A 57,671-nucleotide genomic window follows, 5' to 3' on the forward strand; every position below is an offset into this window, starting at 1 on the left:
CGATCACGGCTGTCACGGATCCGGAAAAATCTCCCGGAAGAAAGACGCCCAACGCATTCGCCTCGGCCATCGAGCCGGTCCAGATGCCGGTCGCGGGATCGAGCGTGCCGCCATTGACCAGCGCGCCGGGGGGCAGGCCGGTGAAGGCGATCTCGACCGTGGTGCCATCTTCGGAGCCGTCCTGGTCGGTGGCCGCCACGGCGATGCCGAGGTCCACGGTGACGCCGGACCCGTCGACGCCATTGCTGTCCTCGGTGCCTGTGATCACAGCTGGCGCCGAGAGGTCGACATCGAGCTCGAAGGTGACGGAAATGTTGATGGGGCCCTCGATGAAGCCGCCTTCGTTGGTGGTGGCGGTCAGCAGGCCTGAGAGGCTGCTGGGCGGGTTCTGAGTCGAGAAATCAGCCGGCAGGCGGATGATCATGGCCTGATATTCGGCGAGGGTCAGAGTGAATTCGGTGCCGGCGGCGCGGAAGCTGGCGCCGTTGTCGGTGGAGTAAAGCGTGCCGGGGGGCAGATCGGGCAGGGAGAGGGTGACCTGCGTGATGCTTTCCGACCCGTCGATGTCGCTGGCACGCGGGAGCAGCGCGTCGGCCGGCCGAAAATCGAGAGGCGCGTCGGTTTCGGCCAGCGCGAGCGACCCGGGACCGTCGAGGGCGATGTCGGCCTCGGCCAGCAGCGTGACGGGGAAATCCAGGCTGGCGGTGCCATCCAACGTGGTCAGCACCGAGATGGTGCCGGACATCGGGCCGGAGGCGATGTCGGAGCGGCTGGCGGAGGAGAAATCGGCGGGGAAGGTGAGGGTGAGCGCGTCCCAGGCGGCGCCATCGCCGGTGAAATCGAGCGTCAGCGTGCCGTCGGACGCGGCGGAGAGCGTGCCGGCGGTTGACGTGGTGCCGGCGGGCAGGTCGGTTATGGTCAGGGTGACCGTGTCGATGTCCTCGCCGCCCTCGGTGTTGGTGGTGATCCGGACAAAATCGGCAAGGCGCAGTGAAACCGGCGCGTCGGTCTCGGCGGAGGTCGTCGGAGACAGCTCGACGATCGAGACGTCTGAAAAGGCGCCGTTGTCGGCGGCGAAGTCGCGGTCACGCTGCGGGATGATCGGGTAGTCCGTCGGTGGGAGCAACAGGTTGATCGGCAGGCCGAAGAGCGGGTCCAGATTGGAGACCGCGAGTTCTTCGCCCGAGCTGCCCTGACCGATGGAGGTGGCGTTGCCGTCGTCTTCGAGGATCACGATCTGTTTGCGGGAAAGATTGTCGGCCACCGGCTCGATAGCATAGTCGCGCCCGTCGAGATCCTTGAGGACAACGACGGAGCCGTCTTCGAGGATCAGGACCAACATGCCGTCGATGAAGGCGATGGAGCCATATACGACCTCGCCCTCGAAGACGAGATCGGGATCTTCGACGACCGACAGGATCTTGACGTCCGGAACGGCTTCGCCGGCGAGGCCCGCGTTGATCTTGTCCAGAAGCTCAGGTGGCATTCCGAGCCGAGACTCGTCCTGGGTAAACGGGAAAAGATCCGTAGGCATTGGTTAACCACCTTTTGTTTACTGTGGGCACGCTAACGCAATGCCGCCTCTGTGAGAAGTGTGGTCCGTCGGCCGTATCATCCGGCCGGCGATGGAGCGGCTTGGCCGGTTCAGGGCAGTGTCAGACGAACCTGGCTTGCGGCAGGGAAGGGGGCTCGGATAGCGTCCCGGGATGACGAAACGCGACCCGTTCAAATATTTCAAGACCAGCCCGGAGATCATCCGATTGGCGGTCATGATGTACGTCCGCTTCCCGTTGTCACTCCGGAATGTCGAAGATCTGTTGCATGAACGCGGCATCGACATCTGCCATGAGACTGTGCGGTTCTGGTGGCACAGGTTCGGCCCGCTGTTCGCGTCCGAGATCCGGAAACGGCGGATCGAGAGTATGCGATCCAGCCATTGGCGGTGGCACCTGGATGAAGTTTTCGTGAAAATCAATGGCGAGCGGCATTACCTGTGGCGGGCCGTCGACCACTAAGGCGAGGTGCTGGAAAGCTTCGTGACGAAGACACGGGACAAGAAGGCCGCGTTGAAATTCCTCGAGAAAGCCATGAAGAAGCATGGCCCGGCGGAGGTTCTCGTGACCGACCAGCTTCGGTCCTATGGAGCTGCATTGAGGGAAATTGGAGCGGCCGCACGTCAAGAAACCGGCCGTTGGCTGAACAATCGGGGTGAGAATTCGCACCAGCCATTTCGACGACGGGAGCGGGCCATGCTCCGCTTCAGGCGGATGCGAAGTTTACAGAAATTCGCATCCGTCCATGCCTCGGTCTACAACCATTTTAATCTGGAGCGCAGCCTCACCTCGCGTGCCCATTTCAAGAAGAACCGCGCCGTTGCTCTCGCTGAGTGGCGCCGTCTCTGCACGGCATAAGGGGCAGCCATCCTGCCCTTGTAGAGACTGGTTCGCATTCGTCTGCCAGCACCGCCACTCGCCCCCGCGAAAGCGTTCTCCCGATCCGGCCGTGGCCGGATTTTCTCGTTGTTTTCGAGGGTTATGCGGGCGGGGCTGAGCACCGGCGGCGGCGCTGAGAGGCCCGAAAGCGGTCTCTCAGGGCCCGTATTCTCTGGACCTGATGACTGCGCAGTTTTGGTGAATAGCTTCCAACCACTTGAAATCGGACTGCTTTCCGGAATCTTCGCTCAAACATTTCGATGCCAGTGGCGCTAGCCGAGATGGACCAGACATCGAACGTTCCCCAATGCTCTTGATCCGACTACCGCAAGAGCATCGACCTCAATTCGCACCCGTATCTCGCCATGGCGGCCATTTGTTACGGCCCGCCTGACCGATCAGGTCGCGAACCTTCCAAACCTCCGTCGGTTTAGCTCGGATCTGTATAGGCGCCCATCATATTGTCGGACGCTCGTCGCCATCGCGGCGAATGGCTGCTTTGATCGGGAGACGTTGTGAGCGCAAGACGAAGGCTGCACATTCATCGGACCGCGCATGCCGGTCGACGGCTCCAGACATTTGACCAATAGGGTCATTGATGCGTTTCGCGATGTCAGCGAGTCGCCACTTTCCGGACTTCCTGACAGCGCTCGCCGACCTTCGTGCACCCGTGTCGCATGGTAAAGCGCTCACGACCGCTCGGCCTTTCACGCCCCAGTCTCGAGCCGGACGCTGCTCTGCCGATACTCCGATGGTGTGACCCCCGTGAACCGGCGGAAGGCGCGCGTGAAATGCTGCGGGCTTTCGTAGCCGGCGATCATGGCGACGTCGATGACCTTTAGGCCGGGATCGGAGAGACGGGCGCGTGCAAGCTCGAACCGCGCTTCCTGAAGGATCCTCGAATAAGACGTGCCAGACGTCATCAGCCGTCTTTGCAACGTGCGCGTGCTGACCCCGGCCATCTCGGCCACGAAGGCGACATCGGTGCGGCCCTCGGCCAGATAAGGCTGAACCATCGTTCGAAGAAGGCTGATGAATTCCCAGACCTCAGGTCCGCCATCCGGAGATTCTTCGCAGGTCAAGTGTGCCGATGGATCCCTTGTCGATGTGGTTGCATCTTCCGTCAACAGGGCGAGTTCCGCGCGACCGACGAGGACCGACGAAACGGGCTGGCCCACCAGAATACGCGTATTGGGAAAGGCGGCCTGGACGGCTTCCGGAGGACGGCTCGACGACACGAAGGCCAATTCGAGCGGGCACCAGGCTGGCCCTGAAACGCTGCGGACGACCGAGAGGACGGCTTGCAGGTTCAGCCATTCGGCAAAGCACAGGAAGGGATGGCGGCCCGTGCCCGTCATGGCGCAGACGACGCGAACACTGTCGGCCTCGGGCAGGATGCGCATGTCCAGAATACTGTCCTCGTACCGGGCCACCGCGGCCAGGGCCTCCAGACGCTTCAGGCCGGTCTGGGCCGTGACGATGGCCGTCTGTTGGGAGGGACGCAGCGACGAAAGGGACGCCTTTCCGGCGGCGAGCAACCCCAGTTCCATGGGCTCGAGGTCGCGGCCCGTCTTCGCGATCCATTCAATGGCGGCGGGAATGCTGACGTACAGATCGGGCGTCTCTGCGATGCGGGGCGGAAGCGTCGAATGCGACAGGTCGCGGTCCACGGGGGCACCGATCTCGCGCAACACCGAGATGTAGTCGTTCAGATGCGTTGCCCTCACGAGCGCGAGCCTGCCGTGCAAATGCGTTCTCCCCGGGGGGGCGCCCCGTTTTTGGCGCGCAATGGTCTGAGACCGATTCCCAAACCTGTCAAAGTACTCATACAACATTGCAAACGAGGGCGGCACACATGACCCGTCGACAGAAGCGGCGTGATCCGGGGCTCGCAAGGGTCCGTTCGGTGGTTGCCGGGCTCGCGCTGGCGGGAACGATCTCGCTCGAGGCAGTGGCAGGGCATCTCGGGACCAGCCCGCGAACGCTTCAGCGCAGATTGAACCAGCATGGCATCAGCTTCTGGGCGCTGCTGGAGCACAGCCGGTTTGAGATCGCGGCGGCTCTGCTGCGTGAGACGGACCTGAAAGTCCAGGAAATCGCCGCCCGACTAGGGTACAGTACACCAAGCGGGTTCGCCCGCGCCTTCACAAAGTGGTCGGGCGCCTCTCCGAGCGCGTTTCGGACCCTTCGCACGCGGCAACAACAGCCGGTGGCCAAAATGGCGCGAAATGGGCAGAAGGAATCGACGTGAGCCTGTAACCCTACACTCCAAGCTGTCCAAGGAGACCTGAAGCATGATCCGCATGACCACCATGAGCGCGCTCGCCGTCGCTATCACCATGGGCCAGGCGCTCGCGGATGTCTCATCCGCGGAGCTTGAGGCGATATCCATTCCGGACAAGGTCGAGACGCCCATAGGGACGCTTGAGTTCTTCGACGGGGTGCCGACTGACGCCACGGTCGCCACCGTATATGACAACCTCGACCGCATGCGCGGGATGCAGGTGTTTCTCGACAACATCGGCGCCGTGTCGATGTACAGCGTGCGCAAGGGGCTAGCCGACGCCGGGGCCGAAGGCGCGAACCGGATCGCGCTCTTCGAACAGCTGCTGGATTCGCAGACGCTTGTCGTGACCGCCAATACCTCGACGCTGTACGCCTACACCTATACCGATCTCGCCAAGGATGGCCCGACGGTCATCGAGATCCCGCCGGGGATGCTCGGGTTTCTCGACGATGCCTGGCAGCGCTTCGTCGGCAACATGGGCGTCACCGGCCCGGATGCGGGCAAGGGCGGCAAATATCTCGTCGTGCCCCCGGGCTATAGCGGCGATATTCCCGATGGCTATTTCCTGCTCAAGCCGCCGACCAATCGGAACTTCATGTTCCTGCGCGGCTCGATCGCCAAGGGGCTAAAGCCCGCGGTCGAAAACATCACCTCAATGCTCAAGGTCTATCCGCTGAAGGACGCAGCGAGCCCCGCCGCGACGGAATTCGTCAACATGTCGAGCAAGGCGTTCAACACGGTCTTTCCCAGCGATTTTTCCTATTTCGAAGACCTCAACGAAATCGTTCAGGAAGAACCGATCGACGCCATCAGCCCCGAGGTGCGCGGCGCGATCGCCGCCATCGGCATCGTCAAGGGCCAGCCCTTCGCCCCGGACGCGCGGGTGAAAAAGCTTCTGACCGAGGCCGCCACCCTCGCGGACGCTACGGCACGCGCCATCACCTACCATCCCCGCATCGCCGGCGTGCGGATCTACCCCGACGACCCCAAAAGTGTCTGGTCCACCGCCTTCGCCAACAAGAACACCAGTTTCGCGGCGGAAGGGGCCATGAACCTCGACGCGCGGGTTCTCTATTACTTCAATGCCGGCGGCGTGACGCCGGCCATGGCAACCACGCGCGCAGGCCAAGGGTCAGACTACGCTTTGGCGTTTCTCGATGGCGACGGACAGGCCTTCGACGGGTCGAAGAACTACAAGCTCACTCTACCCAAGGACGTACCGGTCAAGGAATTCTGGGCTGTCACGCTCTATGACACTCAGACCCGCTCGCAGCTTCAGACCGGCCAGAGCTTCCCGACGATCGGCAGCCAGACCGACGGCATGACCGCCAATGCCGACGGCTCTTACGACGTGTATTTCGGGCCCAAGGCGCCGGAGGGCAAGGACGGCAACTGGCTGCAGACTGTTCCGGGCAAGAGCTGGTTCACGATCCTGCGGATGTACGGCCCGATGGAGCCCTGGATCGACCAGACCTGGCGGCCCGGAGAAATCGAACCGGTGGAGTGAACGGCACGATGCCGTCGGGCCGCGAAGGACAGACCCTTCGACGGATCGGCGGCATCGGCAGGAAAACCTGCGTGTCTCCGGTTTTTCGTGCCAACGCCGCCAATGCGCTTCGCCTGCGACCGAGATGAATGACCAGAATCGGAAGATAACATGGAACACACCCAGAGACTGAACGACGGCCCCGGTGCGACAGCGCTGTTTCGACGGGCATTGAACCGTTCGGCGGGAACGCTGAAACGTGTTGGTGGCCTCGCCCGGCAAACCGTGGCGGCCACGGCCCTTATCGGACTGATGGTCGGCGGGCAGGCATCCGCCCAGACGACGGACCCGACACCGGAAGAGATCGCAGAGAAGGCCTATATCTACGGCCTGCAACAGGCGATTTATTATGGCCAGCGCTGGACTTACACCCAGAACGACAGCAAGGACAACATCGTCTACGCGGGCCTGAACCAGTTTTCCTGGGTGCGTAAGCAGATCACCCCCGACTACCCGGTGGTCACCCCGAACGCGACCACGCTCTACGGCGCGGGCTTTCTCGACCTGCGCGCGGGCCCGGTCGTCATCGAAGTGCCAGAGATCACCGACCGTTACTTCAGCGTCCAGATCATGGATCAGTACGGCATTTTCCGGATGATCGTGGGGTCGCCGTTCAACGGAACGAGGGCGCGAAAGTATATCCTGGTGCCGCCGGGGTGGACCGGCAATGTCCCGGCCGATTTTCCCACGACCGAAATCGTGCAATGGCCGTCGCTGACCGCGTATGGCGTCGTGCGGATGGCCGTCGAAACCGGGACCGAGGCCGAGATCAAGGAAATCAACGGCTATCAGGATGAAACCACCATCACGCCCCTGGCCGACTGGCTGTCCAATGGCAAAAAGGGTATTGCCCAAGCCGACAGAAAGATCGTGAAGGGTGATTTCCTCATCCCCGACGGTCTGCCGCAATACCAGTTCGGTCAGGTCGACAAGCAGACAGCCGAGCAATACTTCACCTTGCTCAGTGTCATCCTGAACGATCCGACCATGCCGACGCTCAAGGACTCCATCATGGAAGCCGAAATGCTGAAGCAACTCGAGACGTTCAACATCGGCAAAGGCCTGACCTTTGATTGGTCCAAGCTGACGGCAGATCAACAAACGGCGCTCGAGACCGGGTTCAAGGCCGGGTTCGACAACGTGCGCAAGACGCTGAAGTCTAACATGATCAACATGAATGGCTGGGGCGTCGTGCGCAATGACGGCGGATTTGAGACCCGCTGGATGGACCGCGCGATCATTGCCGACGCAGCCTGGGCCGCACCGGACAAGAACATCTCGCATGCTGGTGCATTCCTGTTCACCGATTCCGACGGCAACACCTTCGATGGCAGCAACAAGTACACCCTGACCTTCGACATGAACGATCTGCCCCCGGTTACCCAGTTCTGGTCCATCCCGATCTACAGCGCCGAAGGCTATTTCGTCGCCAACGAGATCAACCGCTACACCGTGAACAGCTTCATGCTGAAATCCGGCGAGCTGGTGGCCAAGGACGGCAAGCTGGTGATCTACATTCAGAACGAAAAGCCCTCGGACCCGGATCAGGCGAAGAACTGGCTGCCTGCGCCGGCCAAGGGGTTCCGTTTCACCTCGCGCTATTACGGCCCCTATGCCCCGCTGGTGAACGGCACTTATGACATGCCCAAGGTCGTCAAGGTTCAGTGAGCGCGACAAAGGGGGCACCGGCGCGGTGCCCCCTTCTTCAAGATCAAGCCCGGAAGGCAACGACATGATCAAGCGGCTTCTTCTTTCCACGACGGTCCTGGCGTGTTTCGCGGGGCTTCCTGCGTCAGCCGAGGTCAGCAAGGCCGAACTGGACGCGATTTCCATCCCAGACAAGGTTGAGACGTCGATCGGCACACTCGAGTTCTTCGACGGCGTGCCGGTCGGCGACACGGTCGACAAGGTCTACGACAATCTCGACCGGATGCGCGGTCTCGCGGTATTCTTAGACAATCAGGGCGCGGCCTCGCTCCATGCCATGCGGATGGGAAATGCGGGCATCGGTGCCGATGCGTCCAACAAGATCACCATCACCGAACAGCTGCTCCAGCCCGAGTCCCTCTACCTGACTGGGAACACATCGACGCTTTACGCGCTTGGCTACATGGATCTGAAAAAGGATGGCCCGCTGGTCATCGAACTGCCGCCCGGCATGCTGGGTTTCGTCGATGACGCCTGGTTTCGCTATGTCGAGAACCTCGGCGCGATCGGCCCGGACAAGGGGAAGGGTGGCAAGTACCTGATGCTGCCGCCCGACTACAAGGGGGCGGTGCCGGACGGGTATTTCGTGATCAGACCCGACACCTACAGCAACCTCGTGTTCCTGCGCGGCTCCATCGCAAAGGGGCTGGCACCTGCGGTCGAGAACATCAAGTCCAACCTCAAGGTCTATCCGCTGTCGCAGGCGGAGAATCCGCCCGAGACGGAGTTCGTCAACATCTCCGCCAAGAGCTACAACACGGTCGCGCCGAACGATTTCAGCTTTTTCGAGGGCATCAACCAGGTGGTCCAGGAAGAGCCGATCGACGCCATCGGCGCCGAGGCGCGCGGGCTTCTGGCCGCGATCGGCATCGTCAAGGGCCAGCCCTTCAGCCCCGATGCGCGCATGAAGAAGCTGCTTGGCGAAGCGGCGACGCTCGGTGCGGCGACGGCGCGGGCCATCACCTATCAGCCGCGCATCAAGGGCGTATACATCTATCCCGACACCGACAGTGCCTGGACGACCGCCTACGCGAACAAGAACACCACCTTCGAGGCAAATGGCGCGATGGGCCTCGATGCGCGGGTGTTGTTCTATTACAATGCGACCGGCGTAACGCAGGCGATGGCGGCCACCACGGTCGGGCAAGGATCGGACTATGCGCTTGCCTACCTCGATGCGGACAAGAAACCGCTCGACGGGGCCAAGACCTACAGGCTGCACCTGCCGCCCGATGTGCCGGTCAACAACTTCTGGGCGGTAACGCTCTACGACACCCAGACGCGCTCCCTGCTGCAGACCGGCCAGGAGTTTCCGACCATCGGCAGCCAGACGCAGGGCATGACCGCCAACGCCGACGGCTCCTACGACATATATTTCGGGCCCAAGGCGCCGGAAGGCAAGGACGGCAACTGGTTGCAGACCGTTCCGGGCAAGAGCTGGTTCACGATCCTGCGGATGTATGGCCCGCTCGAACCCTGGATCGACCAGAGCTGGCGGCCCGGAGAGATCGAACTGGTTCAATGAGCGAGGCGCCGGCCAATATCCGTTGAACCAATCGAGAATCCCTTTGCAAACGGCCTGCTTCGAAGTAGTCATCCGATGTTGTTGGCTTGCTCCATCCACTCAACCGTAGACGAGTTGAGCATCTGCGCCAGCGTCACCTCCGGTCCCTGCTTCCCGTCCAGGATCGCATCGACGATATCAGGCGCGAGCAGCGTGAGCCGCAGAACCCGCGTCATGTAGGAGGGTGCGATCCCCTCGCGCTCGGCCAGTTCAAAAATGGTGGCGAACTCGCCGGATTCCAGCATCCTCTTCCAGCGGAAGGCGCGGGCCAGCGCCTTGACCAGCGCGTTGTCGGTCCGGCGCGACGGCATCGCGCCGTCGGGCAACTGCATCTCCTTGCGCCCGCCGCGCTTCAAGACGCGGAACGGGACGTGGAGTGTCACGGTGTCGGGGACTGGCGCGCCGCGTGTCACGCAGCTTCTCCGATTCCACCGACCAGCATCTCGCGGGCCAGACCGCCGAGGCCGTCGACGCGCAGGCGGACGTTGAGCCCGTCCACGCCGATGTCGACCCGCTCCACCAACAGCGCCACGATGCGCGCCTGTTCGGCGGGGAACAGTTCGTCCCATAGCGGGTCGAGTTGTTGCAGGGCCGTACGGGCGTCGGCCTCGGTGATCTCGCCATCCTGCGAGCGGGCCGCCTTCCATGTGCCCGCCACAATCTCCGGCTGGCGAAACACGGCGCGGAGCTGGTCGATGACGGCGGCCTCGATCTCGCCTGCGGGGACACGACCCACCGGGCACGATCCGGTACCGTGCTTCAGCACGGTCTGGCTCACATAGTAGCGGTAGAGCCTGTCGCCCTTGCGGGTATGCGTCGGTGAGAACGCGGCGCCATCGGGACCGAACAGCAGCCCCTTCAGCAGCGCGGGCGTGTCGGCGCGCGTGCGCGCGGCGCGCTTGCGCGGGCTCTCCTGGAGGATGGCGTGAACCTTGTCCCACGTCTCGCGGTCGATGATCGCGTCGTGCTCGCCGGGATAGCTGTCGCCCTTGTGGACCGCCTCGCCGATGTAGGCGCGGTTACTGAGCATCCGGTAGATGTATTTCTTGTCGATCCGGTTGCCGCGCGGGGTCCGGATGCCGCGCATACCGACCTCTCGCGCCAGCTCCGTGCAGGACCCGATCTCGAGGAAGCGGTCGAAGATCCAGCGCACATGCGCGGCGGTTTCCTCGTCTACCAGCAGCTTGCGGTTCTCGACGCGGTAGCCGTAGGGCGGCACTCCGCCCATCCACATGCCCTTCTTGCGGCTGGCGGCGACCTTGTCGCGGATGCGTTCGGCCGTCACCTCGCGCTCGAACTGGGCGAAGCTGAGCAGGATGTTCAGCGTCAGCCGGCCCATCGACGTGGTCGTGTTGAAGCTCTGCGTGACCGACACGAAGGTTACGCCGTTCCGGTCGAACACCTCCACCAGCTTGGCAAAATCCGCCAGCGACCGAGAGAGGCGGTCGATCTTGTAGACCACCACATCGACCAACCCGTCCTCGATGTCCTCTAGCAGCCGCTTCAGGCCAGGGCGATCCAGCGTGCCGCCCGAGATGCCGCCGTCGTCATACTGATCGCGGACCAGCACCCAGCCTTCGGATCGCTGGCTGGCGATGTAGGCATCGCAGGCCTCTCGCTGGGCGTGGAGCGAGTTGAACTCCTGCTCCAGCCCTTCCTCGGAGGATTTTCGGGTGTAGACGGCACACCGCAGCTTGCGGACGACCTTCGATTTCTCGGGCGGCTTCGTCATGTCCGCCCCCTGTGGTTCTTGAGCCCGAAGAAGGTCCACCCGTTCCAACGAGTGCCGGTGATGGCGCGGGCGATAGCGGACAGCGACTTGTAGGGCCGCCCCTGCCATTCGAAGCCGTCGGCGGTGACGGTGACGATCTGTTCGACGCCCTGCCACTCGCGCAGAAGCCTCGTGCCGGTGATCGGGCGGTCGCGATCGGCGCGGATGCCGCGCTTCCTCTTGTCGCCGCCGTCCAGTTCCTCGCCAAGCCGCTCCAGCCGCCGGATCGTCTCGGGCTTCAGCCCGCCATAGGCGAGTTCCTGGATGCGGTAGGCCAAGCGGGATTCGAGGTAGCGGCGATTGAATGCTGGCGGCTCGGTGTCGAACAGGTCGCGCCACTGCGCCTTCAGCTCCGGCGTCGTCGCCGTCTTCAGCGCGGCCAGCCTCCGGCGCTGGTCTACTGGCAGAGAAATGATATCAACCAACCCGATCAGCAGGTGCAACGAGTAGCTTAATTTACGCCAGATCTTGTCCAAGAGATGGGGGGTAGCTCAGTGTGCAGTGAGCGGCATGCGGTTCACGCCCAAGGGCTACGGCGGTCACCGCCGCAACCCCGACGAGGTCAAGCGCGACGGCTGGAAGGAACAGGGGCTGCTGGCCGTCGCCGTCGACGACGACCGCCTGACCTGGCCCGAGCGGGAGCTGGTGCGCCAGCTCGGCGAGCGTCTCTACGGCAAGCGGGAACGGGATGCGCGCCATGGGTGAGTGGACCACAGCACAGGTGCAGGACCGGCTGGAGCTCGCGGCGGGCGTGATGCGGCAGATGCCGGGCGTGATGCCGCAGGGCTTCTTCAACGCATGGCCCGAGTACTTCCACAGCTTCGCCGACAAGGTCGGTCAGGAACCGCAGATGCGTCGCCCGAGGCCCAGCCCGCGCCAGATCACGCAGGCCGAGGAGGCCATGCTCTGGCTGCGCTGGCTCGAGCCCGAGGATGGGCGCCTGGTCTGGGCCCGCGCCGACGGCATGGCGTGGAAGCCGATCTGCTGGCAGTTCGGCCTGTCGCGCACGGCCGCGACCAAGCGCTGGCAATACGGTCTGGCGGTGATCACTTGGCGGCTGAACGGTCGCGTGCCGTCGTCCCGACGCTCGCAGCAGTTCGTCATCGAAAACGCCAATCGCCTGTCAAGAAAAATCATCCTCTGAGGAAATTTTCGGGTGTACATCGCCGGGCCTTTCACATTTCGACGAGGCCGTTAGAAAACCAATATGCTCGGGAGAGGAGCGCGCAGGCCGACGCCGCGCCGCTGGCTTCCGGGGTCCAGCGAAGGGTCCATCCGGGGTCCAATGGGCTAACCCATTGAGTTCTTGGTTCCTTCCTGGCGAAATTCGTATGCTGGCGGGCGAAGCGCGGGACATCGCCAGCGACAGGGCCGGATTTTTGGGAAACCACCCGAGCAGGCATCCACCCGCAATCGTCTGAAAACCGCAACAAAACAAACCTTTGGTACCGGATGCGCCCCGTGGCCGCTGGACCCCTCGCGGAGTCCAGGCTGGCTTCCGGGGTCCGGAGTCCAGGGGTCCACCGAATTGAGGCGAACCGAATGACGCTGAGCTTTGCCCCGGACGCGATCGAGACCTGGCCGCTATCCAAGCTCCAGCCTTATGCCAAGAACGCAAAGGCGCATGGCGCAGATCAAGTCGCCAAGATCGCCGCCAGCATGGCCGAGTTTGGCTGGACCGTTCCCTGCATCGTCGCGAAAGACGGTGAGTTGATCGCGGGCTATGGCCTGGTTCTGGCCGCGACGCAGCTCGGGCTGACGGCCGCGCCGGTGATCGTACTAGGTCATCTGACCGAGGCGGGCCACCAGAACCCTGGGCCCAGGACTGATTGATTTCCCGGTTGGCCCCTGATCCAGCGTTCCGGAAAACGCACGGTGCCATGTCTGATCTTTCTTGGCTGACAGACGCTCAGGTGGCGCGTCCTGAGGCCGTCGTCCCGAGGTTCACGCCAAGCCCCAGCTTTTGATGACCGGCGTGTGCCAAACGGCCCTCTATCATGGCTCCTGCGCCTTTCAGACGCGCGCGTAACCTGGTTCGTGATGCCGCTCGACCATGATCACGGACCTAGCCAGCGGCCTGGTATGTTGGCCGCAGCCGCGTGATTTGCCGTGTCGAGCCTTGGAACAGGCCTTGGATCTTGGTATCTGGAAGGCCTTGATGCGCGCCGCGATGGCCTGGCCAGGATGTCGCGAGAACGGCAGAAACTTCGGGTTGTGCGCGGCATACGGCAGATCGTTTCACGCGATCCGGTGGATAAATGGTTTGAGTGGTCCGTTAGAGGGCTGTCAGCAGGCAACTTGGCAGGCGATTGGTAAAGATGAGCATGAGTGTCGCACAGGACGAAGCCGAGGTCGCGCTGCCGTCGGGCAGCGCCGAACTGATGCCTGCAGAGGCAATTGCCCGCCACGGCGCCTTCATGCGGCGCGAGGCGCCCAAGGTCGACAGCGACTGGATGCAGGTCGATACCTTCAAGGCGCGGATCGAGCCGATCGACACATCGATGATCCGGCAGATGCACGCACTGACTGTCAGCGTGTTCTGGCCGCACCGGGCACCGGACCTGGCGCTGGCCCTTGGGCTGGGATCGGGCTACGTGGCGCTGGATCAGATCGATCGGCTGCTGAGCACCGCCATGGGCTTTCCCAGCGGTGAGGATTTCGCGACGCTCGGGATGATGGTGACCACGCCGCGCCTGCAATCCCATGGCACGGGCGGCCGCCTGCTGCGCCGGGTGATGCGCGATCAGGCGGGCCGGGATCTGCGGCTGACCGCCACGCGCGAAGGCTACCGCCTTTACGAGGTCGCAGGCTTCACGCCGGTGGCGCCCGTTCATCAGCATCAGGGCGTTGCGCGGGCGATCCGCCCGCCCGAGCCCGCCCGGGGTGTATCGGTCCGTCCCATGATCGAGGCCGACCTTGCCGCCCTTCGCGCGCTTGACCTGCATGCCTATGGCGCCGCCCGCGACCGCATCCTCGACGGGTTGCTGAAGGTCTCCGACGTCGTCGTGGCCGAGCGCGGTGGCGAAATCGAGGGTTATGCGATGATGCGCAAGTTTGGCAAGGGCCGGCTTATCGGCCCCCTTGTGGCCGAACAGGATACCGTCGCCATGCAGCTTGCCGCCGCCTTCATCACGGCGCGCGAGGGCGATTTCCTGCGGATCGACACGATCATCGCCAGCGAACGCTTCGAGGCCTTCGTGGCGGCAGCGGGACTAGGCGTCTTCGACACGGTGACGGACATGCGCTATGGGCGCTTGCGCCGCGCGACCAGCGGACCGATGACCTACGCGATGGCGATGCAGTCCCTGGGATAGGGGCAGCTGCCTCCTGCCTGTGCAGTGGGGCAAGCCCGGCGCCTTTGGCGGACGCATGCAATCAGGCGGCAATCACGGAAGATCCGACAGGGGCTGACACTCTGGATGTCGCCATATGCCTGTGGCGGCACCCGGATGTTGTCACCAGGGTACCGCCGCGCGTCAAGATCCTTCGGCCAGGCGGCCGTGTCAGGAAATGCGGTCCTTCAGGCCGAAGTACATGCCGACCAGCGGCAGGAACCAGGGCTTGCCGGAATGCAGCGGCACCTTCGGCCAGGACAGGCCGTCCAGCGGATTGGTGTCGGTGCGGCCCATGGCCATGTCCGCCAGAACCTGGCCCATCAGCGTCGACATCTGCGCGCCGTGACCGGAATACCCCATGCCGTACAGCATGCCGTCGGCTTCGCCGGCGCGGGGATAGCGGTCCTTGGTCATGCCCACCATGCCGCCCCAGCAGTAGTCCAGGTCGACCTCTGCCATCTGCGGGAACATCTGCGTCAGCGCCGCGCGCAGCACCTTGCCGGACTTGGCGTCCGAGCTCTGGTCCGACGTGGCCGAGAACCGCGCCCGCCCGCCGAAGATCAGCCGCTTGTCCGGCGACAGGCGGAAGTAGTTGCCGATGTTCAACGAGGTGACATAGGTGCGATCACCCGGCAGGGTCGCCGCGATCTCGGCATCGCTGAGCGGGCGGGTTGCCACGATGAACGAGCCCACGGAAATGATCCGCTTCCTGAAGAAGTCCAGCGGCGCCTTCTCGACGCTGTTGGAATAGCCGTTCGTCGCCGCGATCACCCGCTCGGCGCGGATCGTGCCCTTGGGTGTGTCGATCTTCCAGCCGGTGCCGTCACGTGTGCGCCCGGTGACCGGGGCCTCTTCCCAGATCCTGGCACCATGGCGATGCGCGGCTTCGGCAAGGCCGTTCACGTAGCGGCCCATGTGCATCATCGCCGACTTGCCATACAGCATGCCGCCGTGGAACTGGTCCGAGTTGATCTCGCCGGTCAACTCGTGTTTTTCAAGGAAGCGCGTGTCGGGGTCGACCTCGCGATGGATCGTCTCGAAATTGGCGCGCAATCCCGCGACGTGGCTTGCCTTGGAGGCCAGCTTGAGCTTGCCGGACCGGCGGAAATCGCAATCGATCCCCTCTTCCGAGATGACGTCCTCGATCATGTCGATCGAGCGGTCATAGGCCTGCCAGAGCATCTTGGCGCGGTCCGCGCCAAGATGGGCCTTTGCCTCGCCATAGCCATGGGCCATGCCGTTGTTCAGGTGCCCGCCATTGCGGCCGGAACCGCCGAAACCAACGTGACGGGCTTCAAGTACCGCGACGCTCACGCCCTCGCGGGCCAGCTTGCGCGCGGCGTTGAGACCGGTGAACCCGGCCCCGATCACGACCACGTCGACCTTGCCTTCGACCGGGCCGGCTTGCGGCGCGGCGAAGGGTGTCGAGGTGGCGTGCCAGTAGGACTGATATTGCATCACGACAGGTCCGTCAGAGGCCGACGACGCCGGGAAGGCCGGACACGTCCTTGATCTCGGTATAGCCGTAGAAGGGGTTCGCCGGCTCGTGGCCACGGTTGACCCAGACCTTGTTCTTGATGCCGATGTCATGCGCCGTCATCAGGTCATAGCGGAACGAAGAGGAGACGTGCAGCACGTCTTCCGGACCGCAGCCCAGCATGTCGAACATGTATTCGAAGGCGCGCATCTGCGGCTTGTAGGCCTGTGCGCTCTCGGCGGTGAAGACATGCTCGATCGGCGCGCCCAGCTTTTCGATGTTGTGCGGGATCTGGCTGTTCATCGAGTTGGTCAGCGCGACCAGCGGGATATGCGGTGCGATCTTGGCCAGGCCGGCGGGCACGTCGGGGTTGGGGCCCCAGGTCGGCACGCGGTCATAGACTTTTGCCGCGATATCGGGATCGAAGGCCACACCGTTGCGCTTGCAGGTCCGCTCCAGCGCGTTGTGCACCACTTCGGCATAGGGCTTCCATGCACCCAGGACCTCGTCCAGGCGATAGGCTGAGAAATCGCGAATGAAGACTTCGATCTTCTCGGGCCCAAGCTGCTCGCCGTAGAAGTCGCGTGCGGCACCGGCCATGTCGAAGTAGATCATCGTGCCGTGGCAGTCGAAGGTGATGAATTTGGGGCGGAAGGTCATGTCAGTCTCCGGGATGCGTGATGCCGTGATCATGGCCTGCCCGCTGCGACAGCGCCTGCCGCGTTTCCCGCTTTCAGCGCAGGATATTGCGTTTGTCGCTCAGGTCGCGGCACGGACTGCCGCACGGCGCGTGCTTTCGGTGCCTGTCGCGGGGCGGGGCGGGGCATTGTGCCGCCAGGCAACCAAGATCAATACCGGAGACTCCCATGGCCCTGCTCGTTCCCGTTGAAACCGCTCCCGAATTCGCGCCCAAGGAAGGCACCGCGGCCCCCGACCGCCTGCTCGAGGGCGCGCCCGCCTACAAGACCTGGCAACTGGACACGGCGCTGGCCGAGGCCGCCAAGTGGGGCACGATCCGCACCGGCGTCTGGGAGACCACCGAAGGAAAGACCATCTCGATCAAGGGCGATACCTTTGAATTCTGCCACATCCTCTCGGGCCGGTGCGAGATCACCGAAGACGGCGGCGAACCCCGGATCTTCGGCGCCGGCGACAGCTTCGTGATGAAGCCGGGCTTCAAGGGCACGTGGAACACGCTCGAGCCGCTGCGCAAGATCTTCGTGATCGCCTCCTGATGCTGGCGGCAGAGATCCTCGAGCGGCTGGTCGCCTTCCCGACTGTCGTCGGCACCCCGAACACGGCGCTGATGGATCATGTCGCGCAGTATCTCACGCAGCACGGCGCGCGGGTCACCCGGATCGTCGGACCCGAGGGCGACCGCGAGAACCTTTTCGCGACGATCGGCGATCCCTCGGTGCCCGGCTACATCCTGTCGGGCCACGTCGATGTCGTGCCCGCGCAGGAACCGGGCTGGCTGGCGGATCCCTTCGTGCTGCGGCGGGCGGGCGATCGGCTGATAGGCCGCGGTGCCTGCGACATGAAGGGATTCGATGCCGCCGTTCTTGCCGCCGTGCCGGCACTGGCCGCGATGGCGCTGACCGCGCCGGTGCATATCGCGCTGTCCTACGACGAAGAAGCGGGCTGCCGCGGTGTGCCGCACCTGCTGGCCCGGCTGCCCGAGCTGTGCGCCGCGCCGCTTGGCTGCATCGTCGGTGAACCCTCGGGACTGGAGCCGGTGCTTGCCCACAAGGGCAAGGCGGCGCTGCGGCTGGTGGCCAGGGGCGTCACCGGGCATTCGTCGCGGCCCGACCTGGGGCACAACGCGATCCATGCACTGACCCCGGCGCTTGCCGCCGCGGTGCGGCTGGCCACGGACCTGGCGGGCGGACCACGCGATGCGCGCTTTGCCCCGGACCATTCGACCGTGCAGGTCGGCACCGTGGCGGGCGGGCAGGCGCTCAACATCATTCCGGGCCATGCCGAGGCCTGCATCGAGGCGCGCGCCATCCCCGGCGTCGACCCGACGCAGATCCTCGCGCCGCTGAGCGCGCTTGATGGCATCGAGGCGGACTGGCTGTCGGATTACCCGGCGCTGGCGCTTGATGCCGATCACCCGCTTGCGGCGCTCGTCGCCGGGATCTCGGGACATGCGCCGCGTCAGGCGGTCTCCTACGGCACCGAGGCGGGGCTGTTCCAGAAGGCGGGCGTGCCCTCGATCGTCTGCGGCCCGGGCGACATCGCGCGCGCGCACAAGCCCGAGGAGTACCTGACCGAAGCCGAGCTTGCCGGCGCGACCGAGATGGTCCTTGCGCTTGGCCGGCAGCTCTGCTGAGCGCGGCATATCCTGCGGCGGCCCGGGGTCGCCACAGGGAAACCTGCCGTGCGCGCCACGGATCAGGGCGAACCTGCCGCCCTGCGTGATCTAGCCTGACCCCGATAGCCCCTGACACAGAGCCCCGCCGATGACCTCTGCCTCGCCCCTTGCGGCCGCCGCGCCCGAAATCACCATCGTCCCCTTCGAGGCCGGCCATATCGAGGGCGCGCTGCGCCTGTCCCGCGAGGCCGGCTGGCCGCACCGCGCCGAGGACTGGGCGCTGACGCTTTCGGTGTCGCAAGGCATCGTGGCGCTGAGGGCAGGCGAGGTGCTGGGCACCGCGCTTTGCTCGACCTTCGGCGCGGTGTCGACGATCAACATGATCATCGTCGATGCGCGCATGCGCGGTCAGGGCGTGGGCCGCAAGCTGATGCAGGCGGTGCTTGACCTTGCCGGCGCGGCAGAGATGCGCCTGACGGCCACCGTCGACGGGCTGCCGCTTTACGAGAAACTGGGGTTCGCGGTCACCGGCCAGGTCTTCCAGCACCAGGGCATCGCGCAGTCCGCCGCGCCCGAGGTGCCCGTTCAGGTGGACGATGGGGCCGCCGATACGACCGATGTCGCCGTGCTGGCGGCAATGGACACGTCCGCCAGCGGCCTTGCCCGGGCGGGCCTGATTGCCGACATCCTGCGCGAGGGCACCCTGCTGCAGGCCGAGCGCGGCTTTGCCCTGCTGCGCGCCTTCGGACGCGGCAGCGTGCTTGGCCCGGTTGTGGCGCAGGATGCCGCGACCGCCCGCGCGCTGATCGCCGCCGGGGCCAGCCGCTGCGCCGGGGACTTCCTGCGCATCGACCTGTCCGATCCCGCGCTCGCGTCCCATGCCGAAAGCCTTGGCCTGGCCCATGCGGGCGGCGGCACCGCGATGAAGAAGGCCGCGCGCCCGGTTGCAGACCCCGCGACAGACCCCGTGGCCGAAACGGAATTCAAAACCTACGCCCTCGTCTCGCAGGCGATGGGCTGACCACTCGGAGAGCATCATGCTGAGCAATTCCCTTATCGAGCTGGACCGCCAGCACCTTGTCCACCCGGTTTCGTCCTTCCGTGGCCACGAAGAGCGCGGCGTGCGCGTGCTGCGTTCCGCCAAGGGCGCGACCGTCACCGATGCCGAAGGCCGCGAGCTGATCGACGGTTTCGCCGGCCTGTGGTGCGTCAACGCCGGCTATGGCCATGAAAGCGTTGTCGAGGCCGCCGCCGAACAGATGCGCCAGCTGCCCTATGCCACCGGCTATTTCGATCTGGGCTCCGAAGCGCCGATCCGGCTTGCCGCCGCGCTGGCCGAGCGCAGCCCGGGCGATCTGAACCACATCTATTTCAGCCTTGGCGGCTCGGACGCGGTGGACAGCACGATCCGCTTCATCCGCTACTACTGGCACGCCAAGGGCCAGCCGGACCGCGATCAGTTCATCTCGGTCGAGCAGGGCTATCACGGCTCGACGACCATGGGCGCGGGCCTGACCGCGCTGCCGGGCTTCCACGACGGCTTCGGCGTGCCCTACCAGTGGCAGCACAAGATTTCGTCGCACTACACCTACCGCAACCCGCTGACGACCGACCAGGAGATCATCGATGCCTCCGTCGCCGAGCTGAAGGCCAAGGTTGCGGCCATCGGCGAAGACAAGGTTGCCGCCTTCTACGTCGAGCCGATCCAGGGCTCGGGCGGGGTGCTTGTGCCGCCGAAGGGCTGGGTCAAGGCGATGCGCGATGCCTGCGCCGAGCTGGACATCCTGTTCGTCGCCGACGAGGTCATCACCGGCTTCGGCCGTACCGGGCCGCTGTTCGCCTGCGCGGAAGAGGGCATCGTGCCCGACCTGATGACCTGCGCCAAGGGGCTGACCTCGGGCTATGTGCCGATGGGCGCGGTCTTCATGCGCGATCATGTCTATGAAACCATTGCCGAAGGGGCAGGGGCCAAGGCCGTGGGCCACGGCTTCACCTATTCGGCACACCCGGTGTCGGCTGCGGTCGCGCTCGAGGTGCTGAAACTCTACGAAGGCGGGCTGCTGGAAAATGGCCGCAAGGCCGGGGCGCGGCTGCTGGCGGGCCTCGATACGCTGCGCGATCACCCGCTGGTGGGCGACGTGCGCGGCCGCGGCATGCTGGCCGCCGTCGAGATGGTGACCGACAAGGAACGCAAGACGCCGCTGCCCGCCTCGGTGCAGCCTGCCACGCGCCTTTTCGACCGCGCCTGGGAACAGGGCCTGATCGTGCGCAGCTTCGCGCAGGGCATCTTCGGCTACGCGCCGCCGCTGTGCTGCACCGATGCGGAAATCGACGCCATCGTCGAACGCACCCGGACCGTTCTTGATCAGACGCTGGAAGATCCGGAAATCCGCGCGGCCATGGCCTGATGGCGCTGCTCTACCTCTCGACGGCGGATCGCGCCGAGGTCTGGAAGCCGCTTTTCGCGGCGGCGGGCGAAGAGATGATCGTGGGCGAGGCGGCGGTGACCGACCCCGCCGCGATCACCCATATCGTCTGCTGGCAGCCGCCGCAGGATCTGCGGCGCTATCCGAACCTGCGCATCGTGATCTCGTCCGGCGCGGGGGTAGACCAGATGCGCGTGATGCCTGACGGCGTGCGCCTCGTGCGCATGCTGGCTCCCGGGATCGAGGAAATGGTGCGCAACTGGGTGGTCATGGCCACGCTGATGCTGCACCGCGGGATGCCGGCCTATATCGACTAGCAGCGCGCGGCCAGCTGGGCGGCCCACCCGGTGCCGCTTGCCGGCGGCGCGCGCGTGGGGATCATGGGGCTGGGCCGGATCGGGCTTCGCGCCGCAGAGACCCTGCGCGCCATGGGCTTCGACGTGGCCGGCTGGTCGCGCTCGGGGCGCGCCGTGGACGGGATCGAGGCCTTCGGCGCCGGGGCGATGGAGACCTTCCTGGCGCGCAGCGACATCCTGATCTGCCTGTTGCCGCTCACCGCCGAAACGCGGGGCCTGATGGATGCGGCGTTCTTCGCGAAACTGCCGCGGGGGGCGATGCTGGTTCACGCGGGCCGCGGCGCGCAGCTTGACATGGCGGCGCTGAAGGGCGCGCTGGATACGGGACAACTGGCCTCTGCCATGCTTGATGTCACCAACCCCGAGCCGCTGCCGGCGGATCACTGGGCCTGGGCCGATCCGCGGCTGGTCATCACGCCGCATGTCGCCGCCAACACCGATGCCCGCGAAGGCGCGGCCCAGGTGCTTGAGGTTCTGCGCGCCAGCCGGAGCGGCGCGCCCATCCCCGGGCTGGTCGACCAGGCGCGGGGGTACTGAGCCAGGCAAACGTCCCTTCCTCGTTCGTGGTGCAGAAATGCTGCCTGCCCGGGGAATACGAAAGAAAATGCCGCCGCCCCGGCTGCTTTCGGAGTTTCGCAAGCGCCACTTTGAGGGAAATTGAAAAGAACGGAGGCGTGACGTCTCCACGGGAACATGCAGGTTTCCGCCGATATCCCGGGGAAACCGGCGCAAGCCGGGGGGAATCGGCCAGGAAACTCAGGCAAGGCAGAAGATTCTGCGACAGGCCCGCTTCCCGGCACGGATCACGGCGCGTCTCGCGCAGACATATCGCTGAAAGGACTTACGGGATGCCGACGACCACCGCCACAAAGCCGCTGACGGCCTTCAGCTACGTCTCGTTCGACGTGGTCGGCACGCTCATCGACTTCGAGGCGGCGATCAAGGACGGTCTGGCCACGATCGCCGCGCGCGAATGCGTCGACGTGGACGGCGAGGCCGCGCTCTCGGTCTACCGCGATGCCCGGTACGCGCGCGACGCGGGGCTGTTCCCCGATGACCTGGGCCGCTGCTACGCGCGCATCGCCGATGCTTTCGGCCTGCCCGACACCCCGGAATACCGGCAGCTGATGATCGACGCGGTGGGCGAGGCAAAGCCCTTCCCCGACAGCGCCGAGGCGATGACCCGTCTCAAGGCGCGCTACAAGCTGATCGCGATGACCAACGCCCGCCGCTGGGCCTTCGACAAATACGCCGAGAAGCTGGGCCAGCCGTTCTGGGCAAGCTTCACCACCGACGATACCGGCTGCGAGAAACCGAACCCCGCGTTCTTTCTGCAGGTCTTTGCCCATGTCGGCGAAGACGGCGGCAGCAAGGACGACATCCTGCATACCGCGCAAAGCCAGCACCACGATATCGGCATCTCGGACGAGTTGGGCATGACCAACGCCTGGATCCAGCGCCGGCACGCGCAGAAGGGCTATGGCGCAACCATCGAGCCGCGCCAATTCACCGAGCCCGGCTACCACTTTCACGCGCTGATCGAACTGGCCCTTGCGGCCGACGACGCCTTCGACGGCTGAGCCCGGCGCATCAAACCATCCGAGGCGGCGGGAAGATCGTCCGGTTTTTCAACTTCAATCATGGCAACAGGGAAGACTGACATGACCAAGACCCCCAACAACTGGACCAGCCGCGATGATGCGATGGTCGAGAACATGATCCGCCGCGGCGCCTCGCGCCGGGATCTGCTGAAAATGCTTATGTCCTCGGGCGTTGCTGCTGCCGCCGGCGGTTCGCTGCTGATGCGCGCCTCTTCCGCCGTCGCCGCCACCCCGGTTTCGGGCGGCACGCTCAAGGCTGCGGGCTGGTCCTCCTCGACCGCCGACACGCTGGACCCGGCCAAGGCATCGCTGTCGACCGACTACGTGCGCTGCTGCGCCTTCTACAACCGCCTGACCTTCCTCGACGAGGCCGGCCAGGTGCAGATGGAACTGGCTGACACCATTTCTTCGGACGATGCGAAGACCTGGGAAGTGAAGCTGAAGTCGGGCGTGTCCTTCCACGATGGCAAAAGCCTGTCGGCCGAAGATGTCGTATTCTCGCTGAACCGCCATCTCGACCCGGCTGTCGGGTCCAAGGTGAATTCCATCGCCGCGCAGATGACGGAGATCTCCAAGGTCGACGACCTGACGGTCAAGATCGCACTGGCGTCCCCCAACGCCGACTTGCCGACAATCCTGGCGCTGCATCACTTCATGATCGTCGCCGACGGCACCACGGACTTTTCCAAGGCCAACGGCACCGGCGCCTTCATCTGCGAGGTCTTCGAACCCGGCGTGCGCTCGATCGCGGTGAAGAACCCGAACTACTTCAAGGAGCAGGGCGCCTACCTCGACAGCTTCGAGTTCTTCGCGATCCCCGACAACAACGCCCGCGTCAACGCCCTCCTTTCGGGCGACATCGACTATGCGGCGGCGGTCAACCCGCGCTCCTCGCGCCTGCTTGACGGCAGCGACGACGTGTCGACCCTGGTCAGCACCTCGGGCAACTACACCAACCTGAACATGCGCCTGGACATGAACCCCGGTGACAAGGCCGGCTTCGTCGAAGGCATGAAGTACCTGCTGAACCGTGAAGCGATCCAGAAATCCGCCTTCCGCGGCTTCGCCGAGATCGCCAACGATCAGCCGGTCTCGCCCGCGAACCGCTACCACAACCCCAATATCAAGCCTCGCGAATTCGACCCCGAGCGCGCCAAGGCGCTGTTCGAAAAGGCCGGTGTGCTGGGCACGGAGATCCCGATCACGGCATCCGACGCCGCCACCGCATCGGTCGACATGGCGACCATCGTGCAGCAGGCAGGCAGCCAGATCGGCATGAACATCAAGGTCGATCGCGTGCCCTCCGACGGCTACTGGTCGAACTACTGGCTGAAGGCGCCGATCCACTTCGGCAACATCAACCCCCGCCCGACCCCCGATATCCTGTTCTCGCTGCTCTACTCCTCGGATGCTCCGTGGAACGAAAGCCAGTACAAGTCCGAGAAGTTCGATTCGATGCTGATCGAAGCGCGTGGCGCGCTCGACGAAGAGCGCCGCACATCGATCTACTGGGACATGCAGGAGATGGTTGCCAACGAAGCCGGTACCGCCATTCCGGTCTACATCTCCAACATGGATGCCTTCTCGGCCAAGCTGGGCGGCCTCAAGGCCAACCCGCTGGGCGGCATGATGGGCTATGCCTTCGCCGAGTACGTCTGGCTCAACAACTGATCCAGCGCCCCTGGCAAGCCGGGCCCGCGTGACAGACGCGGGCCCGGCATTCATTGTTTTCGATACCTGAACTGACACCCCCGGCCGAAAGAGGTGCCCACTTGCCCCAATCGCTTCAGCCATGGTTCCTGGTGATACAGCGGCTTGGAATTGCCCTGCTGACGCTGGTCATCGTGTCCTTCGCCGTCTTCTTCGCCACCGAACTTCTGCCCGGTGACGTGGCCGAAATCCTGCTTGGCCAAGCCGCCACCCCCGAGGCCGTCGCCGGCCTGCGCGAGGCCATGGGGCTGAACGAACCGGCAATCAGCCGCTTCGTCGGCTGGCTTCTGGGACTGGCACAGGGCGATCTGGGCAACTCCTACGTGAACAACATGGACGTGGCAGAACTGATCTCGGGTCGGCTCAGCAACTCTCTGAAGCTTGCCGGTCTGACGACCCTGGTCTCGGTGCCGATCGCGCTCAGCCTCGGCATCGGGGCCGCCATGTGGCGCGGCTCGCTGTTCGACCGGATCGTCACGGTGCTGACCATCTCGGTCATCTCGGTGCCCGAGTTCATGGTCGCCACGCTGGCGGTGCTGATCTTCGCCGTCTGGCTCGACTGGCTGCCCGCGCTCAGCTACGGCGTCGATGTCAGCTCGCTTTCCGCGATGCTGAAGGCCTATGCCATGCCGGTGATCGCGCTGTCCTTCGTGATCTCGGCGCAGATGATCCGCATGACCCGCGCCGCGGTGATCGAGACGATCAACACGCCCTACGTCGAAATGGCGCTGCTCAAGGGGGCCTCGCGCAAGCGCATGGTTCTGGGCCACGCGCTGCCCAATGCCCTGGGGCCGATCGCCAACGCCGTCGCGCTGTCGCTCAGCTACCTTGTCGGCGGTGTGATCATCGTCGAGACGATCTTCAGCTATCCCGGCGTCGCCAAGCTGATGGTCGATGCGGTCAGCACCCGTGACCTGCCGCTGATCCAGTCCTGCGCGATGATCTTCTGCGTCAGCTACCTGTCGCTGATCACCCTTGCGGACGTGATCGCCCTTCTCTCCAACCCGAGGCTGCGTTGATGATGGCTGACTCCTCCTCCACCACCACCACGATCAAGGGCCCAAGCTGGAGCTTCAACTGGGTCGGGCGCATCGGCCTCGGGATCATCCTGTTCTGGGCACTCGTCGCGCTCGTCGGTCCCTGGTTCTCTCCCTATCCCCCCGGCGAGATCGTCGACTGGGACTTCTTCGGCCCGATGACCGGTGACTACTGGATGGGCACCGATTACCTTGGCCGCGACATCTTCTCGCGCATCCTGATGGGCGCACGCTATACCGTCGGCATCGCATTGGCCGCGGTGACACTGGCCTGCACGCTGGGGGTGATCCTTGGCATGGTGGCCGCTGTCGCCGGTGGCTGGTTCGACATGATCCTGTCGCGGCTGCTTGACGCGTTCAACGGCATCCCCTCGCTGCTGTTCGGGCTGGTCGTCGTGGCTGCCGTCGGTTCGTCGATCCCGGTGCTGGTGCTGACGCTGACCGCGATCTACATGCCGGGCGCCTATCGCTTTGCCCGGGCGCTGGCCGTGAACGTCAACACCATGGATTTCGTCACCGTTGCCCGGGCCCGCGGCGAAAGCACGCCCTACCTGATCCTGCGCGAGATCTTCCCCAACATCCTCGGTCCGGTCCTGGCCGACCTGGGTCTGCGCTTCGTGTTCATCGTGCTGGTGCTGTCCGGCCTGTCGTTCCTGGGTCTTGGCGTGCAGCCGCCCAATGCCGACTGGGGCGCGCTGGTACGCGAGAACATCGAAGGGCTCAGCCTTGGCGCGCCGGCGGTGATCTTCCCCTCGATCGCCATCGCCTCGCTGACCATCTCGGTGAACATGTTCATCGACAACCTGCCCACCAAGATCCGCGACAGGAGCGAATGATGACAGAACCCCTCGTTTCCGTCCGTGACCTGCGCATTGGCGCAACCACCGACGCCGGCCGCAAGGTCGAGATCATCAAGGGCGTGAACTTCGACATCGCCCCCGGAGAGATCGTCGCGCTGATCGGCGAAAGCGGCTCGGGCAAGACGACCATCGCGCTGTCGCTGATGGGCCACACCCGCACCGGCTGCCGCATCGACGACGGGTCCATCCGGCTTGACCAGTCGGACATCACCACGATGAGCGAACGCGACCGCATGCAGGTGCGCGGCACCGAGGTCTCCTATGTGCCGCAATCGGCGGCGGCGGCCTTCAACCCCTCCAAGCGGATCATGGACCAGGTGATCGAGATCGCCGCGATCCACGACCTGATGCCCCGCGCCGAAGCGGAGAAGAAGGCGGTCGAGCTGTTCCGCGCGCTTGCCCTGCCGGACGCCGACACCCTTGGTCAGCGGTATCCGCACCAGGTGTCGGGCGGCCAGCTGCAGCGTCTTTCGGCGGCGATGGCCCTGATCGGCGATCCCAAGCTGGTGATCTTCGACGAACCCACGACGGCGCTGGACGTGACCACCCAGATCGAGGTGCTGCGCGCCTTCAAGTCGGTGATGAAGAAGGGCGGGATCGCCGGTGTCTACGTCAGCCACGACCTGGCTGTCGTGGCGCAGATCGCCGACCGGATCATCGTGCTCAAGGGCGGCGAAATCCAGGAAGTCGGCACCGCCGAGCAGATCCTGAACGCGCCGCAGCATGCATATACCAAGCAGCTGCTTGCCGCCTTCGAACCGGTGCCGCATCAGCCGGTCGCACCAACCGCCCAGCCGGCCCGGCCCAAGCCCATCCTCGAGGTCTACGACCTGAGCGCGGGCTACGGCCACATGCGCAACGGGGTGCCGGCGGCGAAGATCCTCAAGAGCGTGAACTTCAAGATCGAACGGGGCCGCAACCTTGGCGTGATCGGCGAATCCGGCTCTGGCAAATCGACGCTGGCGCGGGCTGTCGCCGGGATCCTGCCCGCCTATCAGGGCGCGGTCATGGTCGATGGCATGGAGCAGAAGCGCGATCTGAAAAGCCGCTCCAAGGAAGAGCTGCGGCGGATGCAGATCGTCTTCCAGCTGGCCGATACGGCGCTGAACCCGACGCATTCCATCGGCACACTCCTGGCCCGTCCGCTGACCTTCTACGAGGGGCTGCGCGGCAAGGCGCGCGATGCGCGGGTGGCCGAACTGCTGGACATGGTGCACCTGCCGGCCGCCCTGCGCCACCGCCTTCCCGGAGAGCTGTCGGGCGGGCAGAAGCAGCGGGTGAACCTGGCCCGTGCCCTGGCCGCCAACCCCGAACTGATCCTCTGCGATGAGATCACCTCGGCGCTGGATACGGTGGTGGCCGCGGCCATCCTCGAGCTGCTCAAGGAACTGCAGCGGGAACTGGGTCTCAGCTACATGTTCATCAGCCACGACCTGTCGACGGTCGAGGCGATCTGTGATGACGTTCTGGTCATGTACAAGGGCGAGGTGGTCGAGGCACTGCCCGCCGCGCGCATGTCCACCGAGGCGACGCATCCCTATTCGCGGCTGCTGATCTCCTCGGTGCCGCGGCTTGATACCGGCTGGCTGTCCGGGCTCGAGCAGGACCCGGAGCTGCTGGCGCAGTTCGCCAACCGCTGAGTGTTCGCACCCGCATGCAAGAAGGTCGGCCCGCGCAGGTCCGGCCCCCGGACGAAGGCGGCGGTTGCGATGGCGGCTCAGACCTTGTCGGCAAACAGGTGCGTCAGCGGCATCTGCGTCTTCGAGAAGGGCGTCTTCATCACCACGAAGCTGAAGTACTTGTCGATCCCGATATTGCGGTCGATCAGCCCTTCGACGATGGTCTGGTAATCCGAAATCGAGGCGGTGACGAATTTCGCCAGATAGTCATAGCCCCCCGACACCAGGTGGCATTCGACGCAGCAATCGACCTTTTCCAGCGCCTCCTGAAAGCGCGCAAAGTCGATCTGGCGGTGGTTGCTCAGGGTGAATTCGGTAAAGACCGTCAGGGTTTCGCCCAGTTTGGCCATGTCGATCTGCGCCGCATAGCCGGTGATATAGCCCGCCTTCTGCAGTTTCTTGACCCGCATCAGGCAGGGCGAGGGCGACAGGTGCACCAGGTCGGCCAGTTCGACATTGGTGATCCGCCCATTGCGCTGCAACTCGGCAAGAATTTTCAGGTCGATCCGGTCGAGCTTGTAGCTTGCGGTCATTGTCCTCGGTCCTCGGAGTCTGCGCACCGTACGTGTCTTGTGAAGGGCACCCCATCTCGCAAGTCAATTGCATTCGACAGGAAATGCCGTGACACCCCCGTGATCCGGCAGATGCATCTGGCGGCCCCGTCGTAGAAGTTGCCGGAAATAAAGGTGAAAATAATGCCTTCCCCCTTGTTGCACATCGACACCCAGACACAGCTGCCCGAGTCCGCCGATTGCGTGGTTATCGGCGCCGGGATCGTCGGCACCTGCGCCGCCTACTGGCTGGCGCGTGCCGGGCACAAGGTGGTGCTTGTCGAAAAGGGCCGCGTGGGGGCCGAGCAGTCCAGCCGCAACTGGGGCTGGTGCCGCCAGCAGAACCGCGACGCGCGCGAACTGCCGCTTTCGACCCGCAGCCTCGCGCTTTGGGAAGAGATGGCCGCGGACATCGGCGAGGATCTGGGTTTTCGCCGCTGCGGGCTGTTGTACCTGTCTGATGACCAGGCCGAGCTTGACGGTTGGGCCCGCTGGGGCGCCTTCGCGCGCGGCGAGGGCGTGGACACGCGGATGCTGGGCACTGCCGAGGCGACCGAGCGCGCCCGCGACACCGGCAAAAGCTGGGCGGGCGGCGTCTGGTCGCCCACCGATGGCACGGCAGATCCCTCGCGGGCGGCGCCGCTGATTGCCCGCGGCATTCTCAAGCATGGCGGCACGGTGATCCAGAACTGCGCGGCGCGGGGCATTGAAACCGCAGCCGGCGCGGTCTGCGGGGTCGTGACCGAACAGGGGACGATCCGTACCAGGCAGGTCGTGCTGTCCGGCGGGGCCTGGGCGGGCAGCTTCCTGCACCAGTCGGGCATCTTCTTTCCGCAAGCCTCGGTGCGCAGTTCGATCCTGTCGGTTGCGCCCGGCGCCGAAGGGCTGCCGCCCGCGCTGCACACCGCGGCCGTTTCGATCACCCGCCGCGGCGACGGCGCGCATACCCTGGCCATTTCCGGCAAGAGCAACTTTGATCCGACCCCGGGCACCCTGCGCGGCGCCAGGCATTTCCTGCCGATGTTCGCCAAGCGCTGGCGCGCGCTCGCGCCGGGCGGGCTTCAGGCCTGGCAGGCCGGTTTCGAGACCCGCCGGATCTGGGCGCTTGACCGCGAAACCCCGATGGAACGGGTCCGCATCCTGGATCCCAGGCCCTCGGAGGCCCTGGTGGCCGAAACCCTGCGCCGCGCGCAGCGGTTGCTGCCGGCGCTCAAGGGTCTGCCGGTGCAGGCGAAATGGGCGGGCTACATCGACAGCACGCCCGACGGCGTGCCGGTGATCGACAGCGATATCGGCATTCCCGGGGTGACACTGGCCGCAGGCCTGTCGGGGCACGGCTTCGGCATCGGGCCGGGCGTGGGGCACCTGGTGGCCGACCTGCTGACCGGGCGCAGCCCGATCACCGATGTCGCCCAGTACAGCCTGAGCCGCTTTGATGCCTCGCAATGGGGAAAAGTGGCGCAGTTCTGAGATCACGCCGCGAACCTGTCGATGGACATGCCACCGATCGGCGTCTCGCTGGTGCCGGTCGCGATCAGCTCTGCCATGACATCGCCGACACCCGGCCCAAGCTGGAAACCGTGCCCGCAGAAACCGAAGGCATGGAACAGGCCGGGCGTGGTGCCGGAGGGGCCCATCACCGGCAGCATGTCCGCCGTGTAGCCCTCGCAGCCGGACCATTGCCGGATGATCGCCACGTTGGCCAGGGCCGGGCACAGCTTGACCACCTTCGCAAGCTGCGGAGCAAGGCCGGCAGGGTCGTAGGTGGCAAACCCGGTGTCACCCACCGGCTGGCGCGGCACACCGCCGCCGAACACGACATTGCCGCGTTCGACCTGGCGCAGGTAGGCGCCGCTGTCCTGCGACCACATGCCGACCACCGGCAGGATGCGGTGGGGCAGGGGTTCGGTCACCCCCATCTGCGGGCCGTGGGCGGTCAGCGGGACGGGTTCGCCGAACTGGCGGGCGATCTCGGTGCCCCAGGCGCCGGCGCAGTTCACCAGCACATCGGCGCCAAAGTCACCCTGCGCCGTGCTCACCTGGAAGCCGCTGTCGGTTTTCGTGATCTGCGGAACGCCGGCCTGGTCGGTGATCCGGGCACCAGCGCGGGCGGCGGCATCGGCGAAGGCCGGGCCGATCAGGCGCGGATTGGCGCTGCCGTCGCGCGGCGAATAGCTGGCGCCGATCGCCGAGGGGCCAAGCCCGGGAAAACGATGACGCAGCTCGGAGGGTTCAAGGTGCTCCAGCTCGAGGCCCAAGGGGCGCGCGTCATCGGAATAGCGCAGCATGTCGGCGCGCGAGGCCTCGTCGAAGATCAGCCGCAGGTGGCCTGTGGCCCGGAACTCGACGTCGCGCTCAAGCAGCTCTTCGGCGCGGTTCCACAGGCCAAGCGAACGACGCGCCAGCGGCAATTGCTGCAGCGCGCGCCCGGTGCGGCGGATATTGCCGAAGGAGGCCACGGTGCCCCCCGCGCCGATATGGCCGCGTTCGATCAGCTGCACGCGCACACCGCGACGTGCGAGGAAGAAAGCCGTGGCGCTGCCCATCAGCCCGCCACCGAGTACGATCACCTGCATGAGAGCTCCTTTCCGTGCGCCTCCAGAAAACCCGGCATGGACCCCACCGTCAAAGACGGGATATGAGCAAGGGTATAAGTCAAACCTATGGAGCGGCCCATGCGTGCACGTCAGTTGGAGGTCTTTACCGCGGTGATGCGGGCCGGGACGGTGACAGAGGCGGCGCGGATGCTCAACATCTCGCAACCCGCGCTCAGCCAGGTGCTGCGCCATGCCGAGGACGAGCTGGGCTTTGCGCTGTTTGACCGCGAGAAGGGCCGGCTGAAACCCACCCCCGAGGCGCAGGAGCTTTACCCGGAAGCCGAGCGCCTGTTCGGCGAGCTTGAAGGGCTGCGTCGCAAGACCGCCGATCTCAAGCTTGGCCGCGCGGGCCTGGTGCGGATCGGCTGTTCCACCCCGCCCGCCATGTCGCTGCTGCCGCGGGTCATGGCGGCTTACCGCGCGCGCCACCCCGACATCGCGTTGCGCTGCAACGTGGCGCCGGTGCAATCGCTCCATACCATGCTGCGCGAGGGCGACGCGGCGCTGGCGCTGGCGCTGACCGACCGGATGCCCGACGAGATCGAGGTCGAGGTTCTGGGGCTCACCGGTTTTTGCTGCCTGCTTCCCGAAGGGCACCCGCTGGCCGCGCAGGAGGCCATCAGCCTTGGCGAACTAAGCGAGGAGTTCGTGATCTCCTACCGCGCCGCCACCCGCCCCCATGACGAGCTGGCCAAGGCGGCGCGCCGCACCGGGCACCGCTTCGAACCGCGGCTCGAGATCGACACGTCGATTTCGGCGGTCGGCTTCGTGCAGGCCCGGCTGGGCATCGCGGTGGTCGATTCCCTGCTGCCCTGGGATCAGTTCGACGGCATCCAGATCCGCCCGCTGGCGGCCTCTCCGGCGCTGCCACTGTCGCTTCTGACGCTGCGCGGCAAGACATTGTCGCGCGCCGAAGAGCTGATGCGCGGCCAGATTCGCGCGCTGCTGCCCGATGGGCTGGCTCACCCGTAAGCCTATTCGCAAGCGTGGCCTCCGGGCCACGTACCCGTCGCGTCCCCGGGCCCGGCCCCGTACCGACCCCGTACCGACCCCGTACCGACCCCGTACCGACCCCGTCCTCCGCCTCGTCCTCCGCCCCGCCCAGGACCGGCCCATAGGCTTGCCTTATGGGATGGGCTGTCATCCGACTTGGACTGCCGTCGCGTCGTCTGCTCGATTAGGGCAAACGAAACGAAAGGCGATGACCCATGGACGGCCAAACCCCCGGCAAAGACAGGCAGAGCGAAGACTGGAAGATCGGCGTCGATATCGGCGGCACCTTCATGGACTTCTGCGCGCTGGAAGCCAACTCGGGGCGCATCGCCTCGCTCAAGGTTCTGACGACGCCGGATGATCCGGGCGCCGAACTGCGCACCGGCCTTGACCTGCTGGCCGAGCGCGAAGGCCTGGATGCCGCGGCGGTCAGCCGCTTCGTCCACGGCACCACGGTTGGCATCAACACCATCATCCAGCGCAAGGGCGCGAAGATGGCGATGTTCACCAACGCCGGTTTCGAAGACGTGATCGAGCTTGCCCGCCTGCGGATGCCCGACATGTATTCGCTGTTCTGCCACCGCCCCGATCCGCTGGTGTCGCGCGACATGATCTTCGGCCTGCCGGTGCGCATGCGCGCCGATGGCCGCCGCACCGATGCCCCCGAGGGCGCGGTGGCCGAAGCCGTGGCCAAGGCGCAGGCCGCGGGTGCCGAAGGGATCATCATCTCCCTGCTGCACTCCTGGCGCGACAGCACGCAGGAAGCCGAAATCCGGCATAAGATCGAGGCCCTCGCGCCCGAGCTTTTCGTCTTCACCTCCTCCGAGGTCTGGCCGGTGATCCGCGAATACGAGCGGACCTCGACCGCGATCCTCAACGGCTACGTCCACCCGCGCGTGTCGGGCTACCTTGAAGCGCTGGAGGCGCGGCTGAAGGCACAGGGCGTGCCCGCCCGCGCCATGCTGACCAAGTCCAACGGTGGCGTCATGAGCGCCGGTGAAGGCAGCCGCGACTGCGTGTCGATGCTGCTTTCGGGCACGGCCTCGGGCGTGATCGGCGCCGCATGGCTGGCGCGTCAGGCGGGCGAAAGCCGCATCCTGACGCTCGACATCGGCGGCACCTCGGCGGACTTCGCGCTGATCATCGACGGCGAAGTGCAGTTCGGCTCGGACGAGCTGGTGGGCGAATTCCCCCTGCACATCCCCTCGGTCTCGGTCAGCTCGATCGGGATCGGCGGCGGTTCGATCGCTTCGGTGGATGACCACGGCGTGCTGCGCGTCGGCCCGGAAAGCGCCGGTTCGACCCCCGGACCGGCCTGCTACGGCCGGGGCGGCACCCGCGCCACGGTGACCGATGCCATGGCGGTCTGCGGCTGGCTGGGCCATTCGGAAATGGCCTATGGCCAGCTTGACATGAAGGTCGACCTGGCGCGTGAAGTCGTCGGGGAACTGGCCGGGAAGCTGGGCCGCGGGGTGGAAGAGACCGCGCAGGCGATCCTGGACATCGCCGTGTCGGAAATGTTCGTCGAGGTCGAAAAGCTGTCCTCGCGTGCCGGCGTCGACCTGCGGGACTTCGCGCTGATGCCCTTCGGCGGTGGCGGCCCCATGCTGGGTGCCTTCCTTGCCAAGGAACTGGGCATGCCCCGTGTCATGGCGCCGCGCCGTCCGGGTGTCGTCTCGGCGCTTGGCGGCCTGGTGGCCGACCTCAAGGGCGATTTCATCCGCACCGTCTTTGCGGATCTCGACGAAGAGCGCCTGCCGCTGCTGCGCGACCACTTCCAGGCGCTGGCCGAGGAAGGCAAGGCCTGGCTTAAGGCACAGGGCCACGAAGGCGCCATCGACCTGAAGCTTTCGGGCGACATGCGCTATGCCGGCCAAAGCTACGAAATCGAGGTGGCGCTGGAGCCGGAATGGCTGTCGGACCTGCCGAAGATGGCCGAGACCTTCCACGAGACGCACCGCCGCATCTACGATTTCGCGGATCCCGAAGGCCGGATCGAAATGGTCAACCTGCGCCTTTCGGCGATCGGGGCAGGGCCCAAGCCCGACCTGACCGAACTGGCCGAGGTCGAGGCGGGCGAAGCCCGTGACGTGCAGGTGCATATCGGTGGCTGGCGCCCCGTGCCGCTGCACAGCCGCGTGTCGCTGGCCCCGGGCACCGTCTTCGACGGCCCGGCCATCGTCAGCCAGGAAGACACCACCTTCGCCATCCCCGTGGGCGCCCATGCCCGTGTCGACGGCAATCTCAACATCCACCTGCAGTTCGAGGACTGATCCATGTTCGACAAGATGACCCTCCAGGTGCTCGCCAACCATGCCCGCGCCGCGGCCGAGAACATGGCCCACACGCTGCACCGCACCGCACACTCGGCCTTCGTCAAGGAGACGCAGGACTTCACCGTGATGATCATGGACCAGATCGGCGATACCTTCGCCGTGCCCATGGAACTGGGCGCAACCTGGTATCCCGGCCTGACCTATGGCCGCGCGATCAACATGGTCGAGGAAGAGTACCGCCCCGGCGATGTCGCCTTCACCAACGATCCCTATTCGGGTCACGTGGCCACCCACGCCCCCGACACCCACCTGTGGAAGCCGGTCTTCTCCGAAGGCGAGATCGTCGCCTGGACGGGCGGGCACATCCACAACACCGACATGGGCGGCGCCGTGCCGGCCTCGCTGTCGCGCTCGCTGACCGAAATCCACCAGGAAGGCCTGCGCTTTCCGCCGATGAAGCTGGTCCGCGAAGGTGTCTTCGATGAGCAGATCATGAAGATCATGGCGACCAACGTGCGCAAGCCCGCGCTCAACAACGGTGACATCAAGGCGCTGGTCGGCGCACTTGGCACCGGCGAGCGCAAGGTCCACGCGATGATCGACCGCTTCGGTCACAAGGGCTTCCTCTCGGGCGTCGCGGCGCTCAAGGAACAGGCCGAAGCGCAGGCGCGCTCGATCCTGTCCGAGATCCCGGACGGCGAATACATCTTCGCCGACTACGCCGACGAGGACAGCGACGAGGCAAACCCCTGCCGTCTGAAGCTGACGCTGACCATCCGCGGTGACGAGGCGCTGCTTGATTTCACCGGCTCCGATCCGCAGCTGGCGTCTTCGCTGAACGTGCCCTCGGGCGGTGATCCGCGTCACACGATCCTGCTCGTGGGCATCTACTACGTGCTCTACACGCTGAACCCGCGCATCCTGCTGAACACCGGGCTGACCAAACCGTTCACCTGCATCGCGCCCGAAGGCACGGTGCTGAACCCGGTCGCTCCGGCGGCGGTCGGCATGCGTTCGCTGACCTGCGCGCGCCTGCGCTCGGTGATCTTCGGGGCCTTCGCGCAAGCGATCCCCGACCGGATGCCCGCAGCTCCCGCCGGCAACAACTGCATCATCAACGTCATGACGCGTGACGAGCGCAGCCAAAAGACGGTGATCGCGGCGGTGAACCCCGTGGTTGGCGGCGGCGGCGGCATGCCCCATCGCGACGGGTCCAACGGGTCGGGCGCCGATGCGGCCTACCTCAAGAACACCCCGATCGAGATCACCGAAACCGAGGTGCCCGTGGAATTCGTCCGCTACGGCCTGGCCCAGGACACCGGCGGCGCCGGTCGCTGGCGCGGCGGCCTGGCCACCGAAATGGCCTTCCGCGTGTTCACACCCGACAGCCGGATCACCGCGCGCAACCGCGACCGGTCGTTCTTCCGGCCCTGGGGCACGGGCGGCGGCAAGGCTGCGGGCCTGGCCGACATGGTGGTCAACCCCGGTACGCCGGACGAGCGCCGCATGGGGTCGAAAGACACGGCCATCCTGCAGCCGGGCGATGTGCTCTCGGTCCGCTCTGCGGGCGGCGGCGGGCGCGGCAACCCGCTCGATCGGGAAACCTGGCGTGTCGTGCGCGACGTGGCGCGGGGCTATGTCTCGGCCGAGGCAGCCGAGCGCGACTACGGCGTGATCCTGAAGGACGGCGAGATCGACGAGGATGCCTCCGCCAAGGCACGGGCGGCGATGCCGGCCCCGGGCGAGGCGTTCTTCCACTACGGCCCCGAACGTGACGGTTACGAGGCGCGCTGGACGGACGAAGCCTATGACCGGCTGACCGAGATCCTTGCCGGGCTGCCGATCCACTGGCGCTTCTTCACGAAGACCGAGATCTTCCGCCGGATCGAGGGCACGGGCGCAGGCGCGGTGAACGCGGCCTTCGATGCAACCTGTGCGCGCTTCCCCGAACTGCCGCGTCCCGCAGCCCGCGCCGAGGCCGCGGAATGACCGGGGGGCGGCTCGTCCGACTGGCCGAGTCCGCCCGCGCCCCCGTCGAATTCATCTTCGACGGGGAGGCGCTGACGGGGCTCGAGGGTGACACGGTGCTGACCGCGATCCTGCTGTCGCGCCGCGCCCTGCGCGATGCCGAATTCGGCCCCGAGGCGCGCGCGGGCTTCTGCCTGATGGGCGCCTGCCAGGATTGCTGGGTCTGGCAGGAAGGCGGCGCGCGCCTGCGGGCCTGTTCGACCCCGCTGCGCGAAGGCATGCGCCTGCGCAGCGCACCGGGTGGCACGCAATGGCCCGGCCCGCCTGCGGATGCCGAACGGGATCGCTCCGGAGACAGCGCATGACCCGTGTCCTGATCATCGGTGCAGGCCCCGCGGGCATCCGCGCGGCCGAAACCCTCGCGGCGGCGGGGCTTAATCCCGTCGTCGTGGACGAGGCCGCCCGCGCGGGTGGCCAGATCTACCGTCGCCCGCCCGAAGGCTTCACACGCACGCCGGAAAAGCTGTACGGCTCCGAGGCCGCGAAGGCGCGCGCGCTGCACGCCACCTTCGACAGGCTGGTTGCCGAGGGCAAGGTCACGCACCTGCCGCAGCGTTCGGTCATGGCGCTTCACGGTGGCACGGCGCATGTGCTGGGCGAGACGCGCCAGGAAATTCCCTATGACCGGCTGATTGTCGCCACCGGCGCCACCGACCGGCTTGCCCCGGTGCCCGGTTGGCAGGCGGGCGGAGTCTATTCGCTTGGCGCCGCGCAGATCGCGCTGAAGGCGCAGGGCGTTGCCCTGGGGCGCAGGATCGTGCTGGCTGGCTCGGGCCCGCTGCTGACGTTGCTGGCCACGCAACTGGTGGCATCGGGCGCGGAAGTCGCGGCGGTGCTCGACACCGCGCCGATGCGCCAACAGGTCCGGGGCGGTCTGCGCATGGCGCTTGCGCGCCCCTGGGTGACACTGCGCGGCCTGCGGCTGCGCGCGGCGCTTGGGCGGCGCTACCATGCGGGTGTCACGCTGACCGGGATCGAAAGCGATGCAACCGGCCCGACGGCCATGGCCTGGCGCGATGCGAAGGGCCGGGACCGGCGGACCGACTGCGATACAGTCGGCCTTGGCTGGCACCTGCGCTCGGACGGCACGATCGCCGATCTTGCCGGGGCCGCTTTCGACTGGGACACCGATTTCGCGCAATGGCTGCCCAGAGCCGATCCGCTGGGCCGCGCGGGCGAGGGGCTGTACCTTGCCGGTGACGGGCTGCGCATCCTCGGCGCCGACGGAGCCGAGCTTGCCGGGCGCGCCGCGGCCACCGCCTGTCTTCAGGATCTCGGCCTGCCGCATCCAGACCCGGCCCGCACGCTGCGCCGCCTTGGCCGGATGCACCGCTTTGCGCAGGGCATGATGCAGGCCTTCCCCTGGCCTGCGCAGATGGTCCGCGACCTGCCCGATACCGCCACGGTCTGCCGCTGCGAGGGGATCTCGGCCGGGGACCTGCGCGGCACACTGCCGCTGTCGGGCCCCGAGGCGAACCGCGCCAAGTCGCTTGGGCGGGTCGGCATGGGGCGCTGCCAGGGGCGCTATTGCCAGCTGGCCGGAGCCGAGATAATCGCCGCGGCGGCGGGATCGGCACCGCGCGACGTGGGGCGACTGCGCGCCCAGCCTCCGGCCCGGCCCGCACCGATCGGTGCCTGGCTGAACACACCTGCGGAGGGCGAGGCAGAATAGTCTGCCACGTTGACGCATCCCGCAGAGAATTCTGCTGCGGCGCGGCTTTCGGCACCTTCCGCCGGACGCCTGCCCGCAGTTTGGCGCAAGACAAGACAAGACAAGACAGGAGAGGCCCATGTCCGGCTTCGATATTCCGCTCCCCTGCGGCCATTTCATCGCGGGCCGCTACGTACCCGGCGCGGACGCCATCGAGGTGATATCCCCCTCGACCGGCCAGCGCATCGGGGCAATCCCGCGCGCCGATGCGGCGCTGGTGGACGCGGCGGTGCAGGCGGCGCGTGCCGCACGGGCCTCGTCGAACTGGGGCGGCATCGCACCGCGTGAACGCCTGAAGGCGCTGCACGCCTGGGCCGACCTGATCGAAGCCGAAGCCGAAACGCTGGCCTACCTCGAGGCGGTCTGCTCCTCGCGCCCGCTGGCGCAGGCCAAGGTCGGTGACATCCTGGTCACCGCCGAACAGATCCGCTTCTTCGCCGAATTCGCCGACAAGGAAGCGGGCAACCTGGTGCCGACCGCCGATAGCGCCTTCGGGTTCATCGCGGACGAACCCTACGGTGTCGTCGGTGCGATCACGCCGTGGAACTTCCCGATCAACATGGCCGGCTGGAAGCTGGGCCCGGCCCTGGCGGCGGGCAACGCGGTCGTGATCAAACCCTCCGAAATGACCCCCTACACCACGCTCTACCTGGCCGAGCTTTCGGTGCGCGCGGGCATTCCCGCCGGCCTGATCAACGTGGTGCTTGGCGACGGGCCGGTCACCGGCACGGCGATCACCGGTCACCCGCAGATCGACAAGGTCTCCTTCACCGGCTCCACCCGCGCCGGCGCCGCGATCATGGAAAACATCGCCCGCACCGGCATCAAGCCGATGTCGCTCGAGCTGGGCGGCAAGAGCCCGATGGTGGTCTTTGGCGATGCCGACCTGGACCTGACGGCCGAGTGCCTCGAGCGGGGCATCCTGCCCAATGCCGGGCAGTTCTGCGTCGCCGGATCGCGCATCCTCGTCGAGGAAAGCATCGCCGAGGCGCTCTCGGACCGCCTGAAAGAGCGTTTCGCCCGCCACCTGCCCGCCGACACCCTGGCCCCCGAGGCCGGCTTCTCGCCGATCATCTCGGCCGGGCAGATGGGCCGCATCGACAGCATCGTGCAGGCGGCCGTGGGGCAGGGGGCCGAGATCCTCTGCGGCGGCGGAGCCTTCGAACGCGAGGGCAGCTACTATCAGCCCACGCTGATCGCCGGCGTCACGCAGGACAACCCCGCCGTGACCGAAGAGATCTTCGGCCCCGTCGCCACCTTCCAGACCTTCAACGGCGAGGATGAGGCCATGACGCTGGCCGCCCACCCGACCTATGGCCTGGCCGCCGGCCTGTTCACCAAGGATGTCAGCCGCGCGCTGCGCCTGTCGCGGCGGCTGGAAGCGGGCACCGTCTGGGTCAACCGCTACGGCCGCTCGCGCGATCACATCCTGCCCACCGGCGGCTGGAAGGCCTCGGGCCTGGGCAAGGATCTTGGCCGCGAGGCCTACCTTGCCAACCGCCGCACCAAATCCGTCCTGATCGACCTCTGAACCCGGGAATTTTCCATGAAGACCTATAATCTTGCCCTCATCCCCGGTGACGGGATCGGCGTTGACGTGACCGATGCCGCGATCGAGGTACTGGGCGCCGCCGCCAAGGACCGCTTCGCCTTCAAGACGACCACGTTTCCGTGGTCCTGCGAATACTACCTTGAACATGGCAGCATGATGCCGGACGACGGCGTCGAGACGCTGCGCGGCTTCGACGCCATCTACCTCGGCGCTGTCGGCTGGCCGGAAACGGTGCCGGACTCCGTCTCGCTGCACGGGCTGCTGCTGCCGATCCGCAAGGCCTTCAACCAATACGCCAACATCCGCCCGCACCGGCTGCTGGCCGGCGTCGAAGGGCCGCTGAAGACGGAAGGCTTCGACATCCTGTGCATTCGCGAAAACACCGAAGGCGAATATTCCGGCGCCGGTGGCCGCGTGCACCAGGGCAAGGACAACGAAGTTGCGGTCGAGACCTCGGTCTTCACCCGCGCCGGGGTCGAGCGCATCCTGCGCTTCGGCTTCGAGCAGGCGCGCGCCCGGCGTGGCCTGCTGACGTCGGTGACGAAATCCAACGCCCAGAAATACTCGATGGTGTTCTGGGACGAGGTGACGCGCGAACTGGCCGCCGAATACCCGGATGTCACCGTCAGCCACATGCACATTGATGCCATGGCCGCCAAGATGGTGATGGCGCCGCAGGATCTGGACGTCGTCGTCGCCTCGAACCTGTTCGGTGACATCCTCACCGACCTGGGCGCGGCGATCCAGGGGGGCCTCGGCTTTGCCGCCTCGGCCAATATCAACCCCGACCGCTCCGCGCCCTCGATGTTCGAACCGGTGCACGGCTCGGCGCCCGACATTGCCGGCAAGAACATTGCCAACCCGATCGCCGCGATCTGGTCCGTGGCGCAGATGCTCGAGCATCTGGGCGAGGCAGACGCCGCCGCCGCAGTGCTGGGCGCCATCGAGACGGCCACCGGCAAGGGCATCGGCATCCGCCCCGGCCTGAACACCACCCAAGAAATCACCGCGGCCGTCATCGCCGCCCTGGAGGCCTGAGACATGACCCTTCACACCGCATTCGCCTCGGATATCCGTGACAACCTGAACGACCCCGACCTGTTCCGCGAAGCGGCGCTGATCGACGGCGCCTGGATCGCCCGCGACGACATGGCGGTTTCCAACCCCGCCACCGGCGGCACGCTGGGTCACATGCCCGACTGCACCGCCGAGGAAACCACGCAGGCCATCGCCGCCGCCGAACAGGCGATGATCGCCTGGAAGGCCAAGACCCACGCCGAACGGGCCGATCTGCTGATGGCCTGGTACCAGCTGATGCTGGACCACGCGGACGACCTGGCCCTGATCCTGACCGCCGAACAGGGCAAGCCGCTGGGCGAAGCCCGGGGCGAGGTCACCTATGGCTCTTCCTTCGTGCGCTGGTTCGCCGAGGAAGCCCGCCGGATCAACGGCCACATCATCCCCAGCCCGGTGCCCGGCAAGAAGATCCTCGCCATGAAGGAACCCGTCGGGGTCTGCGCGATCATCACGCCCTGGAACTTCCCCATCGCGATGATCACGCGCAAGGTCGCGCCGGGCCTCGCGGCGGGCTGCACCATGGTGATCAAGCCTTCGGACTTCACCCCTTACTCGGCGCTGGCGTTGTGCGTGCTGGCCGAACGGGCGGGCATCCCCAAGGGCGTGCTGAACGTGCTGACGGGCCGCCCCGAGGACATCGGCGCGATGCTGACCGCCAGCACCGTGGTGCGCAAGCTGTCCTTCACCGGCTCGACCCGGGTGGGGGCGCTGCTGGCCGAACAATGCGCGCCGACGCTTAAGAAGATGTCGCTGGAGCTGGGCGGCAACGCGCCCTTCATCGTCTTCGACGACGCCGATCTTGATGCCGCGGTCGAGGGCGCCATGGCCAGCAAGTTCCGCAACGGCGGACAGACCTGCGTCTGCGCCAACCGGATCCTGGTCCAGTCGGGCATCCATGACCGCTTCGTCGCGGCGCTGGCCGCCAGGGTCGATGCGCTGAAGGTCGCCCCCGGCACCGAAGACGGCGCCATGATCGGCCCGATGATCAACACCGCCGCGATCACCAAGATCAACGCCCATGTCGAAGACGCGCTGTCCAAGGGCGCCGTCCGTGCCACGGCCACCCGCGACCTGCCCGCGCAGTTCGCCGATCCGGTGGTGCTGACCGGCGCAACGCAGGACATGCGCCTCGCCGGCGAGGAAACCTTCGGACCGGTCGCCCCGATCTTCAAGTTCGAGACCGAGGACGAGGCGCTGGCGATCGCCAACGGCACGCCCTTCGGCCTTGCGGCGTACTTTTATACCACGGACATGGCCCGCGCCTTCCGCTTCGGAGAGGCGCTGGAAGCCGGGCTGGTCGGCCTCAACACCGGCGTTGTCAGCCACGCCGAGGCGCCCTTCGGCGGTGTGAAAGCTTCGGGTCTGGGCCGCGAAGGCGCGCAGGAAGGCATCGAGGAATACCTCGAGACGAAGGCGTTCCACTTCGGCGGGCTCTGACCGCCGTGCGACAGGGAAGGAAAAATTACGCGAAGCCGCACGGGCGAACACGCTGGACAAATATTCCTTGGTCTTCAACTTCAATGCGTGAAGGCATGTTCACTGAACGTGTGGAAGGCAATGAAGAGGTCTTTGCCAAACCAGGTGTTTGATCCCACGATTCGATGGTGCGAACAGAGGTGGTCGCGGAGATTTGGGCCAGTCGTCAAGATGGATCGCATGACGAAAGAAGTGATCCAAGATGAAGAAACGAAAGAACCACTCGCCAGAGTTCAAGGCCAAGGTTGCGCTTGAAGCGATCCGGGAGGAGATGACGCTGGCGGAGCTGTCCAAGAAGTATGGCGCTCACCCAACACAGATCGGCACGTGGAAGCGCGCTGCGACAGCAAATATGGCGACGGCTTTTACCCGCAAAGGTTCAGTGCCCGAGCCAGTCAGCGCCGCTGACGTCGACAAGCTGCACTCGAAGATCGGTCAGTCGGTGGTGGAACGGGATTTTTTGGCCGAAGCCTCGCATCAGTTGCTCGGGACGCGTCCCTCTCGTGACCTTGCCGGTGGCAAGGCACTGCCGGTCAACGGGACAAAAAAATGGTGAGCCGAGATCATAAGTTAAGCATGCGTAAACAGTGCGAACTGTTGCAGCTGTCACGGTCGCGGCTTTACTACCAGCCCGTTGGTGAAAGCGCCGAGAACCTGCGGTTCATGGAGATCATCGACAAGCAGCTTCTGGAAACGCCGTTGTATGGCCTCGCTGGAGGAGGAGAATGCAGCGCTCCAAACTTGGGGAGCAGTACAAGGTTGATCTGGGCACTCATGACCGGAGGAGGACATCCCTGCGGCAGGTCACGGGCTGACGTCAGACCGCGGACATGTCACGGGAGCACGTCTTCGGTCTTGCCGAACTCTTCGATACCGGCAAGAGCATCCGAACTTCGAACGGCGTCCAGGAACGCCGTCAGGACGCGTTTCGGCGGTTCGGTGTCGCGGACCACGGCGCAGACGGACACGGGCTGGGTCGGGTACAGGGGCCGATAGTCAAGCTGATAGCGACGGCCGGCGACGGCGGTCAGCGAGTCCACGAGCGTCGGGCCGACGCGGGCCTCGGCCAGCAGGCAAGCGAGCGAGGTGTAGCGCACCTCGGCCCTGGCATTGGCACGAAGGCTTTCGGTCAGATAATTGTCCTGAAGGATCAGGTTCAGCTTGCTGGCGGGTTCGAACAGGACCAGCGGATAGTCGGTCAGGTCAGACGCTGCGATGGCCAGCTTTTCGGACAATGGATGGCCCGGCGGAAAGGCGCAGACCATCTGTGCCTTGGCCAGTTCCTCGATTTTCAGTCCGGGCCGCTGCGGGGGATTGAGAGCGAAGCCGATATCGGCGCGCCGCGTTTCGAGTGACTCGAACAGCCCGTCGATCCGCCGCGAATCCAGGTTGATGCGCACCTCTGGCCGGTCGGCGATGAAGTCGCGGATCACAGGCGGTATGAGGGAATTGGCTACAGGTGGGGTGCATACGATCTGAAGCGTGCCCATCGTGTTGGTTTTCCGGCTTTCCAGCCGCTGCGCAAAGACATTGTAGAGCTCGAAAATCGCCTCGCTGTCGCGAAAGATCTCTTCGGCATCCGGCGTGGGGACAAGGCGTTTGCCGACCCGTTCGAACAGCTCGAAGCCGATCTGGGTTTCCATCTGGCGTATGGCATTAGAGACAGCCGGCTGCGAAACCCTCAAGGTCGCGGCAGCCGCCTGAGTGGTGCGGCTGCGCATGACTTCCCGGAAAAACTCGAGTTGTCGAAATGTTAGCATGCGCGCTCCGTAACCTGCCAAATCCTGCGGCGTTATAAGTATGATTTATCAACTGAGGCCGTTTATTAATCAATAGTGATATTGCGAGCTTGGATCGGGCGTGCTGACCTGCTCGAACACGATCCTCGTGTGGCGGATGGTACCCTGAGGCCCAACAGCAACTGACGCGCCTCGACCCGTTTGCGTGGATGCCCGAGGCCACCATCAAAAGGAGCTTTCCGATGAGCTTGAGAAACACATTCACAGCCTTCGCGGTCGCCGGGCTGATGGCGAGCACGGCGTCGGCCGAGGTGCTGCGCTGGTCGTCGCAGGGGGACATCGTCACCCTGGATCCCTATGCGCATACCGAAAGTTTCACGTCCAGCGTGCTGCATCACATCTACGAACCCCTGGTGCGCCGGTCGAAGACGCTCGAGATCGAGCCGGCTCTCGCCACGGACTGGGAAATCGTCGATCCGACCCGTTGGCGTTTCACGCTGCGCGAGGGGGTGACGTTCCACGATGGCGCGCCGTTCACCGCCGATGACGTGGTGGCCTCGGTCGAACGGATGCTGCACCCGGATTCGCGGTCGCGCGGGAACCTGTCGCAGGTGACCGGCGTCGAAAAGGTGGACGACTACACCGTCGATTTCATCATGGACGGCCCCTATCCGCTATTGCTGAACGACCTCTCGGGCGTCTTCATCATGGACAACGAGTGGATGACCGAGCACGACGCGCTGGAGCCGGGCAACATCGCCACCGGCAAGACGTCTTATGCCTCGACCCATGCCAACGGCACCGGGCCGTTCGTGCTGGACAGCTATGCGCCGGACGTGGGCACCGTGATGTCGGTGAACGACAGCTGGTGGGACGAGCCCGAGCATAACCTGACGGGCATCGAGTTCCGCCCGATCACCTCGGACGCCACCCGCGTCGCCGCGTTGATGTCGGGCGAGCTGGATATGATCGCGCCCGTGCCGCTGCAGGATATCAACCGGCTGGAAGCCGCACCGGGCTTCAGCGTGGAGCAGGAACCGGCGCTGCGGCTGATCTTCCTCGGCCTCAACTATCGCGACGAGCTGCTCGGCATGCCGGGCGAGCCCAACCCTCTGCTGGATGTGAATGTCCGCAAGGCACTTTGGCATGGCATCAATCACGATGGCCTGCGCGAAAAGGTGATGCGGGGCAATTCCCGCACCGTGGGCAGCATGGTCGCGCCGCCGGTTCCGGGCTACTCCGAAGACTCGGATGTCCCGCTGGAATTCGACCCGGAGCTGGCGAAACAGATGCTTGCCGATGCGGGTTATCCCGATGGCTTTTCGGTCAAGCTCGATTGCCCGAATGACCGCTACATCAACGACGAGGCGATCTGTGTCGCCGTCAAGGCAATGTGGGAGCAGATGGGCCTGTCGGTCGCGCTGAACACCGAAAGCCGCGCGACCTATTTCCCCAAGGCATCCAATGGGGAAACCGACATCTACATGCTGGGCTGGGCGACCCTGCCGGCAATGGATGGCTGGAGCGTCATCCGTGCACTGCTGGCCACCCAGGACGGCAGCATGGGCGGCAACAACTACAACGGTCTGTCCGATCCGCGCATCGACGAGATCGCGGCGCAGGTGGCTGTCGAACTCGACGAGGACAAGCGCCGCGCCCTGATGTCCGAGGCGCTGCAGATCGTCCACGACGAAGCCTACTACATCCCGCTGCACCAGCAGCCGGTGGCCATGGCATTGCGTGACGGCGTGACCGTGCCGCAGTTCCCGGACGAATACATCCGCCTGTGGTTCGCGACCACCGAGTAAACTGATGGTCCGAATGCTCCTCTCCCGACTGGCGCAAGCCATGCTTGTCATGCTGGCCGTCACCGCGCTGTCCTTTACAATGTTCCGCTTCGTGGGCGACCCGGTGCAGCTTATGTCGCGAGAGGATGCATCCGTCACGGAACGCGAGGCGCTCCGTGACAGCCTGGGGCTCAACGATCCGATCCTTGTGCAATACGGCCGGTTCCTCGGCCGTATCGCGTCCGGAGACCTGGGCATCAGCTTCCGCAATCAGCGCGACGTGGCCGAGTTGATCGCCGAGCGAGCGCCCGCGACGCTTGAACTGGTCCTTGTCGCGACGATCCTGTCGCTGCTGGTGGGCATTCCGGCAGGTGTGCTTTGCGCGCTCAGACCCAACGGCGTCCTCAGCCGGCTAGTGCAGTCGGGGTCGCTGGTGGGGATATCCGTGCCGACCTTCGTCACCGGCACGCTGCTGATCCTGGTCTTTTCGGTGACCTTGCGCTGGTTGCCATCCTTCGGGCGGGGGCAGACGGTTGACCTGGGCTGGTGGACAACAGGCTTTCTGACGCCGTCCGGCCGGGCGGCCCTGGTGCTGCCGTCGCTGACGCTGGCGCTCTATTCCATGACCCTCATCATGCGGCTGATCCGTTCCGAAATGATCGACATCCTGTCCACCGATTATGTCCGGTTTGCCCGGGCACGCGGCCTGCCGTCGTGGTACATCCACTTCCGGCTCGCGCTGAAGAACGCGATGATGCCGGTGATCACCGTGACCGGACTTCAGGTCGGGTCGCTGATCGCCTTCGCCATCGTGACCGAGACGATCTTTCAATGGCCCGGGCTGGGGTTGCTGTTCATGCAGGCGGTGATCTTCGTCGATATACCCGTGATGACGGCCTACCTGCTGCTGGTCGCCGGCGTTTTCGTGGTCATCAACACGCTGGTCGATCTGACCTATGCTCTTGTCGATCCGCGGCTCAGGACGCGGGGCGTCTGACATGGCCAGCACGATGAAACGCCTGACACGGGTGATGCCGCCCTACGTGATGGTCGCCGCTGCCGTGGGCCTGCTGATTATCCTTGCCGCGATCTTCGCGCCATGGATCGCTCCGCAGGATCCGACGTCGACCATGAGCTTCAACCTGATGGACAGCGAACTGCCGCCGATGTGGGTCGAGGGCGGCGATCCACGCTATCTGCTGGGCACCGACAACCAGGGGCGGGACCTTCTGTCGGCGATCCTTTACGGGACCCGGATCTCCGTGATGATCGGGGCCGGCGCGGTTCTTCTGGCCGCGACGGTCGGTGTCTCGCTTGGGCTGGTTGCCGGGTACTTCGGCGGATGGGCCGAGACCGTCGCCATGCGCGTCGCGGATGTCTTTCTGTCCCTGCCGGCGATCCTGCTGGCGCTGCTGGTCGCGGGCATCGCGCGCGCGCTGATCCCGGATGCCGACAGCGTCTTCTGGGCGCCGATCATCCTGATCGCAGCGATCGGCATCAACGAATGGGTGCAATACGCCCGCACGACGCGCGCCTCGACCATGGTAGAGGCGTCGCGCGATTATGTCCGCGCGGTGCGCATCATGGGGTTGCCCCGGTGGAGGATCCTGTTCCGCCACATCCTGCCCAATATCGTGGGGCCGATCCTGGTCATCTCGACCATCAACCTCGCCGCGGCCGTGCTGACCGAAGCAACGCTGTCCTTCCTGGGGGTGGGCATGCCACCGGATTACCCGTCGCTGGGGACCCTGATCCGCATCGGCAATGAATTCGCCTTTTCCGGTATCTGGTGGATCACGCTCTTCCCGGCCGTCACGCTGGTGGCGCTGGTGCTGGCCGTGAACATTACCGGAGACTGGCTGCGCGACCGGTTCAATCCAAAGCTTGAGGGCAAGTCATGACCGCCGCACTCGAGATCGACGGCTTGCGCGTCGAATACCCGCGCGGAGAGGACGGCACATTTGCTGCCGTGGACGATCTGTCGCTGGTCATCGGGGCAGGGGAGATTCATGCGCTGGTGGGTGAATCCGGTGCCGGGAAATCGACGGTGGGCAATTGCATCATGGGCCTGCTGGATCCGCCGGGACGTATCACGGCGGGGTCGATCCGCGTGGCGAGCCGGTCGCTTGATATCGCGACGGGCCAGGTCGAGGGGCTGCGCCCGGGCCGGGATATCGGTGCGATTTTCCAGGACCCCATGACCGCGCTGAACCCTCTCTTCACCATCGGCCGGCAATTGTGCGAGGGTATGCGCCATCACCTCAAGATTGGCAGATCCGAAGCGCGCGCCAAGGCCCTTGAACTGATGCGCGCGGTCGAGATCCCGGACCCCGAGACCCGGTTCGACCAATACCCGCACCAGCTGTCGGGTGGGCAAAGGCAGCGGGTGGTGATCGCCTCGGCGCTGTCTTGCGATCCGGGTCTTCTGGTGGCGGATGAGCCGACGACGGCGCTGGACGTCAGCGTGCAGGCGACCATACTCGATCTGCTGCGTGATCTCGCCAGCCGGCGCAAACTGGGCGTGCTGCTGATCACTCATAACATGGGCGTGGTCGCGCAGATTTCGGACAAGGTGACGATCATGCGCCACGGGCGCATCGTGGAGCACGGAGCTTCGCGACAGGTGCTGGGCGAGCCCAGGGCCGATTATGCCCGCGCGCTGATCGGGGCCGTGCCCCGGCTCGACCGTAAACTGCACCGTTTCCCGGTGACCGAGACCCAGAACACAGCCGAAACCGCCGCGCAGGCGCGGCTGGCCGGCAGGGTGCGCGGGGCAACGGACGAAGGAACAGACCTGCTGTCGCTCGACAATGTCGGGATCACCTATGGCGGTGGCTTTTTCGGTGCACCAGGGTTCAAGGCGGTTACAGGCGCCAGCTTTACCGTGAAACGGGGCGAGATATTCGGAATCGTCGGGGAATCCGGTAGCGGCAAGTCGTCTCTCGCCAGCGCCATCGCGGGGCTTCTGCCCATTGACGAGGGTCAGATGCGCTTTTGCGGGCAACCCCTCAAGATGCGTCGCGGCCAGTCGGTGCGCCAGGCAATCCAGATGATCTTTCAGGATCCCTATTCCTCGCTCAATCCGCGCCTGCGGACCGGAGCTGCTATTCGTGAGCCACTGGATTTCTTCGGCGCCGGCGATGGCCTGACACCCGAAACCCTGTTCGAGGCCGTCGGCCTCCCGCAAGAGGCGGCCGGTCGGTTCCCCCATGCCTTTTCCGGCGGGCAGCGCCAGCGGGTGTCCATTGCCCGCGCACTCGCCGGGCAGCCCGACTTGCTCATCTGTGACGAGCCGACAAGCGCGCTCGATGTAAGCGTGCAGGCCCGTGTCCTGAACCTGCTCAAAGATCTGCGCGACCGGACCGGGCTGACCATGCTTTTCATCAGCCACGACCTGAGTGTCGTGCGCCAGATGTGCGACCGGGTTGCGGTGATGAAATCCGGCCGCATCGTCGAGCTGGAAGAGGCCGAGACCCTCTTTACGCGGCCGCGCGATCCCTACACGCGCGACCTGCTTTCCCTTATCCCGACGCTGGATGGCCTTGCCCCGGCGCCACAACTTGCAGGAGCATGACTTGGCTGACCTGATCATCACAAACACCATTGTCGTTACGGTCGATCCCGAAAGGCGCGTGCTGTTCGATTTTGCCATCGTCATCAAGGATGACCGGATCGCCGACATCGGGCCTTCGGCCGATCTGGAGGCAAAGTATGCCGGGATGACGACCATCGACGGGACTGGCAAGGTCGTGTTGCCCGGACTGGTCGATGTCCATGCCCACGCCGGACACGGGTTGATCAAGACACTGGCTTCGGGCGACAGCCCGAAGTGGTTCGACGCGTGCCGGATCGCCTATACGATCGCCTCGACGCCGGACTTCTGGTTCGCCGAAGCGCAGTTGGCGGCCCTGGAGCGGGTCCGGTTCGGGGTCACGACAGGGGTGTCCTTGCTGGGCGGTGGCGATTCCATAATGCGCACCGATGATCCCGATTACGGAGACGCCCATTGCGATGGCGTGGTCGAGGTCGGCACACGTTCGGTCGTGGCCGTGGGGACGACCCGCCCGCCACATCCGCTGACCTATGCACGCTGGGATGGTGACACGGCGACCGAGTACCCGGTGGATTTCGATCGTCAGCTCGCAACCTCGGACGACCTGATCAAGCGTCGGCATGGCAGCGAGGGGCGGAGGATCAACTTTGCCCTGCTGACCCCGACGCTGCGCTCGGAACATGTCGATACGCTGGGCGAGGAGAATCTTGCCGAGGCGCGGCGCCAGGCGCAGGTGGTTTCGGCCCGGGCTCGGGACTACGGGATCGTCTTTACTCAGGACGGGCACCGCAACGGATCCGTCGCCTACGCGCACGAGATGGGGATTCTCGGCCCCGAGGCGCTGTTGTCGCATTCGACGGACCTCACCGATGCGGAAATCGCGATTTGTGCCGAGACCGATACCAAGATCGCGCATAACCCTTCGGCCATCGCTTCGGTCTTTGGCCGATGCCCCGCGCCCGAATTGATGGCGGCAGGTGTCACCGTCGGGCTGGGGTCGGACGCGACCGCGCCGGACCGGTCGGGCGACATGTTCCGGCACATGCAGCAGCTGATGCACTACCATCGCCGCCACTTCCGCGATCCGTCCTGGTTCCCGCCCGGTAAGGTGCTTGAAATGTGCACGATCGACGGTGCGAAGGCGCTGGGGATGGCGGATGACATCGGCTCTCTCGAGGTCGGCAAAAAGGCCGACATGATCCTGATCGACATGCGCCGCCCGCATCTTTACCCGGCCAACATGCACGTCAGCCACGTGGTCAATTTCGCGAACGGCAACGACGTGGACACGGTGATCTGCGACGGACAGATCCTGATGCATGGAGGCGAGGTGACGCGCGTGGACCAGGACAAGATCCTGGATGCGGCACAACGCGAGACCGACCTGATGATTGAGCGCGGAGGGCTTGCCGACCTGCTGTCGGTCCCGGAGGAGTTCTGGGGGTCGCTTCGGATGAACGCGCAGTAGGACCCTGTCAGGGAAACCGGCGGGCTCTGTCTGGGCAACCTTGCTTGCGGCAGGGAAGGGGGCCCGGATAGCGCCGCCGGGTGAAGAAACGTGAGCCGTTCAGGGACTTCAAGTCCGGCCCGGGGATCATCTGTTGGGCGGTTGTGATGGCAATCCGTCTTCGGCATCTCTGTGAGACGTCGAGACTCTGCTTCACGAGCGGGGCGGCGATGCCAGCCACCAGACGGCGCGGTTCTGGTTCCATCGCTTTGGTCCGGTGTTCGTGTCCGAGATCCGGAAGCGGCGGATCGACGGCATGCGGTCAAGCCACTGGAGGTGGCATCTGGACGAAGTGTCCGTGAAGATCAACGGCGCGCGGCAGACCTGCGGCGGGTCGTTGATCGCTTAAGCCCCGCCTGTCTCCGCGGTGCGGCTGATCCTGGCGACCGTGCAGGGCGGCGCCGCAGGACCGAAGCCGGTCCGTCACGATGGCATCAGAGACATAGCTTGGCCGTTTCAGCATTTCCCGTAATGATTTCAGTGCCCGTTTTCGGTCCTGTTTCCGACTGTGAATCACGCTGTCAGGACCAAATCAATGCCTTCTGAAGCCAATTCATGCCTGATCCTATTCAAAAGGATGAGGAGTAACCTGCAGCCGTGCCGAACTCTGCACCATTTGCGGTCACTCTTACGTCACAAGGCTGGACGGGGTGGTCGTGATTGGCCTGGCGACTCGACTCACGGATCTTCTTTATCTACCGCTTGGAATGACTGCTTTCGGTAAATCCTGTCGTTTCATGTCTGGTTCGGATCGCGCGAGCGTCACTGGCCGCCGATCTGCCTGAGCGGAGAGTATTGATTTGCGTGTTTTGCGTATTCTGGGCTTTACTGCCGCCTTCCTCTTTATTGTCATGCTACTAATTGCCGGCGGCATATGGGCCGGCTATTCTCTGAACACCGCCTTGCAGAACCGGTTCAGCTTTCCGTCTCAGATAGCGTACAAGCTCAATGGCATGTACAATTCCTACCGCGGAAACAGATCTGACAACAGTGAGACAGTCATCTCCAACAGACTGATCATGAAAAAGGAAACCGTCTTTCTGCCGCTCTCCGCCACGGACTTCGCGGGTGGCATCGCGGCGATTAACGGCAACACGGTGCTGGTGACGGACCGACTGGGCAAGCTGTTTTCCGTTACAGGGCCGGATATTTCTGAATTGGCGCTGCAATCGCCGGACAATAAGGCCGATCAGCTGCGGGAGCAGCTTGACGAAGGTCTGCTGGGCAATATCGAGGTCGATTTCAACTGGTTTCGATACAACGATATTCTTCCGGTGGTTCATGACGGTCAGGAATACCTTCTCGCCTCGTACACGGAATGGAATCCGGAGGAATTGTGTTTCCGATCCGCCCTGGCCCGTATTGCGCTTTCCGGCAGTGACCCGGCCACCTGGACCGGCGATCCGGACGACTGGGACGTCATACTGCGCACAGAACCTTGTCTGCCACCCTTCACCAGCGGCAAGGGGATCTTCGGGCTCGAGGCGGGCGGCCGGCTGGACCGCCTTGGAGAGACGACGGTGGCCTGGAGCTCGGGCTCCTATGAACGTGACGACCGGGTGACCGGGCTGGACTTCAAGGAGGCGGCGCTGGCTCAGAACGAGGCGACCGATTATGGAAAGCTGATGGAGGTCGATTTCCTGACCGGCGAGCATCGGCACCTGGCGCGGGGGCTGCGCAACCCGCAGGGCGTGTCTGTCGATGCAGAAGGGCGGATCTGGGTGACGGATCACGGGATGCGAGGCGGGGACGAGCTCAACCTCGTCTTCGAGGGTGCGAATTTCGGCTTTCCAGTGGTGTCCTACGGGACCAAGTACAACCGTGAGCCAGCGGGCAATCAGGAGACCCACAAGAACCACGAGGGCTTTGACAAGCCGGTGGTTGCCTTCGTCCCTTCGATCGCGCCGTCGTCGGCTCTGGCGATCGACGATTTCCATTACACCTGGAACGGCGATGTCCTGGTGGGGGCGCTGAGCGGCGCGGTGCACCGGGTGCACATCGAGGACGGCAGGGGAATGTATGTCGAAGCGATCCCGCTGGGTATCCGGATCCGGGACATGGCCTACCTGAGCGATCCGAGGAAGATCGTGCTGTGGTCGGACGATCGCCGCATCGTCTATCTCTCTCGGGACAGCGCGCCCGATCCCAACGCCGAATTCCAGATGCAGCTGGCAGAACTTGCTCCGACCGCGGAATTGCATGAGGCAGCAGAGGACACGTTCAACGCCTGCCTGCAATGCCATGGCATGCTGGAAGGCGAACACGGCGCGGGACCGTCGCTTTATCAGGTCTGCGGGCGCGAGCCCGGGTCGAGCTCTTTCGACGGTTATTCCGGCGCGCTATCCTCAGTGGGTGGCATTTGGGGGCAGGAGAGCCTGAAGTCTTTCCTTCTGGATACCGAGGCCGTGGCGCCCGGCACCACGATGAGTTGGGTCATGGAAGACGAGGGCGTAGCTGACTTGCTGGCGAGCTCATTCTGCCGGATGTGATCGTGATCTAACCCAAGGCGTGGCTAGGGCCATCTCCGGCGGAGGGACCGGCCGCCAGCCCGTGGTTGACCTGCCATGGGCCTCTAGGGGGACGTTGCAGCAGAGTTACGGAGGCGGCACAGCACGGAAGGGGCCGTGTCGCACCGCCTGAGCCTGACCAAGCGGGACCGCCTGGGAGAGTGCGCATGACGCATGCCCCGCTCGGCCCTTTGTTGTAAGAGGCCGTCTTCCCGCAGGGGGGCATCAGGATGCCGTCAGCGTCCGGTCCCGCGACAGCACCAGACCATGGTTCCGGACACCGGCCGAGCGGGATATCCGCAAAGGCATTTCCAGGTCGTCAGCGGTCGACTGGCCGGCCGGGACGATGAACAGCCCGATGTCCAGCTGCTCGGTCGGCAGAAAGGCATCCGACAGATCAACCGCAGCCGGTGCATCCAGGATCACCACGTCAAAGAGATCGAGCAGCGAATCCATGATCGTCTGGAACTTTGCCGTGTCGAACACCACCGCCGGGTCGCTGCCCATCGGGATGGTCGGCATGAAGTAGAAGCCGAGATCCTTCAGTTCGATCACCGCGTCATTCATGTGGCATTCACCATAGAGAACCTGCGCCAGGCTACCTTCGGGCATCGGATAATCGTCGCCCAGCAGCGTCGTCAGTTCGGCACGGCGGATGTCTGCATCCACCACGACACAGCGATAGCCCCTGTGCGCCTTCGCCCAGCCAAGCATGAGCGCGGCCAGCGACTTGTCCGAACAGGCCTCGATCGAGCTGAGCACGATGGATCTTGCCGTCCCCCCCGAACGCATGTCGGCGTTGCTGGCCAGCCGAAGCGCCGCATGCGCCAGCGGCCCGTCGGGGCGTGTCCGCATCGCGCTGAGCACGTTGCTCGGGCGGGACGACCGCGACGCGAGGCGCGGGATCCGACCATAAACGCTGACGCCCGTGCGGCGTGACAGCTGCTCGGCGGTCGAGATCTTCTTGGGTGCCATTTCCATCATAAGGATCAGCATGATCCCGGCAAACATGCCACCGACACCGGCAAGGATTACGCTGAGTTTCTTTCGCGGGTAGACAGGGCTGTTTGGCACGCCGGCGTAGGAGATGACGTCGGCATCCGGGGTCTGCAGGTTTTGAATTTCATTGGCTTCGCGGAAGCGCCCCAGGAATTCCTGATAGACCCGCTGGTTGGCGTCGACGATCCGCTGTAGCTGGTTAAGCTCGATCTCCTCCCCGGTGAGCCCCAGGATCGTGGTGGACAGCTCGCGCATGCTCGCTTCGAGCGAAGACACGACCACGCCCAGCACCGCAGTGCTGTTCTCAAGCCGCGCGATTTCACGTTCCACTTCCAGCGAAAGACCCTCTTCAACGCTGTTGATGGACCGTTCAATCGACAACACCTGCGGGGAGTCTTCGCCGAAATTGCTGATCGCGGCCGCTTTGCGGCGGTTGAGTTCGCCCAGCTCGGCGCGATATTCGAAAGCCTCGTCCGAACTGATCAGGTTGGCGGCGGTCATCGGCCCGCTGCTGTCCATGGCATTGCGCATCTTTTCCAGCGTGGCGGTGACTTCGGCCAGCTCCGAGCGTTGCGCCACCAGTCGTGAAGTCAGCTCTCTCAATTGCTGGTCCAGTCGCTCGCGGCTGTCGGCCTCAGCATCCATTGTGGCCCGGAACTCGAATACGTCCCGTTCCGAGGCTTCGAGCTGTTCGGCCAGCCCCTCGACCCGCGTTTCCAGCCAGGTGGAGAAGCGCCGCGCGGCCTGGAACCGCTTGTCCGAAAGGAAGCTGATATACTCGTCCATCAGCGTGTTCACGATGGCCGCAGCAACCCTCGGATCACTGGACGAGGCGGAGACCTGTACCACGTAGGAACTGCCGAGCTGGCGGACGGAGATACTGTTGCGCAGTTTGCCGACTACGGATTCCATGGCGCCCAGTTCGTCGCTTCCGGTGACGGCGGCCTGGTCGATGGCCGAGGGCTCGGCATCATCAACCTCGTCAGCTGCTTCGACCGGTTCCTCTGCCATGCCCAGGATCGATTTGATCCCGTTGGTGGTGCCCGACACGATGCCCTGCACGGTCGACTTCAATGCGCTCGGCTCTTCGGGGGGCAGCAGGTCGGGGTTGAACTCGGGCACAGTGTCCAGTTCGAGCCGGCGCGCCACACGGACCAGCAGAGCGTTCGATTGCAGCACCGCAAGCTCGCCCTCGATAACCGTGTTCGACAGCGACTGGGACTCGACCAGGTCAAAGGTATTGCGCGAGCTTAGACCCTGTTCCCCCAGCAGCATCTGCGAGTAGGCGGCATATCGTGGCGTCGCCCCGGCCAGCATGACAATCGTCGCAGCGACGGCGACAACGGTGCAGGTCACAATGATCCAGGCCTTCGCGCGCAGAGCCCGCATCAGGTCGCGGGGTCGGAAATGCGCCGCCTCTTCGCGGGGACGCGGCAAGTTTGCGAGATCGGCCAGGAAATCTTGTGGGTGTGACAGGCTGCTGGTGTCTTCTCGGTTGAATGCGATCTTTGGCCTTGTTTCGGAAGGGCTGATGGACATGACGCGTTGGTATCCGGAAAAACAAGAAACTGGGCGAAATACTGCTGATTATCGTCGTTAGAGGCGCACAAGAGTCAAGCTGAGCCCGCCACCGGGAAGGGATTGCCATGGCTTGTGTTTATGTTGGCATCGCTTGCGGCCTAAGGGCGGCGGGATTGACCCCCAAAGACTGATATCCGCATGTTTTTTGATCGCAATCTGGCTATTCCAGCGTCCGCCGTATTTCTCGAATCGCTTGTTGTTTTGGGCCTATTATCATGTTCCCTTTCCCCACCGGGCGCCGCAGGAAAAACCGCAGTGCTCAAAAAACAGGTAATCTTCAGGGCTGTCGCAAAGGGGGCGGGGTGAAAGCCTGGGCCGGATAGCGTGAGCCGAACCGGGGCTGAAGCGTGTCGCGCACCGCAATCAGTGCTCCCATGTAGAGCAGCATCGTGAAGTTTGAAAACGGTCGCAGCAATCCGGGCTCGGTATTGTTGCGGGCCAGGATAACCGCGGCAATCAGAACGAAGAAGATACAGGGCATCGTCGGATTTCGTACCGTCGCCGCGATGACCTTGCAGACCGCCCATAAAAACCCGGTGATGCCGATCGCCAAGCCGATCAAACCCTGGTGCACCGCAGTCTGCAGGTAGGAATTGTGAAATGTGAAGGTCGAATGGAAGCCCTTGTGGAAATCGATGTAGATGCGCCGCGACAACGAGGTCCAGTCTTGCGGCCTCCAGAACCCGCCTTCGCCGACGCCCAGAAGGGGGTGTTCGCGGATCTGCTCAAACGCGTAGCCCCAGAGCACCGTGCGTCCTGTCAGGGTCGCATCCTTGCCGAATTTTTCAAGCACCAGGCTGACGAGATCCACGTCATGCACCGCGAGGATGGTTGCGAGCGCCAAGGATGTCGTTGCCATGAAACCGAAAAACACCACAAGTACCATTGGGTGAAACAACCCGCGTCCCCGCACCAGCAGGCCGAAAACCATCAGCGCAGCCACCCCGAAAGCGAGCAGGACAGCGGTGGCGGACTGCGCCTGGAACACCAGCTTGATCGCAACAGCGGCGAGCCCGGCAGAGGCGATCCTCATCCATTTCGGTTGTAGCGGATCAAACAGCACGCAGAGCGATACGGCCCAGAGGAGGACCATGGCCAGGCCCATCGAATTCTTGCTGGCAAAGACGCCGCGTGCGGCGACACCGCCGGTTGATGGCAGCAGCAGGCTCGCCAGCCCGTAGATCCCAGCAGCCAGCAGCAGCGATTGCAGGATTTGTCTGCGATCAAGCCGCAGCGCCGCGACGTAACATATCAGCACGGTCAGAAACAGTTGGGCCGTGGCCTTGATGATCGCCGCCTTGTCGGGCCCCCACAGAACCGTCAGCCCGCACCAGACCGGAAAGGCGAACAGGAACCAGTTGCGCATCAGAATCGGAAACAAGGCCTCGAAATCGCGGAGAAAAATCCAGCCAAAATAGAGCGCCATAGGATAAAGCAGTAGTTCGTCGCCGGGAAACTGCTTGAAAGAGACGACAAGCCAACCCGTTACCAGCACGTGGTCCCGCGTTGTCGCGGAAATGCGAACGGTTCCGCGGTCGGCAGATGCACCGTTCATGTTCGCAAGGGTCATCGGATTGCGCTTTCATGATGCGCAGGCTGGACGCAGCGCGCTTTAAGCTTGGCGCATTCAAAGAT

General features: G+C 64.9%; 44 protein-coding genes and 4 pseudogenes. 36 read left to right on the top strand and 12 right to left on the bottom strand.

Going from position 1 to position 57,671, the window contains the following annotated elements; translation table 11 throughout:
* Positions 1-1,486, bottom strand: a pseudogene (locus ATO3_RS13765) (hypothetical protein); the annotation flags it as partial.
* 220 nt (positions 1,487-1,706) lie between these two features.
* Between ATO3_RS13765 and ATO3_RS13770 the strand changes: the two are divergent.
* Positions 1,707-2,411, top strand: a pseudogene (locus ATO3_RS13770) (IS6 family transposase).
* A gap of 728 nt (positions 2,412-3,139) precedes the next feature.
* Here ATO3_RS13770 and ATO3_RS13775 read toward each other — a convergent pair.
* Positions 3,140-4,180: a helix-turn-helix transcriptional regulator gene (locus tag ATO3_RS13775; RefSeq protein ID WP_158217970.1), complete on the bottom strand. Its 1,041-nt coding sequence runs from the start codon at positions 4,178-4,180 to the stop codon at positions 3,140-3,142.
* A gap of 107 nt (positions 4,181-4,287) precedes the next feature.
* On the opposite strand from ATO3_RS13775, the gene ATO3_RS13780 reads away from it, so the two are divergent.
* From ATO3_RS13780 to ATO3_RS13795, 4 genes are all read left to right on the top strand, one after another.
* On the top strand, positions 4,288-4,683 hold the full coding sequence (locus ATO3_RS13780; RefSeq protein WP_088650460.1) for a helix-turn-helix transcriptional regulator: 396 nt from the start codon (positions 4,288-4,290) through the stop codon (positions 4,681-4,683).
* Between the two features lie 43 nt (positions 4,684-4,726).
* Complete coding sequence (locus ATO3_RS13785; protein ID WP_088650461.1) at positions 4,727-6,226, top strand: DUF1254 domain-containing protein; 1,500 nt, start codon at positions 4,727-4,729, stop codon at positions 6,224-6,226.
* Between the two features lie 150 nt (positions 6,227-6,376).
* The gene (locus tag ATO3_RS13790) at positions 6,377-7,933 is read left to right on the top strand and encodes a DUF1254 domain-containing protein (protein ID WP_233152143.1); all 1,557 of its coding nucleotides are present in this window, start codon (positions 6,377-6,379) and stop codon (positions 7,931-7,933) included.
* Between the two features lie 64 nt (positions 7,934-7,997).
* Positions 7,998-9,497, top strand: coding sequence for a DUF1254 domain-containing protein (locus tag ATO3_RS13795; protein ID WP_088650463.1), 1,500 nt, complete (start codon positions 7,998-8,000; stop codon positions 9,495-9,497).
* A gap of 68 nt (positions 9,498-9,565) precedes the next feature.
* On the opposite strand, the gene ATO3_RS13800 is transcribed toward ATO3_RS13795, so the two are convergent.
* The 3 genes from ATO3_RS13800 to ATO3_RS13810 are packed head-to-tail and all read right to left on the bottom strand — an operon-like array spanning position 9,566 to position 11,720.
* The gene (locus ATO3_RS13800) at positions 9,566-9,949 is read right to left on the bottom strand and encodes a hypothetical protein (RefSeq protein ID WP_088650464.1); all 384 of its coding nucleotides are present in this window, start codon (positions 9,947-9,949) and stop codon (positions 9,566-9,568) included.
* Complete coding sequence (locus tag ATO3_RS13805) at positions 9,946-11,268, bottom strand: recombinase family protein (protein WP_088650465.1); 1,323 nt, start codon at positions 11,266-11,268, stop codon at positions 9,946-9,948. Before ATO3_RS13805 ends, ATO3_RS13800 begins: the two co-directional genes overlap by 4 nt.
* Positions 11,265-11,720: a DUF2924 domain-containing protein gene (locus ATO3_RS13810; protein ID WP_088650717.1), complete on the bottom strand. Its 456-nt coding sequence runs from the start codon at positions 11,718-11,720 to the stop codon at positions 11,265-11,267. The genes ATO3_RS13805 and ATO3_RS13810 overlap by 4 nt, the downstream gene beginning before the upstream one ends.
* A 97-nt stretch (positions 11,721-11,817) precedes the next feature.
* On the opposite strand from ATO3_RS13810, the gene ATO3_RS13815 reads away from it, so the two are divergent.
* The 4 genes and pseudogenes from ATO3_RS13815 to ATO3_RS13830 all read left to right on the top strand — a co-directional run bounded on the left by ATO3_RS13815 (position 11,818) and on the right by ATO3_RS13830 (position 14,621).
* Positions 11,818-12,012 carry a hypothetical protein gene (locus ATO3_RS13815; RefSeq protein WP_088650466.1) on the top strand — a complete coding sequence of 65 codons (195 nt, stop codon included), beginning with the start codon at positions 11,818-11,820 and terminating at the stop codon, positions 12,010-12,012.
* Positions 12,005-12,451 (top strand): DUF6362 family protein, encoded by a 447-nt coding sequence (locus ATO3_RS13820; protein ID WP_088650467.1) that lies wholly within the window; start codon positions 12,005-12,007, stop codon positions 12,449-12,451. The genes ATO3_RS13815 and ATO3_RS13820 overlap by 8 nt, the downstream gene beginning before the upstream one ends.
* Positions 12,452-12,849: 398 nt before the next feature.
* Positions 12,850-13,107: pseudogene (locus ATO3_RS13825) on the top strand (ParB/Srx family N-terminal domain-containing protein); the annotation flags it as partial.
* 518 nt (positions 13,108-13,625) lie between these two features.
* Positions 13,626-14,621, top strand: coding sequence for a GNAT family N-acetyltransferase (locus tag ATO3_RS13830; RefSeq protein WP_158217971.1), 996 nt, complete (start codon positions 13,626-13,628; stop codon positions 14,619-14,621).
* Between the two features lie 189 nt (positions 14,622-14,810).
* Here the strand turns inward: ATO3_RS13830 and ATO3_RS13835 are convergent, their stop codons facing one another.
* Positions 14,811-16,100, bottom strand: a complete 1,290-nt coding sequence (locus ATO3_RS13835) for an NAD(P)/FAD-dependent oxidoreductase (RefSeq protein WP_088650469.1) — start codon at positions 16,098-16,100, stop codon at positions 14,811-14,813.
* A gap of 13 nt (positions 16,101-16,113) precedes the next feature.
* Positions 16,114-16,779 (bottom strand): haloacid dehalogenase type II, encoded by a 666-nt coding sequence (locus ATO3_RS13840; protein WP_088650470.1) that lies wholly within the window; start codon positions 16,777-16,779, stop codon positions 16,114-16,116.
* Between the two features lie 206 nt (positions 16,780-16,985).
* On the opposite strand from ATO3_RS13840, the gene ATO3_RS13845 reads away from it, so the two are divergent.
* The 11 genes and pseudogenes from ATO3_RS13845 to ATO3_RS13890 all read left to right on the top strand — a co-directional run bounded on the left by ATO3_RS13845 (position 16,986) and on the right by ATO3_RS13890 (position 28,063).
* Positions 16,986-17,354, top strand: coding sequence for a cupin domain-containing protein (locus tag ATO3_RS13845; protein WP_088650471.1), 369 nt, complete (start codon positions 16,986-16,988; stop codon positions 17,352-17,354).
* Positions 17,354-18,451 (top strand): acetylornithine deacetylase, encoded by a 1,098-nt coding sequence (gene argE / locus ATO3_RS13850; protein ID WP_088650472.1) that lies wholly within the window; start codon positions 17,354-17,356, stop codon positions 18,449-18,451. The genes ATO3_RS13845 and argE overlap by 1 nt, the downstream gene beginning before the upstream one ends.
* Before the next feature lie 130 nt (positions 18,452-18,581).
* A complete protein-coding gene (locus ATO3_RS13855) occupies positions 18,582-19,454 on the top strand; it encodes a GNAT family N-acetyltransferase (protein WP_088650473.1) in 873 nt (290 codons plus the stop codon).
* A 16-nt stretch (positions 19,455-19,470) separates the two neighbouring features.
* A complete protein-coding gene (locus tag ATO3_RS13860; protein ID WP_088650474.1) occupies positions 19,471-20,841 on the top strand; it encodes an aspartate aminotransferase family protein in 1,371 nt (456 codons plus the stop codon).
* Positions 20,841-21,176 carry a Rossmann-fold NAD(P)-binding domain-containing protein gene (locus ATO3_RS29190; protein ID WP_233152144.1) on the top strand — a complete coding sequence of 112 codons (336 nt, stop codon included), beginning with the start codon at positions 20,841-20,843 and terminating at the stop codon, positions 21,174-21,176. The genes ATO3_RS13860 and ATO3_RS29190 overlap by 1 nt, the downstream gene beginning before the upstream one ends.
* A gap of 24 nt (positions 21,177-21,200) precedes the next feature.
* A pseudogene (locus ATO3_RS29195) lies at positions 21,201-21,752 on the top strand (NAD(P)-dependent oxidoreductase); the annotation flags it as partial.
* Between the two features lie 311 nt (positions 21,753-22,063).
* Positions 22,064-22,795, top strand: a complete 732-nt coding sequence (locus ATO3_RS13870; RefSeq protein WP_088650475.1) for an HAD-IA family hydrolase — start codon at positions 22,064-22,066, stop codon at positions 22,793-22,795.
* A gap of 81 nt (positions 22,796-22,876) precedes the next feature.
* Entirely contained in the window at positions 22,877-24,487 is a 1,611-nt protein-coding gene (locus ATO3_RS13875; protein WP_088650476.1) for an ABC transporter substrate-binding protein, read from the top strand.
* A gap of 101 nt (positions 24,488-24,588) precedes the next feature.
* Entirely contained in the window at positions 24,589-25,545 is a 957-nt protein-coding gene (locus ATO3_RS13880; protein ID WP_198963277.1) for an ABC transporter permease, read from the top strand.
* Entirely contained in the window at positions 25,545-26,399 is an 855-nt protein-coding gene (locus tag ATO3_RS13885; RefSeq protein ID WP_088650477.1) for an ABC transporter permease, read from the top strand. The genes ATO3_RS13880 and ATO3_RS13885 overlap by 1 nt, the downstream gene beginning before the upstream one ends.
* A complete protein-coding gene (locus ATO3_RS13890; protein WP_088650478.1) occupies positions 26,399-28,063 on the top strand; it encodes an ABC transporter ATP-binding protein in 1,665 nt (554 codons plus the stop codon). Before ATO3_RS13885 ends, ATO3_RS13890 begins: the two co-directional genes overlap by 1 nt.
* 77 nt (positions 28,064-28,140) lie before the next feature.
* Here ATO3_RS13890 and ATO3_RS13895 read toward each other — a convergent pair whose 3' ends face one another.
* A complete protein-coding gene (locus ATO3_RS13895; RefSeq protein ID WP_088650479.1) occupies positions 28,141-28,635 on the bottom strand; it encodes an Lrp/AsnC family transcriptional regulator in 495 nt (164 codons plus the stop codon).
* A gap of 162 nt (positions 28,636-28,797) precedes the next feature.
* Here ATO3_RS13895 and ATO3_RS13900 point away from each other — a divergent pair, with 162 nt between their 5' ends.
* Positions 28,798-30,123: an NAD(P)/FAD-dependent oxidoreductase gene (locus ATO3_RS13900; RefSeq protein ID WP_088650480.1), complete on the top strand. Its 1,326-nt coding sequence runs from the start codon at positions 28,798-28,800 to the stop codon at positions 30,121-30,123.
* 2 nt (positions 30,124-30,125) lie between these two features.
* Here ATO3_RS13900 and ATO3_RS13905 read toward each other — a convergent pair whose 3' ends face one another.
* A complete protein-coding gene (locus ATO3_RS13905) occupies positions 30,126-31,229 on the bottom strand; it encodes an NAD(P)/FAD-dependent oxidoreductase (protein ID WP_088650481.1) in 1,104 nt (367 codons plus the stop codon).
* 99 nt (positions 31,230-31,328) lie between these two features.
* Between ATO3_RS13905 and ATO3_RS13910 the strand changes: the two genes are divergently transcribed.
* The 9 genes from ATO3_RS13910 to ATO3_RS29200 all read left to right on the top strand — a co-directional run bounded on the left by ATO3_RS13910 (position 31,329) and on the right by ATO3_RS29200 (position 42,919).
* On the top strand, positions 31,329-32,222 hold the full coding sequence (locus ATO3_RS13910) for a LysR family transcriptional regulator (protein WP_233152146.1): 894 nt from the start codon (positions 31,329-31,331) through the stop codon (positions 32,220-32,222).
* Positions 32,223-32,458: 236 nt separating this feature from the next.
* The gene (locus ATO3_RS13915; protein ID WP_088650483.1) at positions 32,459-34,516 is read left to right on the top strand and encodes a hydantoinase/oxoprolinase family protein; all 2,058 of its coding nucleotides are present in this window, start codon (positions 32,459-32,461) and stop codon (positions 34,514-34,516) included.
* Between the two features lie 3 nt (positions 34,517-34,519).
* A complete protein-coding gene (locus ATO3_RS13920; protein WP_088650484.1) occupies positions 34,520-36,508 on the top strand; it encodes a hydantoinase B/oxoprolinase family protein in 1,989 nt (662 codons plus the stop codon).
* A complete protein-coding gene (locus ATO3_RS13925) occupies positions 36,505-36,852 on the top strand; it encodes a (2Fe-2S)-binding protein (protein ID WP_088650485.1) in 348 nt (115 codons plus the stop codon). Before ATO3_RS13920 ends, ATO3_RS13925 begins: the two co-directional genes overlap by 4 nt.
* Positions 36,849-38,219: an NAD(P)/FAD-dependent oxidoreductase gene (locus ATO3_RS13930; RefSeq protein ID WP_088650486.1), complete on the top strand. Its 1,371-nt coding sequence runs from the start codon at positions 36,849-36,851 to the stop codon at positions 38,217-38,219. The genes ATO3_RS13925 and ATO3_RS13930 overlap by 4 nt, the downstream gene beginning before the upstream one ends.
* Before the next feature lie 118 nt (positions 38,220-38,337).
* Positions 38,338-39,789: an aldehyde dehydrogenase family protein gene (locus ATO3_RS13935; RefSeq protein ID WP_088650487.1), complete on the top strand. Its 1,452-nt coding sequence runs from the start codon at positions 38,338-38,340 to the stop codon at positions 39,787-39,789.
* 15 nt (positions 39,790-39,804) lie between these two features.
* Positions 39,805-40,848 carry a tartrate dehydrogenase gene (locus tag ATO3_RS13940; protein WP_088650488.1) on the top strand — a complete coding sequence of 348 codons (1,044 nt, stop codon included), beginning with the start codon at positions 39,805-39,807 and terminating at the stop codon, positions 40,846-40,848.
* 3 nt (positions 40,849-40,851) lie between these two features.
* Complete coding sequence (locus ATO3_RS13945; protein ID WP_088650489.1) at positions 40,852-42,324, top strand: NAD-dependent succinate-semialdehyde dehydrogenase; 1,473 nt, start codon at positions 40,852-40,854, stop codon at positions 42,322-42,324.
* 241 nt (positions 42,325-42,565) lie between these two features.
* The gene (locus ATO3_RS29200; protein ID WP_143747271.1) at positions 42,566-42,919 is read left to right on the top strand and encodes a transposase; all 354 of its coding nucleotides are present in this window, start codon (positions 42,566-42,568) and stop codon (positions 42,917-42,919) included.
* A gap of 277 nt (positions 42,920-43,196) precedes the next feature.
* Here ATO3_RS29200 and ATO3_RS13955 read toward each other — a convergent pair whose 3' ends face one another.
* Complete coding sequence (locus ATO3_RS13955; RefSeq protein WP_088650490.1) at positions 43,197-44,123, bottom strand: LysR family transcriptional regulator; 927 nt, start codon at positions 44,121-44,123, stop codon at positions 43,197-43,199.
* A gap of 221 nt (positions 44,124-44,344) precedes the next feature.
* Here ATO3_RS13955 and ATO3_RS13960 point away from each other — a divergent pair, with 221 nt between their 5' ends.
* The 6 genes from ATO3_RS13960 (at position 44,345) to ATO3_RS13985 (ending at position 53,438) form a co-directional block, all read left to right on the top strand.
* Positions 44,345-45,910: an ABC transporter substrate-binding protein gene (locus ATO3_RS13960; RefSeq protein WP_088650491.1), complete on the top strand. Its 1,566-nt coding sequence runs from the start codon at positions 44,345-44,347 to the stop codon at positions 45,908-45,910.
* A gap of 4 nt (positions 45,911-45,914) precedes the next feature.
* Positions 45,915-46,886: an ABC transporter permease gene (locus ATO3_RS13965; RefSeq protein WP_088650492.1), complete on the top strand. Its 972-nt coding sequence runs from the start codon at positions 45,915-45,917 to the stop codon at positions 46,884-46,886.
* 1 nt (position 46,887) lies between these two features.
* Positions 46,888-47,790, top strand: coding sequence for an ABC transporter permease (locus ATO3_RS13970; RefSeq protein WP_088650493.1), 903 nt, complete (start codon positions 46,888-46,890; stop codon positions 47,788-47,790).
* Positions 47,787-49,463 (top strand): dipeptide ABC transporter ATP-binding protein, encoded by a 1,677-nt coding sequence (locus ATO3_RS13975; protein ID WP_088650494.1) that lies wholly within the window; start codon positions 47,787-47,789, stop codon positions 49,461-49,463. Before ATO3_RS13970 ends, ATO3_RS13975 begins: the two co-directional genes overlap by 4 nt.
* A 1-nt stretch (position 49,464) precedes the next feature.
* The gene (locus ATO3_RS13980; RefSeq protein ID WP_088650495.1) at positions 49,465-50,910 is read left to right on the top strand and encodes an amidohydrolase family protein; all 1,446 of its coding nucleotides are present in this window, start codon (positions 49,465-49,467) and stop codon (positions 50,908-50,910) included.
* An 839-nt stretch (positions 50,911-51,749) separates the two neighbouring features.
* A complete protein-coding gene (locus tag ATO3_RS13985; RefSeq protein ID WP_143747272.1) occupies positions 51,750-53,438 on the top strand; it encodes a PQQ-dependent sugar dehydrogenase in 1,689 nt (562 codons plus the stop codon).
* Between the two features lie 243 nt (positions 53,439-53,681).
* On the opposite strand, the gene ATO3_RS13990 is transcribed toward ATO3_RS13985, so the two are convergent.
* Together ATO3_RS13990 and ATO3_RS13995 are read right to left on the bottom strand one after the other, a co-directional pair.
* Complete coding sequence (locus ATO3_RS13990; protein WP_158217972.1) at positions 53,682-55,892, bottom strand: GumC family protein; 2,211 nt, start codon at positions 55,890-55,892, stop codon at positions 53,682-53,684.
* Between the two features lie 421 nt (positions 55,893-56,313).
* Positions 56,314-57,606 (bottom strand): O-antigen ligase family protein, encoded by a 1,293-nt coding sequence (locus ATO3_RS13995; protein WP_088650498.1) that lies wholly within the window; start codon positions 57,604-57,606, stop codon positions 56,314-56,316.
* Between the last annotated feature and the right edge of the window lie 65 nt (positions 57,607-57,671).

The sequence above is a fragment of the Marinibacterium profundimaris genome, assembly GCF_002210095.1.
GTDB classification, from domain to species: Bacteria; Pseudomonadota; Alphaproteobacteria; order Rhodobacterales; family Rhodobacteraceae; genus Marinibacterium; species Marinibacterium profundimaris.

What these genes read in the sequence shown, in the direction of transcription:
- ATO3_RS13835 (WP_088650469.1), bottom strand. Translation starts at nt 16,100, where the DNA reads ATGCAATATCAGTCCTACTGGCACGCCACCTCGACACCCTTCGCCGCG.
- ATO3_RS13785 (WP_088650461.1), top strand. Translation starts at nt 4,727, where the DNA reads ATGATCCGCATGACCACCATGAGCGCGCTCGCCGTCGCTATCACCATG.
- ATO3_RS13925 (WP_088650485.1), top strand. Translation starts at nt 36,505, where the DNA reads ATGACCGGGGGGCGGCTCGTCCGACTGGCCGAGTCCGCCCGCGCCCCC.
- ATO3_RS13840 (WP_088650470.1), bottom strand. Translation starts at nt 16,779, where the DNA reads ATGACCTTCCGCCCCAAATTCATCACCTTCGACTGCCACGGCACGATG.
- ATO3_RS13780 (WP_088650460.1), top strand. Translation starts at nt 4,288, where the DNA reads ATGACCCGTCGACAGAAGCGGCGTGATCCGGGGCTCGCAAGGGTCCGT.
- ATO3_RS13930 (WP_088650486.1), top strand. Translation starts at nt 36,849, where the DNA reads ATGACCCGTGTCCTGATCATCGGTGCAGGCCCCGCGGGCATCCGCGCG.
- ATO3_RS13885 (WP_088650477.1), top strand. Translation starts at nt 25,545, where the DNA reads ATGATGGCTGACTCCTCCTCCACCACCACCACGATCAAGGGCCCAAGC.
- ATO3_RS13935 (WP_088650487.1), top strand. Translation starts at nt 38,338, where the DNA reads ATGTCCGGCTTCGATATTCCGCTCCCCTGCGGCCATTTCATCGCGGGC.
- ATO3_RS13995 (WP_088650498.1), bottom strand. Translation starts at nt 57,606, where the DNA reads ATGACCCTTGCGAACATGAACGGTGCATCTGCCGACCGCGGAACCGTT.
- ATO3_RS13860 (WP_088650474.1), top strand. Translation starts at nt 19,471, where the DNA reads ATGCTGAGCAATTCCCTTATCGAGCTGGACCGCCAGCACCTTGTCCAC.
- ATO3_RS29190 (WP_233152144.1), top strand. Translation starts at nt 20,841, where the DNA reads ATGGCGCTGCTCTACCTCTCGACGGCGGATCGCGCCGAGGTCTGGAAG.
- ATO3_RS13845 (WP_088650471.1), top strand. Translation starts at nt 16,986, where the DNA reads ATGGCCCTGCTCGTTCCCGTTGAAACCGCTCCCGAATTCGCGCCCAAG.
- ATO3_RS13820 (WP_088650467.1), top strand. Translation starts at nt 12,005, where the DNA reads ATGGGTGAGTGGACCACAGCACAGGTGCAGGACCGGCTGGAGCTCGCG.
- ATO3_RS13830 (WP_158217971.1), top strand. Translation starts at nt 13,626, where the DNA reads ATGAGCATGAGTGTCGCACAGGACGAAGCCGAGGTCGCGCTGCCGTCG.
- ATO3_RS13960 (WP_088650491.1), top strand. Translation starts at nt 44,345, where the DNA reads ATGAGCTTGAGAAACACATTCACAGCCTTCGCGGTCGCCGGGCTGATG.
- ATO3_RS13790 (WP_233152143.1), top strand. Translation starts at nt 6,377, where the DNA reads ATGGAACACACCCAGAGACTGAACGACGGCCCCGGTGCGACAGCGCTG.
- ATO3_RS13920 (WP_088650484.1), top strand. Translation starts at nt 34,520, where the DNA reads ATGTTCGACAAGATGACCCTCCAGGTGCTCGCCAACCATGCCCGCGCC.
- ATO3_RS13900 (WP_088650480.1), top strand. Translation starts at nt 28,798, where the DNA reads ATGCCTTCCCCCTTGTTGCACATCGACACCCAGACACAGCTGCCCGAG.
- ATO3_RS13890 (WP_088650478.1), top strand. Translation starts at nt 26,399, where the DNA reads ATGACAGAACCCCTCGTTTCCGTCCGTGACCTGCGCATTGGCGCAACC.
- ATO3_RS13805 (WP_088650465.1), bottom strand. Translation starts at nt 11,268, where the DNA reads ATGACGAAGCCGCCCGAGAAATCGAAGGTCGTCCGCAAGCTGCGGTGT.
- ATO3_RS29200 (WP_143747271.1), top strand. Translation starts at nt 42,566, where the DNA reads ATGAAGAAACGAAAGAACCACTCGCCAGAGTTCAAGGCCAAGGTTGCG.
- ATO3_RS13955 (WP_088650490.1), bottom strand. Translation starts at nt 44,123, where the DNA reads ATGCTAACATTTCGACAACTCGAGTTTTTCCGGGAAGTCATGCGCAGC.
- ATO3_RS13970 (WP_088650493.1), top strand. Translation starts at nt 46,888, where the DNA reads ATGGCCAGCACGATGAAACGCCTGACACGGGTGATGCCGCCCTACGTG.
- ATO3_RS13910 (WP_233152146.1), top strand. Translation starts at nt 31,329, where the DNA reads ATGCGTGCACGTCAGTTGGAGGTCTTTACCGCGGTGATGCGGGCCGGG.
- ATO3_RS13815 (WP_088650466.1), top strand. Translation starts at nt 11,818, where the DNA reads ATGCGGTTCACGCCCAAGGGCTACGGCGGTCACCGCCGCAACCCCGAC.
- ATO3_RS13905 (WP_088650481.1), bottom strand. Translation starts at nt 31,229, where the DNA reads ATGCAGGTGATCGTACTCGGTGGCGGGCTGATGGGCAGCGCCACGGCT.
- ATO3_RS13945 (WP_088650489.1), top strand. Translation starts at nt 40,852, where the DNA reads ATGACCCTTCACACCGCATTCGCCTCGGATATCCGTGACAACCTGAAC.
- ATO3_RS13795 (WP_088650463.1), top strand. Translation starts at nt 7,998, where the DNA reads ATGATCAAGCGGCTTCTTCTTTCCACGACGGTCCTGGCGTGTTTCGCG.
- argE (WP_088650472.1), top strand. Translation starts at nt 17,354, where the DNA reads ATGCTGGCGGCAGAGATCCTCGAGCGGCTGGTCGCCTTCCCGACTGTC.
- ATO3_RS13875 (WP_088650476.1), top strand. Translation starts at nt 22,877, where the DNA reads ATGACCAAGACCCCCAACAACTGGACCAGCCGCGATGATGCGATGGTC.
- ATO3_RS13870 (WP_088650475.1), top strand. Translation starts at nt 22,064, where the DNA reads ATGCCGACGACCACCGCCACAAAGCCGCTGACGGCCTTCAGCTACGTC.
- ATO3_RS13855 (WP_088650473.1), top strand. Translation starts at nt 18,582, where the DNA reads ATGACCTCTGCCTCGCCCCTTGCGGCCGCCGCGCCCGAAATCACCATC.
- ATO3_RS13975 (WP_088650494.1), top strand. Translation starts at nt 47,787, where the DNA reads ATGACCGCCGCACTCGAGATCGACGGCTTGCGCGTCGAATACCCGCGC.
- ATO3_RS13965 (WP_088650492.1), top strand. Translation starts at nt 45,915, where the DNA reads ATGGTCCGAATGCTCCTCTCCCGACTGGCGCAAGCCATGCTTGTCATG.
- ATO3_RS13895 (WP_088650479.1), bottom strand. Translation starts at nt 28,635, where the DNA reads ATGACCGCAAGCTACAAGCTCGACCGGATCGACCTGAAAATTCTTGCC.
- ATO3_RS13940 (WP_088650488.1), top strand. Translation starts at nt 39,805, where the DNA reads ATGAAGACCTATAATCTTGCCCTCATCCCCGGTGACGGGATCGGCGTT.
- ATO3_RS13915 (WP_088650483.1), top strand. Translation starts at nt 32,459, where the DNA reads ATGGACGGCCAAACCCCCGGCAAAGACAGGCAGAGCGAAGACTGGAAG.